Origin of the sequence: Gordonia sp. 852002-51296_SCH5728562-b (genome assembly GCF_001665475.1) — a bacterium.
In the GTDB taxonomy this organism is placed as follows: Bacteria; Actinomycetota; Actinomycetes; order Mycobacteriales; family Mycobacteriaceae; genus Gordonia; species Gordonia sputi.
On the sequence record NZ_LZMI01000035.1, the window covers coordinates 56,302 to 100,941 of the forward strand.

General features: G+C 65.7%; 44 protein-coding genes and 2 tRNA genes (1 of these 46 only partly in view). 16 read left to right on the top strand and 30 right to left on the bottom strand.

Translation table 11 applies throughout. The annotated features are described in order from the left end of the window. From A5766_RS06820 to A5766_RS06860, 9 genes are all read right to left on the bottom strand, one after another. Positions 1 to 479, bottom strand: partial view of a histidine phosphatase family protein gene (locus tag A5766_RS06820; RefSeq protein ID WP_005205147.1) — the 5' portion only. Its footprint begins 235 nt before the window's first position; the window shows 479 of its 714 coding nt (coding positions 1–479); its start codon is at positions 477 to 479; its stop codon lies off the left edge, out of view. After that, the gene (rsfS, locus tag A5766_RS06825) at positions 476 to 838 is read right to left on the bottom strand and encodes a ribosome silencing factor (protein ID WP_005205149.1); all 363 of its coding nucleotides are present in this window, start codon (positions 836 to 838) and stop codon (positions 476 to 478) included. Before rsfS ends, A5766_RS06820 begins: the two co-directional genes overlap by 4 nt. Beyond that, complete coding sequence (nadD, locus tag A5766_RS06830) at positions 835 to 1,605, bottom strand: nicotinate-nucleotide adenylyltransferase (RefSeq protein ID WP_064864591.1); 771 nt, start codon at positions 1,603 to 1,605, stop codon at positions 835 to 837. Before nadD ends, rsfS begins: the two co-directional genes overlap by 4 nt. A 23-nt stretch (positions 1,606 to 1,628) precedes the next feature. Continuing rightward, complete coding sequence (locus tag A5766_RS06835) at positions 1,629 to 3,068, bottom strand: vWA domain-containing protein (protein ID WP_064864589.1); 1,440 nt, start codon at positions 3,066 to 3,068, stop codon at positions 1,629 to 1,631. Continuing rightward, the gene (locus A5766_RS06840; RefSeq protein WP_005205154.1) at positions 3,068 to 4,000 is read right to left on the bottom strand and encodes an AAA family ATPase; all 933 of its coding nucleotides are present in this window, start codon (positions 3,998 to 4,000) and stop codon (positions 3,068 to 3,070) included. The genes A5766_RS06835 and A5766_RS06840 overlap by 1 nt, the downstream gene beginning before the upstream one ends. Further along, positions 4,000 to 5,283, bottom strand: coding sequence for a glutamate-5-semialdehyde dehydrogenase (locus tag A5766_RS06845; protein WP_064863097.1), 1,284 nt, complete (start codon positions 5,281 to 5,283; stop codon positions 4,000 to 4,002). Before A5766_RS06845 ends, A5766_RS06840 begins: the two co-directional genes overlap by 1 nt. A 151-nt stretch (positions 5,284 to 5,434) precedes the next feature. Further along, positions 5,435 to 6,193: an HNH endonuclease family protein gene (locus tag A5766_RS06850; protein ID WP_156527399.1), complete on the bottom strand. Its 759-nt coding sequence runs from the start codon at positions 6,191 to 6,193 to the stop codon at positions 5,435 to 5,437. A gap of 107 nt (positions 6,194 to 6,300) precedes the next feature. After that, entirely contained in the window at positions 6,301 to 8,583 is a 2,283-nt protein-coding gene (gene recG / locus A5766_RS06855) for an ATP-dependent DNA helicase RecG (RefSeq protein WP_064903996.1), read from the bottom strand. Further along, entirely contained in the window at positions 8,583 to 10,244 is a 1,662-nt protein-coding gene (locus tag A5766_RS06860) for a DAK2 domain-containing protein (protein WP_064904030.1), read from the bottom strand. Before A5766_RS06860 ends, recG begins: the two co-directional genes overlap by 1 nt. Positions 10,245 to 10,312: 68 nt before the next feature. Between A5766_RS06860 and A5766_RS24330 the strand changes: the two genes are divergently transcribed. The 4 genes from A5766_RS24330 (at position 10,313) to bluB (ending at position 12,310) form a co-directional block, all read left to right on the top strand. After that, on the top strand, positions 10,313 to 10,606 hold the full coding sequence (locus A5766_RS24330) for a hypothetical protein (protein WP_156527397.1): 294 nt from the start codon (positions 10,313 to 10,315) through the stop codon (positions 10,604 to 10,606). After that, a complete protein-coding gene (gene rpmB, locus A5766_RS06865) occupies positions 10,590 to 10,781 on the top strand; it encodes a 50S ribosomal protein L28 (protein WP_005180428.1) in 192 nt (63 codons plus the stop codon). Before A5766_RS24330 ends, rpmB begins: the two co-directional genes overlap by 17 nt. 87 nt (positions 10,782 to 10,868) lie before the next feature. Beyond that, on the top strand, positions 10,869 to 11,681 hold the full coding sequence (locus A5766_RS06870) for an enoyl-CoA hydratase/isomerase family protein (RefSeq protein ID WP_082965470.1): 813 nt from the start codon (positions 10,869 to 10,871) through the stop codon (positions 11,679 to 11,681). Further along, positions 11,678 to 12,310 carry a 5,6-dimethylbenzimidazole synthase gene (bluB, locus tag A5766_RS06875; RefSeq protein WP_064903999.1) on the top strand — a complete coding sequence of 211 codons (633 nt, stop codon included), beginning with the start codon at positions 11,678 to 11,680 and terminating at the stop codon, positions 12,308 to 12,310. The genes A5766_RS06870 and bluB overlap by 4 nt, the downstream gene beginning before the upstream one ends. Before the next feature lie 52 nt (positions 12,311 to 12,362). On the opposite strand, the gene A5766_RS06880 is transcribed toward bluB, so the two are convergent. Genes A5766_RS06880 through thiL form a run of 3 tightly spaced genes read right to left on the bottom strand, consistent with a single transcriptional unit; the run spans position 12,363 to position 14,660 of the window. Continuing rightward, on the bottom strand, positions 12,363 to 13,043 hold the full coding sequence (locus tag A5766_RS06880) for a uracil-DNA glycosylase (protein ID WP_005205171.1): 681 nt from the start codon (positions 13,041 to 13,043) through the stop codon (positions 12,363 to 12,365). 2 nt (positions 13,044 to 13,045) lie between these two features. Next, positions 13,046 to 13,567, bottom strand: a complete 522-nt coding sequence (locus A5766_RS06885) for a gamma carbonic anhydrase family protein (RefSeq protein ID WP_064904001.1) — start codon at positions 13,565 to 13,567, stop codon at positions 13,046 to 13,048. Positions 13,568 to 13,601: 34 nt separating this feature from the next. Then, complete coding sequence (gene thiL, locus A5766_RS06890) at positions 13,602 to 14,660, bottom strand: thiamine-phosphate kinase (RefSeq protein WP_064904003.1); 1,059 nt, start codon at positions 14,658 to 14,660, stop codon at positions 13,602 to 13,604. Between the two features lie 214 nt (positions 14,661 to 14,874). On the opposite strand from thiL, the gene A5766_RS06895 reads away from it, so the two are divergent. Both A5766_RS06895 and A5766_RS06900 read left to right on the top strand, forming a co-directional pair. Then, positions 14,875 to 15,120 carry an Lrp/AsnC ligand binding domain-containing protein gene (locus A5766_RS06895; RefSeq protein WP_005205185.1) on the top strand — a complete coding sequence of 82 codons (246 nt, stop codon included), beginning with the start codon at positions 14,875 to 14,877 and terminating at the stop codon, positions 15,118 to 15,120. A gap of 46 nt (positions 15,121 to 15,166) precedes the next feature. Then, complete coding sequence (locus A5766_RS06900; RefSeq protein ID WP_064904006.1) at positions 15,167 to 15,847, top strand: DUF3515 domain-containing protein; 681 nt, start codon at positions 15,167 to 15,169, stop codon at positions 15,845 to 15,847. Between the two features lie 39 nt (positions 15,848 to 15,886). On the opposite strand, the gene A5766_RS06905 is transcribed toward A5766_RS06900, so the two are convergent. After that, positions 15,887 to 16,900 carry an NAD(P)H-dependent glycerol-3-phosphate dehydrogenase gene (locus A5766_RS06905; protein WP_064904008.1) on the bottom strand — a complete coding sequence of 338 codons (1,014 nt, stop codon included), beginning with the start codon at positions 16,898 to 16,900 and terminating at the stop codon, positions 15,887 to 15,889. A 137-nt stretch (positions 16,901 to 17,037) separates the two neighbouring features. Here A5766_RS06905 and cofC point away from each other — a divergent pair, with 137 nt between their 5' ends. Genes cofC through A5766_RS06920 form a run of 3 tightly spaced genes read left to right on the top strand, consistent with a single transcriptional unit; the run spans position 17,038 to position 21,076 of the window. Further along, positions 17,038 to 17,910: a 2-phospho-L-lactate guanylyltransferase gene (cofC, locus tag A5766_RS06910; RefSeq protein ID WP_231894574.1), complete on the top strand. Its 873-nt coding sequence runs from the start codon at positions 17,038 to 17,040 to the stop codon at positions 17,908 to 17,910. Between the two features lie 7 nt (positions 17,911 to 17,917). Further along, entirely contained in the window at positions 17,918 to 20,116 is a 2,199-nt protein-coding gene (locus A5766_RS06915) for an RNA degradosome polyphosphate kinase (protein ID WP_005205192.1), read from the top strand. Between the two features lie 45 nt (positions 20,117 to 20,161). Then, on the top strand, positions 20,162 to 21,076 hold the full coding sequence (locus tag A5766_RS06920; protein WP_064904012.1) for an NUDIX hydrolase: 915 nt from the start codon (positions 20,162 to 20,164) through the stop codon (positions 21,074 to 21,076). A 100-nt stretch (positions 21,077 to 21,176) separates the two neighbouring features. Here A5766_RS06920 and A5766_RS06925 read toward each other — a convergent pair whose 3' ends face one another. The 3 genes from A5766_RS06925 to leuC all read right to left on the bottom strand — a co-directional run bounded on the left by A5766_RS06925 (position 21,177) and on the right by leuC (position 24,092). Further along, positions 21,177 to 21,824 carry an HU family DNA-binding protein gene (locus A5766_RS06925; RefSeq protein ID WP_005205195.1) on the bottom strand — a complete coding sequence of 216 codons (648 nt, stop codon included), beginning with the start codon at positions 21,822 to 21,824 and terminating at the stop codon, positions 21,177 to 21,179. Positions 21,825 to 22,000: 176 nt separating this feature from the next. Continuing rightward, positions 22,001 to 22,594: a 3-isopropylmalate dehydratase small subunit gene (gene leuD / locus A5766_RS06930; protein ID WP_064863041.1), complete on the bottom strand. Its 594-nt coding sequence runs from the start codon at positions 22,592 to 22,594 to the stop codon at positions 22,001 to 22,003. Positions 22,595 to 22,664: 70 nt separating this feature from the next. After that, entirely contained in the window at positions 22,665 to 24,092 is a 1,428-nt protein-coding gene (gene leuC, locus A5766_RS06935) for a 3-isopropylmalate dehydratase large subunit (protein WP_005205199.1), read from the bottom strand. A 114-nt stretch (positions 24,093 to 24,206) separates the two neighbouring features. Between leuC and A5766_RS06940 the strand changes: the two genes are divergently transcribed. Together A5766_RS06940 and A5766_RS06945 are read left to right on the top strand one after the other, a co-directional pair. After that, entirely contained in the window at positions 24,207 to 24,944 is a 738-nt protein-coding gene (locus tag A5766_RS06940; RefSeq protein ID WP_005205200.1) for an IclR family transcriptional regulator, read from the top strand. 18 nt (positions 24,945 to 24,962) lie between these two features. Then, positions 24,963 to 25,478, top strand: a complete 516-nt coding sequence (locus tag A5766_RS06945; protein WP_005205202.1) for a pyridoxamine 5'-phosphate oxidase family protein — start codon at positions 24,963 to 24,965, stop codon at positions 25,476 to 25,478. 65 nt (positions 25,479 to 25,543) lie between these two features. Here A5766_RS06945 and A5766_RS06950 read toward each other — a convergent pair. The 5 genes from A5766_RS06950 to A5766_RS06970 all read right to left on the bottom strand — a co-directional run bounded on the left by A5766_RS06950 (position 25,544) and on the right by A5766_RS06970 (position 28,955). Further along, positions 25,544 to 25,616: transfer RNA gene (locus tag A5766_RS06950), tRNA-Glu, on the bottom strand. Between the two features lie 65 nt (positions 25,617 to 25,681). Beyond that, positions 25,682 to 25,753, bottom strand: a tRNA-Gln gene (locus A5766_RS06955). An 85-nt stretch (positions 25,754 to 25,838) separates the two neighbouring features. Beyond that, positions 25,839 to 27,317 carry a glutamate--tRNA ligase gene (gene gltX / locus A5766_RS06960; RefSeq protein ID WP_064864575.1) on the bottom strand — a complete coding sequence of 493 codons (1,479 nt, stop codon included), beginning with the start codon at positions 27,315 to 27,317 and terminating at the stop codon, positions 25,839 to 25,841. A 43-nt stretch (positions 27,318 to 27,360) separates the two neighbouring features. Then, complete coding sequence (locus tag A5766_RS06965; RefSeq protein WP_064863045.1) at positions 27,361 to 28,185, bottom strand: alpha/beta fold hydrolase; 825 nt, start codon at positions 28,183 to 28,185, stop codon at positions 27,361 to 27,363. Next, complete coding sequence (locus A5766_RS06970; RefSeq protein WP_064863046.1) at positions 28,182 to 28,955, bottom strand: fumarylacetoacetate hydrolase family protein; 774 nt, start codon at positions 28,953 to 28,955, stop codon at positions 28,182 to 28,184. The genes A5766_RS06965 and A5766_RS06970 overlap by 4 nt, the downstream gene beginning before the upstream one ends. 171 nt (positions 28,956 to 29,126) lie before the next feature. Here A5766_RS06970 and A5766_RS06975 point away from each other — a divergent pair, with 171 nt between their 5' ends. Then, positions 29,127 to 30,344, top strand: a complete 1,218-nt coding sequence (locus A5766_RS06975) for an MFS transporter (protein WP_064904014.1) — start codon at positions 29,127 to 29,129, stop codon at positions 30,342 to 30,344. 13 nt (positions 30,345 to 30,357) lie between these two features. Here the strand turns inward: A5766_RS06975 and A5766_RS06980 are convergent, their stop codons facing one another. The 6 genes from A5766_RS06980 to serA form a co-directional block, all read right to left on the bottom strand. Beyond that, positions 30,358 to 30,846: a hypothetical protein gene (locus tag A5766_RS06980; protein WP_156527398.1), complete on the bottom strand. Its 489-nt coding sequence runs from the start codon at positions 30,844 to 30,846 to the stop codon at positions 30,358 to 30,360. A gap of 191 nt (positions 30,847 to 31,037) precedes the next feature. Further along, positions 31,038 to 31,622 (bottom strand): hypothetical protein, encoded by a 585-nt coding sequence (locus A5766_RS24935; RefSeq protein WP_231894575.1) that lies wholly within the window; start codon positions 31,620 to 31,622, stop codon positions 31,038 to 31,040. Next, entirely contained in the window at positions 31,619 to 32,029 is a 411-nt protein-coding gene (locus A5766_RS24940; protein WP_005205217.1) for a DUF1648 domain-containing protein, read from the bottom strand. The genes A5766_RS24935 and A5766_RS24940 overlap by 4 nt, the downstream gene beginning before the upstream one ends. Further along, complete coding sequence (locus A5766_RS06990; RefSeq protein ID WP_005205219.1) at positions 32,026 to 32,376, bottom strand: GntR family transcriptional regulator; 351 nt, start codon at positions 32,374 to 32,376, stop codon at positions 32,026 to 32,028. Before A5766_RS06990 ends, A5766_RS24940 begins: the two co-directional genes overlap by 4 nt. A 242-nt stretch (positions 32,377 to 32,618) precedes the next feature. Continuing rightward, on the bottom strand, positions 32,619 to 33,629 hold the full coding sequence (locus A5766_RS06995; protein ID WP_005205221.1) for a 3-isopropylmalate dehydrogenase: 1,011 nt from the start codon (positions 33,627 to 33,629) through the stop codon (positions 32,619 to 32,621). Continuing rightward, entirely contained in the window at positions 33,626 to 35,221 is a 1,596-nt protein-coding gene (gene serA / locus A5766_RS07000) for a phosphoglycerate dehydrogenase (RefSeq protein ID WP_064904018.1), read from the bottom strand. The genes A5766_RS06995 and serA overlap by 4 nt, the downstream gene beginning before the upstream one ends. Positions 35,222 to 35,569: 348 nt before the next feature. Here serA and A5766_RS07005 point away from each other — a divergent pair, with 348 nt between their 5' ends. Then, the gene (locus tag A5766_RS07005; RefSeq protein ID WP_064864568.1) at positions 35,570 to 36,232 is read left to right on the top strand and encodes a trypsin-like peptidase domain-containing protein; all 663 of its coding nucleotides are present in this window, start codon (positions 35,570 to 35,572) and stop codon (positions 36,230 to 36,232) included. 189 nt (positions 36,233 to 36,421) lie between these two features. Here the strand turns inward: A5766_RS07005 and ilvC are convergent, their stop codons facing one another. The 3 genes from ilvC to A5766_RS07020 all read right to left on the bottom strand — a co-directional run bounded on the left by ilvC (position 36,422) and on the right by A5766_RS07020 (position 40,001). Then, positions 36,422 to 37,435 carry a ketol-acid reductoisomerase gene (ilvC, locus tag A5766_RS07010; protein WP_005205225.1) on the bottom strand — a complete coding sequence of 338 codons (1,014 nt, stop codon included), beginning with the start codon at positions 37,433 to 37,435 and terminating at the stop codon, positions 36,422 to 36,424. A gap of 98 nt (positions 37,436 to 37,533) precedes the next feature. Continuing rightward, positions 37,534 to 38,034, bottom strand: coding sequence for an acetolactate synthase small subunit (gene ilvN, locus A5766_RS07015; protein ID WP_005205228.1), 501 nt, complete (start codon positions 38,032 to 38,034; stop codon positions 37,534 to 37,536). Continuing rightward, positions 38,031 to 40,001 carry an acetolactate synthase large subunit gene (locus tag A5766_RS07020; RefSeq protein WP_064904020.1) on the bottom strand — a complete coding sequence of 657 codons (1,971 nt, stop codon included), beginning with the start codon at positions 39,999 to 40,001 and terminating at the stop codon, positions 38,031 to 38,033. The genes ilvN and A5766_RS07020 overlap by 4 nt, the downstream gene beginning before the upstream one ends. A 336-nt stretch (positions 40,002 to 40,337) precedes the next feature. Here A5766_RS07020 and A5766_RS07025 point away from each other — a divergent pair, with 336 nt between their 5' ends. From A5766_RS07025 to ilvD, 3 genes are all read left to right on the top strand, one after another. Continuing rightward, positions 40,338 to 40,847 (top strand): PH domain-containing protein, encoded by a 510-nt coding sequence (locus A5766_RS07025; protein WP_005205231.1) that lies wholly within the window; start codon positions 40,338 to 40,340, stop codon positions 40,845 to 40,847. Between the two features lie 84 nt (positions 40,848 to 40,931). Then, a complete protein-coding gene (gene mgtE / locus A5766_RS07030) occupies positions 40,932 to 42,275 on the top strand; it encodes a magnesium transporter (protein ID WP_005205232.1) in 1,344 nt (447 codons plus the stop codon). 328 nt (positions 42,276 to 42,603) lie between these two features. Further along, positions 42,604 to 44,448, top strand: coding sequence for a dihydroxy-acid dehydratase (gene ilvD, locus A5766_RS07035; RefSeq protein ID WP_039855265.1), 1,845 nt, complete (start codon positions 42,604 to 42,606; stop codon positions 44,446 to 44,448). Positions 44,449 to 44,640 lie beyond the last annotated feature (192 nt).

Here is a 44,640-nt window from a genome sequence, read left to right on the forward strand (position 1 = left end):
CAGTCGTCCACACTCGCGAGCAGTTCATCGACGACCGGTAGGGCGCGGGCAGCGACGTCGACGCGGCTCTCCCCGCCCGGCGGGCGCCACGTGGCGTCGTCGCGCCACAGCGCGCGCGCACCGGGCATGATGTCGTCGACCTCGTAGTGCGTCATGCCCTGCCACTCACCGAGATGTGTTTCGCGGAGCCGTTGATCGGTCTCGACAGGCAGGCCGGTCAGCACGGCGAGCGCTTCCGCGGTGTCGCGAGCACGCCGCAGATCCGACGACCTGATGAGCATCGGATTGCGTTCGGCGAGTGCGGCGGCGGCCGACTTCGCTTGTCGCACACCGAGATCGGAGAGATCGGTGTCAAGTTGTCCCTGCATCCGACTCGTCGCGTTGTACTCGGTCTGCCCGTGCCGCAACAGAATCAGCCTGCGGACCACCGGGGTGAGTCGTTCGACGGAGGTGTCGTGGTCGTCGGGCGCTCCACTCACGCCTGCGGCTCCAGGTCGATGACCGGGCAGTCCTGCCACAGACGGTCGAGCGCGTAGTAGGCGCGCTCGTCGGCATGCTGGACGTGCACCACGATGTCGACGTAGTCCAGCAGCGCCCAGCGACCCTCACGTGTGCCTTCGCGTCGGACGGGCTTGTAACCCGCCTCGCGCATCTTGTCTTCGATCTCGTCGGTGACCGCGTTGACCTGACGCTCGTTGTCGGCCGACGCGATCACGAACAGGTCGGTGATCACGAGTTGTTCGGACACGTCGATCACCGTGACATCGGTGGCGACCTTGTCCTGCGCGGCAGCGACTGCCACCTTCGCCATGTCCAGTGACTCGGCTGCTGCTGTCACGTTCGTCCTTTCGAGCGTTGCGTTTCCGCACGGTGTGTTGAGGTGTCGGAGGTTGTCGGTTCATCGTCGGCGTCGCTCGCCAGTGGCGCCGAGACACCCGGCGAGTTCACCCGCGGCCTGCGGTAGAGCCTGCGTTTGGCGATGTACTGGACGACGCCGTCTGGCACCAGGTACCAGACCGGTCGTCCCGTCGCAGCGCGTGCCCGACAGTCCGTCGAGGAGATCGCCAGTGCGGGAATCTCCATCAGATGAAGCGTATCGGCTGGCAGATGTCGCAGATGCGTGGCCAGATGGCTGGCGTTCAACTCGTATCCCGGTCGGCTCACCCCGACGAAGTTCGCCAGTTCGAACAGTTCCTCCCAGTCCTGCCACGACAGGATCGACTCCAACGCATCGGCGCCGGTGATGAAGTAGAGCGCAGCGTCGGGAAGGGTTTTGCGCAGATCCCGCAGCGTGTCGACCGTGTAGGTGAATCCCTCTCGGTCGATGTCGACGCGACTCACGCTGAACTGAGGATTCGACGCCGTCGCGATGACCGTCATCAGGTAGCGGTCCTCGGGGGGACTGACCTGCTTCGTCCGGTCGGGAACCTCCCCGCCGTCTTCGGTCAGCTTCTGCCATGGCCGTCCGGTCGGGACGAAGATCACCTCGTCGAGCGAGAACCGGTTGGCGACCTCACTGGCTGCCACGAGGTGCCCGTTGTGGATGGGATCGAACGTTCCGCCCATCACACCGATCCGGCGTACACGCGGACGGTCATGTGCCATGAGGGGTCAGTTTACGCGAGCGATCACACCGGCAGGAGGTCGGCGATGACCGCGGACAGCTGCGTGGCGTTGCGACACTCGAACATATCGATGATCTCCGCGTAGTCGTCGGCCGCGGAATCGCCGGTACCCCAGTCGCCATGCGCCTCTGGGTTGAGCCAATACGCGTGACGCGCACGCTCCACCAACTCGCGCAGCGAGTCCTCGGAGGCGTCATGATAGTTGTTGCGGGCGTCGCCCAGGATCAGGAGCGCTCCGCGATGTGTCAGCGTGTCGCCGTAGGCGTCGACGAACCCGCGCAGCATGTGCCCGTAGTCGGAATGACCGTCACGCGTGATGAGCCGGGCCTGCGTCAACATGCGATGCGTCGCCTCACCGATGTCGGTGCCGCCGAACCCCTCGTCGTCGGTGAAATACTCGGTGACGTCGTCGACAGTGTCGACGAATGCGAAGATCCGAACCTTCGCGAACTGCTGTCGCAGCGCGTAGACGAGTTGCAGCGTGAACTGCGAGAACCCGGACACCGAACCCGATACGTCGCAGATGATCACCAGTTCGGGGCGGCCGGGGCGGGGCTTGCGGTTCTTGAGTTCGATCGGCACCCCGCCCGTCGACATCGACGCACGCAGCGTCGCACGGACGTCGACAGCACCCCGGTGGGCGCGGCGTCGTCGAATCTCCAAGCGGGAGGCCAACAGACGCGCGAGCGGTGCGACGGTCCGTCGGATCTCGGTGAGGTCCTTCTTGCCTGCCGCGAGAAAGTTGATGTTCTCGGGCAGTGTCGGCACCGCGTAGTCGCTGACCTTCTCGCGTCCGTTGCGGTCGGCCATCCGACGCTGCGTCTCCACCTCGATCGCGGTGCGTAGTCGGTTGGCCCGTTCGCGGGCGGCCCTGCGGAACGTCGGATCGTCGCCGACGCTCAGGTCGTCACCCGATCCGCCCGCCATCGCGGCGGCTATCCGTGCGATCAGCGTCTGGGGATCGATACTCGAGAGTGCCTGATACGCCGAGTACGCCTCCCCGCGGCTCGACTGGTAGCGGCCCATCTCGTCGACCACCTGCGCGACCGCGGCAGACAGACGTCCGTCTGCGTCGGCCGACTCGTCGGCGAGCAACTCTGCGAGCATTTCGCGCACGGCAGCGACGTCGACCTCGCCGGAGGTGTCGCGCGGCAGTTCTTCCTCTGCGCTGCGTGCACCGATCGCGACCGGAAACCAGAGGTCGAAGATGCGGTCGAAGGCCGGCCGGTGCATGTGATCGTCGACGAGCGTCGCCGCGAGTCCCTCGCGCAGGCTGCTGCGATCGAGCAGGTCGAGCACCTCCATCGCCCGCGCGGCGTCGATCAGCGCCGACGGACCGACCGCGATCCCCCGTCGCCGCAACGCGTCGACGAAGTCGGTGAGATGAGCGACGAGCGGCACTGCTGTCGCGATGTCGCCCGTGGCGGGTTCGGCCCCGGACATCAGCCCAACTTGAGTTCTTTGACAGCGGTCTTCAGGTCGGGGCGATGCTTGAGCACGACGCCGAGCGTGCGTGCGATCAGGCCTTCGTCGAGTCGACCACCCTTCGAGCGTTCCTCGCCCGCGCCCAATGCGAGCAGGGTGTTGGCCCAGTCGATGGTCTCGGCGACCGACGGCTTCTTGCGAATGTCGAGGGTGCGCAGCACGCCGACGATGCGGACCAGTTCGGATGCCAGCGCGTCGGGCAGGTTCGGGACCCGCGACTCGAGAATCTCTTTTTCGCGCGCAGCGTCGGGGAAGTCGATGAAGAGGTAGAGGCAGCGACGTTTCAGCGCCTCCGACAATTCTCGTGTCGCGTTCGACGTCAGGATCACGATCGGCCGACGCGACGCGACGACAGTCCCCATCTCCGGGATGGTCACCGCGAAGTCGCTGAGCACCTCGAGCAGCAGCCCCTCGACGTCGACGTCGGCCTTGTCGACCTCGTCGATCAGGAGCACGGTGGGATCGGTGCGCGAGATCGCTGTCAGCAGAGGTCGCGGCAGCAGGAACTCCTCGGAGAAGATGTCGGTCTTCGCCTCGGCCCAGTCGCGCGTACCGGTCGCCTGGATGTGCAGGATCTGCTTGGCGTGGTTCCACTCGTAGAGTGCGCGCGCCTCGTCGATTCCCTCGTAGCACTGCAGACGCACGAGCTCTGCGTCGGTGGCCGCGGCGATGGCACGCGCCAACTCCGTCTTACCCACTCCCGCAGGGCCTTCGACGAGCAGCGGCTTACCGAGCCGGTCGGCGAGGAAGGTCGACGTCGCCGTCGCGTCGTCGGCCAGATAGCCGGTGGAGCGCAGCCGGTCGACGACGTCGGGCACGGCTGTGAACGAGGGGACGATGGGTGCCGCGTCTTGCGTCGCAGGGCCGTTCGTCGTTGCGCTGTCGGTCATCACGCGGGCCGGATCTGGCCGTCGCCCCACACGATCCACTTGGTGGAGGTGAGTTCCGGCAGTCCCATCGGTCCGCGGGCATGTAGCTTCTGCGTGGAGATTCCGATCTCCGCACCGAAGCCGAACTGCTCGCCATCGGTGAAGGCGGTCGACGCATTGACCATCACGGCTGCGGCGTCGACCCGGTTCGTGAACTCCTCGGCCGCGGCGAGGTCGGTGGTCACGATGGCCTCGGTGTGCCCGGTTCCATAGGTGTCGATGTGTGCGACAGCGGCGTCGAGTCCGTCGACCACCTTCATCGCGATGTCCATCGACAGGTACTCATCGGCCCAGTCGGACTCGCCGGCCGGCTCCATCCCCGGCTCATCACCGTGGATCACGACACCCTGCGACTGCAGCGCCTGGCTGATCTTGGGCAGCGCGTCGGCGGCGATCGCTTTGTCGACAAGCACCGTCTCTGCCGCGTTGCACACGCTCGGTCGCCGCGTCTTGGCATTGAGGATGATGCGGGTCGCGACACCGACGTCGGCGAGCGCATGCACGTAGACGTGGCAGTTTCCGGTTCCGGTCTCGATCGTCGGGACCGTGGCATTCGCGACGACCGCGTTGATCAGGCCCGCACCCCCGCGCGGAATGACGACGTCAACGAGTCCGCGCGCTCGGATCAATGCGGTGACACTCGAACGGTCGTCACTCGGCAGCAGCGACACGACATCGGACGGGATGCCCGCGCCCGCGACAACATCGCGAAGAATGCGAACAAGCTCCGCGTTCGACGACGCCGCCGACGACGAACCGCGAAGCAGCACAGCGTTTCCGGACTTGAACGCGATACCGAAGGCGTCGACCGTCACGTTCGGCCGCGCCTCGTAGACGATGCCGACCACACCGAGCGGCACGCGAACCTGCCGCAGGCGCAGCCCGTTGGGAAGCGTCTTGCCCGCGACGATCTCGCCGATCGGATCGGGGAGGATCGCGACCTGACGCAGTCCATCGGCGATGCCCGCGACGCGCTCCGGGGTCAGGCGCAGACGGTCGATGAGGTTCGCCTCGGTTCCGGCCTCCTCGGCGCGCGCAACGTCGTCGGCGTTGGCGGCCAGGATGGTCTCGGTGTTCGCATCGACGGCGTCGGCAGCGGCGAGCAGCGCAGCATTCTTGGCAGTCGTGGTGAGCGCTGCCAGCGCCCGAGAAGCGGTACGGGCCGCGCGGGCCTGCGCGTGCACGACCTCTTCGACGTCGGGCCCTGTCGCGGCCTGTCTTCCGGTCACGGTGGGTGCGCTCATCAATTCCTCGATTTCGAGTTCACGGCAGACGATTGCGTCCTGCGCGGCACTGCCGGCGGACAACATGTCCAGGGTACGTCCAGCACCACCCCGCCCCAAGATCGCCCACCCGAGAACGCCACCGCGGGCCCGGACGTCGAGATGCCGCATGTCAGCAACGGTTGAGTATTCCGGCGAGCACGCTGCGCGACGCAGCATCGACCGCCACGCCGTAGGCGCGGCTCACCACAACGAACTCGATCGCGTACTGACAGTGGAAACCGCGATTGGGCGGCAGCCAGCGGGCGGGTTCACTGTCGCTCTTCTCCTGGTTCGACGCCGCGTCCACGGCGACGAGGTTGGCCGGGTCGTTGGCCAGGTCGACGCGACGCCGCGTCGACCACCCGAACGCACCCATGTCCCACGCGAAGGCCAGGGGCACGATGTGGTCGATCTGAACCGCAGTCGCATTGCGATCACGCCGAAACACGACCATCTTGCCGGTATACGGGCTGCGCAGTTCGCCCGCGAGGACAGCGCGCGGACACGAGGTCACCGGGCCGATTCGCACATCACCGAGGTCGCGGGTCAGCACGTCGTTTCGGGTATCGCAGCCGTTTCCGCCTCCCGTCACGCTCGCGTCGTCGGTCCACGACGCCCCGAACGCGGACCGTTCGTAGTCCTCGCGACCGGTACGCGCCGCGACGACGGGCACTCCTGCGAGTTGGCGCAATGCCAGCTGCGCACCGGCGTGCCACTGCCCCGCTCGGGTGCGCGGTACGTCGCGGTACACACCCACGGCCACGACGACCGCCGTGAGCACGAACGCGATCGTGACCGCCCACCTGCGGGCGGGCCACTGCGCGTCGCGCCGGGCGTGCCGATAGCGCATCCGCAGCCGGTAGAGCGGCACCGCGATGACGGGATTCACGCCATCTTCGACGCTGCGCGGCGGCACGCGGTTCCCCTATCTGGCAGCCGCGTCTGCGGGTTCGGGCGGCGTGTGGCGCGCGGGTTCGAGGACGCGGGCGGCTCGGGTCAGGATTTGTCGAGGTAGCGCACCTTGTTGGGTACGAGAATGGCGTCGACGAGGTCGGCGAGTGGCCGGTGGTCGGCCAGCGGAAGGTCGGTTGCCACCACGGATTCGGCCAGCTCGCGAGCGTCGGCGATCACGTCGACGTCGTCGAGTAGCGAGAGGTGACGCAGCGACGACACCCCACCCGACTGCAGTGAGCCGAGCAGATCACCTTCGCGGCGCTGCAGCAGGTCGACGCGAGCGAGTTCGAATCCGTCGGTCGACGCCTCGACGGCACGCAGCCGCTCCATCGCCTGCGACACAGGCTTCGTCGACGTCATCAGGAGGCACAGACCGGGATGGCCGCCGCGGCCGACACGTCCGCGGAGTTGGTGGAGCTGGCTGACCCCGAATCTCTCTGCGTCGATGATGATCATCATCGACGCATTGGGAACGTCCACACCGACCTCGATCACGGTGGTGGCCACGATCGCGTCGATCTCGCCGCGCCCGAACGCGTCCATGACCTCGTTCTTCTCGTCGGCGGGTAGCCGCCCGTGCAGGACTGCGAGCCGATGGTGGCCGAGCGGTCCGACGAGCAGCTCGTCGTAAAGATCGAGCACGGAGATGGTCTGTTGCTGCGCGTCGGCTTCTTCGCCCGCCGTGCGCTTGCCAGCGCCGCGCCTCGGGGTCGCCGGCTCGATGTCGCCGATGCGCGAGCAGACGATGTACACCTGCCGCCCGGCCTCGATCTCCTCCGCGGCGCGCCCCCACATGCGTTCGATCCATTGGGGTTTCGTCGTCGGCACCACGGTCGTGGTGATCGGCTGACGCCCTTGCGGAAGTTCGGTGAGCACCGACGTGTCGAGGTCGCCGAACGCCGTCATCGCCACCGTCCGCGGGATCGGCGTCGCCGTCATCACCAAGAAGTGGGGCATGAGATGGTCGCGACCACGGCCCCGCAACACATCTCGTTGTTCGACGCCGAAGCGGTGCTGTTCGTCGACGACGACCATGCCGAGATCGAAGAACTCGACCTTCTCCTCGAGCAGCGCGTGGGTTCCCACGACGATGCCCGCCTTGCCGGTCACCACGTCGAGCAGCGTCTGACGTTTGCCCTTGGTCTTCATCGAGCCGGTCAGCAACACCACACTCGTCGCGCCGTCGGCGGCGCCGAGTTCACCGGCAGTCCCCAGATCGCCGAGCATCGACGTGATGGTCCGAAGATGCTGCGCGGCGAGAACTTCCGTCGGCGCGAGGATCGCGCACTGATGGCCGTTGTCGACAACGCGCAGCATGGCGAGCAACGACACGAGGGTCTTGCCGGAACCGACCTCACCCTGCAGCAGCCTGCTCATCGGCGTCGGGTGGCGCAGGTCGTCTGCGATCTCGGCGATCACCAATTGCTGCCCATCGGTGAGAGTGAACGGAAGTCGTTGCAGGAGGCGGTCTTCCAGGCCGCCGGGAACGTGCGGGCACGCGGGTGCGGATTCGGCACGGCCCGCGAGGCGACGCTGCGCGAGGACTGTCTGGATCGCGAGCGCCTCGTCGAATTTCAGTCGATCGTTCGCGGCGGTGACGTGTGCATCGGAGTCGGGGACATGAATGGTGCGGATCGCCTCGTCAAGCGACATCAAACCTCGGCGTTCGCGTTCGTCGTCGGACAGCGGGTCGACGAACGACTCGACGTCGTCGAGAACCTGACGAATCGACGCCCAGATGTCCCATGTCTGGATCTCGCGGTTCGCGGGATACAGCGGCACGATCGCTCGATCGAACGCGGCGGCGATGTCGGCCGATTGCGCTCCCGGGCGCCGCTGTTCGCCGGTGATCTCGGCCTCGGCCGCGTACATCTCGGCGAGCATCGCCGACCCGACGACACGATCGACCTCGACGTCGCCGTCCGGCAGAACCATCCATTCGGGGTGTGAGAGTTGCGGCTGCTCGCGGAAGAACTTCACGGTGCCCGCCACCATGAGCCGCGTGCCGGGTTTGAGTGCGTTCTTGATGAAGCGCGGGTTGAAGAAGCTGACCTCGTAGGAGCGGTTGCCGTCGTCGACGGTGACCTTCAGGAACTGCCCGTGACGCTTCTTCATGCGGATCAGGTCGGCACGGGTGATGCGTCCGACAACCGTGACCCACTCCCCCTCGGTGAGGTCCTGCTCCTCCGAGGGTTGGCCATGCGTGAGATAACGACGCGGTGCGTAACGCAGCAGCTCTCCGACGGTCGCGATCCCCAACAACGCGAGACTCGCCGCCCGTTCGGCGCTGAAGACATCGGACAGAGAGTCGGATGCACGGACCACTACTCGATACCCACTTGCATCAGATCGTCGGTCTGCCCGGTCTCGTACACGACCATTTCGACGCCTGGATAGGCCCGTCGGATCTGCGCTTCGAGCGCCGCCAACGCGTCGCGGTCGACGCTCGAACCCGCAAGGACGGTGACCATCTCGCCGCCGGTCGCCAACATGAGGTCGACCAACGACACGACCGCGGCCGTCTGCTCCGGCGCGATGACAAGGACATCAGAGCCGATGAGGCCCAACACATCTCCGACGTCGCACGTTCCGGCGAGGGTGATCATGCGCTCGTCGGCGAGCAGCAGCGAACCCCAGCGTGCACCCGCTGCGGCTTCGGCCATCGCGTAGGCGTCAGCATCCGGCGACTCGGAGGGGTCGTGGACCGCGAGGGCCGCAAGGCACTGGGCCATCGATGAGGTCGGTAACGAGATCACCGACCGCTGTGCAGACCGGACCTCCGCTGCAACGCTCACCAGATCCTGCGAGGTCAGCGACCCGTTCGCCATGACCACCACGTGCGCCGAATCGGTGGCGCGAATGGCCGCGGCGAGCGCCTCCGGGGTCACTCCGTCGTCGGCGCGGACCACGGCCGCTCCGGCCTCGGCGAACAGTTCCGCGGCCCCGTCGCCGCGGACTACAGCGACGACGGCACGCCGGTGACGAGGCGGCGGCTCCATCGAATTGGCTTGCGCGCGAATCGAATCGAGCGCAAAGCAGGAGATCCGGATGTCGGAGACGTTGCCGTGCGCTATCGCTGCCTCGACCGCGGCCCCCGGCTCGTCGGTGTGGACGTGCACCGAGAACCGTTCGCCCGACGGCGAACTGTCTCCGACGATCACCACGGCGTCGCCGAGTTCGCCGAGTTCTGATCGCAGCGTCGCGATGCTCTCGCCCGCAGCCCCGGTGAGCAGATACATCACCTCGAAGTCCATGTCGCCCGGGCCATCACACGTCTCGTCGACGGGATGACCGGGCTGCCCTCCCCCGGTGAGGATTCCGCGGTACCGACGACGCCGCTGCGTGACACCGGTGAGCACCCCGACCATCGCGTCGAGCATGGCGAGAAAACCCCGACCGCCCGCGTCGACGACGCCCGCCGACGCCAGTTCGGGGAGCTGCTCGGGCGTTCGTTCCAGACCATCGGCCACGTCGTCGGCGATCGTGCGGGCCTGGTCGGCGGCGGTCTCACCGGAGTGACGCGCCGCGGACTCCGCGGCGATGGTCAGCAGCGTCAGGACGGTGCCCTCCCTGGGGTCGCTGACCGCGCGCTGTGCTGCCAACGATCCAAGCCTCAGCCCCGATACCGCCAGCTGCGAAAAGGTCAACTGTCCGTCCGGTGCGCCGATCTCCACGGCGTCGGCGAGGCCGACCAGGATCTGCGACATGATGACGCCGGAATTGCCGCGCGCGTTGGCCACGGCACCTTCTGCCATGGCCCGCGTCACCGCGACCACGTCGGCGTCGGCGGGAAGGCCGGTGGCGGCGTCGGCAGCAGACCGCATGGTGAACAGCATGTTGCTGCCGGTGTCCGAATCGGGGATCGGGAAGACGTTGAGGTCGTTGATCTCGCCGCGCAGTTCCTCGAGCCGGGCCACACACTCCTGAGCCCAGTCACGCAGAACCTGCGGATTCATCACGCGAACGAGTCCACCGTCGGTCGACATGGGGTCCTCCTTCACCGCGGGGGCTCACGCCGTGTCTCCACGTCATCGAAAGCCACATCATCGAAAAAGTGCGCACCAACAAATTGCCACGACACGTGCTGCCCAGGATGTGTGAGAGATTACTCGGAGTCGCCGACACGGTCGCCGTCGGCGGGTCCGGCGCATTCGCCGCCTACCCGACGCCGACGCCGCAGCCGATCACGCTCGGCCCGGATTTGGTGGTGACGCATCCGGACGGTTACCCTTGCAGGGTTGCCTTGCCGCCGCCGTGGATGACGTTGCGTTTCCGCGAGCAGCGAGCTGGCGTAACCGCAAGATCATTCCATCTATCAAGGGAGTTCGACAATGGCTGCCGTCTGTGACGTCTGCGGCAAGGGTCCGGGCTTCGGCAAGTCCGTTTCGCACTCGCACCGCCGTACCAACCGCCGCTGGAATCCCAATATCCAGTCTGTGCGTGTCGAGGTGGCCCCGGGCAACCGCAAGCGTAAGAACGTCTGCACCTCCTGCCTGAAGGCCGGCAAGACCACCCTCGCCTGATCGCGAGAACTGACAACCCGATCCCGACCGAGCGAACGCTCGGCCCCGGGGTCGGGTTGTCTGCATCTGCGGGTTAGGGTGTCGTCCATGACCTCGACCACAACGTCCCCGGCAGACTCGGCTGTGACACAGGACGGCGACGTCCTCGTCCTACGCATCTCCGATGCGAGCAAGGGCGGCGCACTCGACGACGCCTCACTGAAATCGGCAACCACCGCCCTGCGCGAGATCGCACGCGGCGAACGCGAAGTCGGCGCGATCCTGCTGCTCGGCGCTGGCCGGAACTTCTGCGCGGGCGGCAATGTGCGCGATTTCGCCTCTGCCGAGCACCGCCCCACCTTCATCCGCGCTCTCGCCGACACCTTCCACGACTTCGTCACCGCCCTGCTCGACGCTGATCGTCCGGTCGTCGCGGGTGTGCGCGGATGGGCCGCAGGGGCCGGGCTGAGCATCGTGCTGCACGCAGACATCGCGATCGGTGGGCCGTCGACCAACCTGCGTCCCGCGTACACCGGGATCGGCTTGTCGCCGGACGGCGGCATGACGTGGACCCTCCCGCGCACCGTCGGAGCGGCCCGCGCCCGCGACATCATCCTCACCGACAGAGTCATCACCGCCGACGAGGGACTCGCGTGGGGCATCCTCTCGCGCCTCGTCGACGACACCGAGATCGACGACACCGCCGCCGAGATCGCCCGCACACTTGCCGCGGGTCCGCGCGCCGGACTGGCCGCGACGCGTGCACTCCTGAGCGCGTCGCCCACCGCGACACTCCGCGATCAGCTCGCCGCCGAAGCTCACGCGATCTCGACCAACAGCGGCTCCGCGGAGGGTGTCGAGGGCGTCGACGCATTCGTGGGCAAGCGGACCCCCGACTTCGCAGCGGCCCGCGAGCGGTGACGACGTTCGGCGCCTCCTTCATCGCAGACCTCGACACGTTGTTCGCGTGGCGTCGTGACGTCCGACATTTCCGCTCCGACCCACTCGAGCCGGGGCTGCTCGACGAGTTGCTGGCACGAGCCGAGCTCGCGCCGTCGGTCGGCAACAGCCAACCGTGGCGATGGGTGCGCGTCGACTCAGTTGAGGCCCGCGCTCACATTCGCCGCAACTTCGTCGCGTGCAACGCCAAGGCCCTCGACGGGTACGCGGGCGAACGCAAACGTGCGTACGCGGCGCTGAAGCTCTCCGGACTCGACGACGCTCCGATCCAGCTCGCCGTCTTCACCGACCATGCAGGCACCCAGGGGCACGGCCTGGGCAAGCGGACGATGCCCGAGACACTCGACTACTCGACGGTCACCGCCGTCACGACACTGTGGCTGGCCGCACGGGCGCGCGGCGTCGGAGTCGGCTGGATATCCATCCTCGACGCCCCCACCGCGGCAACCGATCTCGGTGTGCCCGACACGTGGCGACTCACCGCATACCTGTGCCTGGGTTATCCCACCGAGGCCGACGACGTCCCCGAACTCGAGAGAGTGGGCTGGCAGGAACGCACCGACGCCGAAGCCCGACGCTTCGTCCGCTGACAGGAAAGACAGTGGCTTCAGGAGAGCAGGGGGCTTCAGGAGAGCAGGGGCTTCAGGAGGGTAGGCGCCAGTCGACCGGTTCGCCGCCGAGGTCTTCGAGTTCGGTATTGGCCCGACTGAACGGACGCGAGCCGAAGAACCCCTTGCTCGCCGACAACGGCGAGGGGTGCGGCGACACGATCACCGGGACGTCGGGCATCCATTGCTGAAGGCCTGCGGCATCGCGTCCCCACAGGATTGCCACGAGCGGCTCGTCGCGCGACACGAGCGCTTTGATCGCGCACTCGGTCACCGCCTCCCAGCCCTTGTTGCGGTGCGACGCGGGCTCGCCGGGAGCGACGGTCAACACTCTGTTGAGCAGCAGCACACCCGATTTCGCCCACGGTGTCAGGTCGCCGTTGGCCGGCTTGGGATACCCGAGATCGGCGCAGTACTCGGTGTAGATGTTGGCCAACGAGCGCGGAACGGGCGAAACATCCTCTGCGACAGAAAAACTCAGTCCGACCGCATGCCCGGGCGTCGGATACGGATCCTGTCCGACGATGAGCACGCGGACGTCGTCGAAAGGTTGTGTGAACGCGCGCAACACATTTCGCCCGGCCGGGAGATAGCGGCGACCAGCGGCGTTCTCGTCGCGCAGGAACTGCCCCATCTGCGCGATGTTCTCTTCGACCGGCGCGAGTGCCTGCGCCCAACCGGGATCGATGAGTTCGCTCAACGGTTGTGGGGTCATGATCAGTCGAGTCTCCTGAGCTTCGATCGGTAGTACAGCGAATTCTGGTGGTACATCTCGACGTTCAGGTCGACATGGTCGGCGGGCACCTGGAATCCCTCGCGGATGCGCGCGGGCACACCGAGTGCCATCGCCCGTGCTGGAACCGAGAACTTGAATGGCACAACGGCTCCCGCGCCGACAATGGCGCCGTCGCCGACCGTCGACCCGTTGAGGACAACGGAACCCGACGCGATCAAACAGTTGTCGCCGATCGTCGCACCCTCGATGTGGGCGTTGTGCCCGACGACGCATCCGTCACCGATGACCGTCGGGTCGATCGGCGTGCAGTGGATGACCGTGCCGTCCTGGATGTTGGTTCGCCGACCGATGGAGATGGTCCCGTAGTCACCCCGCAGCACAGCCCCGGGCCACACCGACACCCCGTCTGCGAGGGTCACTGCGCCGATCACCGTCGCGTCGGGGTGGGTGTACACGTCCTCACCGAGGATCGGTTCACGATCGTCGAGTGCGTAAATCGCCATGAGTCGATCTAATCACCGCGGTGACGGCCGCCACCTACTGGTGTCCGAAGGACTGCCATCCGCGCAGGTCACTCGTCGCGATGCCGTCGAGAGACACCGGTGCGCGATCGCCCGTGCGTTCGCGGACATCACCGATGACGACCCACCCTAGCGGAACGTCGGCGGCCGCGAACGCAGCCAGTAACTGGTGGTCTTCGCCGCCGGTCAGTGCCCAGATGTCGTCGGACTCACCGAGTTCGGCCGCGGCTCGTCTGGTCGCCTCTGTTCGCGGAACTCGCGAGACATCAACTGCAAGAGCGACATTCGACGCTGCCGCCAGGGTCTTCAGCTCCTCGACCAGTCCGTCGGAGACATCGGTCATGGCGTGAGCGCCTGCGCGCGCCGCCACCACACCCGCCGAGAGGTCGGGGTTGGGCAGACGGTGCGAATCCACCACCTCGGTGTGCTGTGCACGTAGTCGGGAGCGCTGCGCACTGCGCTCGCCGTCGTCGTCGCATTCGTCAGCGGCGAGCAGGACGGCGAGCCCGGCGGCGGCGCTGCCGAGCGGTCCGCTCACAGCCAGCACATCGCCGACCTGCGCGCCGGTCAACGCCACCGGAGTGAGTCCGTCGAGTGCACCCACCGATGTGACGGTCAGCACCACCTCGTCTGCGGCGACGAGGTCGCCGCCGAGCACTCGACCGCCGAGACGATGGGTTGCGGCGAGGATGCCGTCATTGATCTCGGTCAGAGTGGCAGCGGGAGTGCTCACCGGACATGCGATCGATACGACGACGCCGACCGTACGTGCCCCCATCGCCGCGATGTCTGCTGCACTCTGGATCACCGCCCGCTCTCCGATCTGGCGCGGCGTCGACCACTCGAAGCGAAAGTGACGGTTCTGCACGGCGGTGTCCGTACTGATGACGGTCGGGCCACCCGCGTCGAAGACGGCGGCGTCGTCACCGGATCCGACGACGATGTCGCCCGACGTTGCGGTCGTCGCCGCCGAGGTGAACAGCGAGATGAGCGCCCGCTCACCCAGGTCACCGACTGTGACACCACTGGGCTCCGGGTGGTCGGGGGTCGTGGCGTTCTCGTCGCCACCTGCCACTGTCAACTCCTCGTCGGCTCCACGGTTATTCGTTTCGGTTCGCGCTCTCGCGGCGTTGTGGTGACAATATCCCCACAGTGTAGTGACTTCGTGTGGCGCTTCGACGCGCGAAGTGGTTTCCGGGAGACCGGAGCCGGATGCCTTCGGCGGCTTGCCGCGGGCGTCGACTCGCCGCTCCCCAGCCCGGGGCCGACGGCACAGTGGATACGAGAGGATGGCCGTGGTTCAGGCATACATACTGATCCAGACGGAGGTCGGACGAGCCGCATTGGCGGCTGCGACGATCGCAGAGATCTCCGGAGTTGCCTCCTCCGAGGAGGTCAGTGGACCCTACGACGTGATCGTGCGGGTCGAGGCCACCGATGCGGGCCACCTGAACAACGACGTCGTACCTCAGATCCAGAAGGTCGACGGCATCACACGCACCCTGACATGCCCGGTGGTGAACGCAGCGCACTGACCGGCACGCCACAGGAGCTGCGCGGCGATGTCCTAGGGTTGTCGACGTGACCCCACCCGGACCGGACGAACCCGACAACAACGCCGACCGCGCGGAAGAGACCGACGCCGAACGTGTCAGCGCGGCCGAAGGCGTCGAAAAGTCCGGCTCCCCCGACAGCGTCGAGAAGACCGACGCCACGGAAAGCGTCGAGGACACGACGCACGCGCGCTACGGCGACTCCGGTCCGCGGCTGAGTCCGGCGCTGATCGCCACTCTGGTGACGATTCCGGTGATGGTGATCGTGGGCTTCATCGTGTTCGCGGCGCTTCGTCCGGGCAACTCGGACTCGACGCCCGTCGACTCGTACGCCGCGGAGTCGTCGACTCCCGCCGAATGCCCGAAGTTCCTCGCCGCGCTGCCCCAGACCTTCGAGGGATACGGCGACAAGAAGATCTCGGGAACACAGGCCAGCTGGCCTGCGAGCAAAGACGGCGATCCGGTGATCGTGCGGTGCGGCGTCTCGCGCCCGGCGGAGCTCTCCCCCACCAGCAACCTGCAGGTGGTCAACCCCGTGCAGTGGTTCATCACCGATTCCATCGAGGGTTCCGGGCAGGCGTTCGTCTGCGTCGATCACCGCCCGTACGTTGCGCTGTGGGTTCCGGTGAACGCGGGCAACGGACCGATCACCGACGTCTCGGCCGCCATCGAACAGACACTCCCCCGGGGACCACTCGACTTCGGCTGAGCGACAACCCCTTTCGCGCCGCCCGGGCGCGGGGGTAGATCACGCGTCGCCGGCTCGGAACTCCGGTTTGGTCTTGCGACCCAGCAATGAGCTGACCGCGTCGGCGACGGGCAGGCCGCCGTGGCAGACACTGTTCACCGCTTCGGTGAGCGGCATGGAGACCTGGTACTTCTCGGCGAGTGCCGTGACGGACGTGCACGACTTCACGCCCTCGGCGACCTGACCCGACGCTGCGGCCTGCGCCTCTTCCATCGTCGCCCCCTGCCCGAGATGGGCACCGAAGGTGCGGTTGCGCGACAGCGGCGACGAGCAGGTGGCGACGAGGTCGCCGATACCCGCGAGACCGGCGAGGGTCTCTATCTGCCCACCGACTGCGCTCGAGAGTCTGATGGTCTCCGCGAGGCCACGCGTGATGATCGTCGCGAGGGTGTTCTGCCCGAACCCGACGCCGCTGGCCATACCGCACGCCAGCGCGATCACGTTCTTGACCGCACCGCCGATCTCACAGCCGATGACGTCGGTGTTGGTGTACGGCCGGAAGTACCCGGTGTTGAACATCTGCTGCAGCTGTTCGGCACGCGCGAGGTCGGAGCACGCGATCACCGTTGCGGCGGGCTGGCCCTCGGCGACCTCTCGCGCGAGGTTCGGCCCGGTGAGCACCGCGATCTGCTCGGCGGGAACCTCGGCGACCTCTGCGATCACCTCGCTCATCCGCATCAGCGTCGACGTCTCGATGCCCTTGGCCAGCGAGACCAGCGTCGCGTCGTCGCTCAGGTGCGGGCGCCAATTGGCGAGGTTGTCGCGCAGCGACTGCGCCGGGACCGCACACACCACCAGATCGGCGTCGGTCAGCGCCTCGGCGATGTCGCTCGACGCCGTGAGATTCGCGGGAAGGGTGATTCCCGCCAGGTAGTCGGCATTCGTATGCGACTCGTTGATCCGATCGGCGAGTTCTTCTCGCCGACACCACAGGGTGGTGTCGGTCCCCGCGTCGCTGAGTACCTTCGCCGTCGCCGTGCCCCATGACCCGGCACCCATCACAACCGCCCGCACAACTCTCCTCATTCGCCCGACATCGCTTCGGTCAAGGGTAGACCGCCGACGATGCCCGTCCGGTCGATTCGAGAACCTGCGACGCCGATCACCCCTCGCGTCCACACGTGCTCTTGCGCATGGGTCATCATGTCTTCATGACCCTCTCGTGTGTACGCGGTCATCCGAACGAGCGACGACGCATGCCCGCCGACGCTCCGGTACCCGCCGATCGCGGGCAGCACTGCGACGACGCCGGCGACGAGTGCGCTCTCAGCACCATGGTCGCGGTCCTCGCGGTCAAGCGACTCGGCGACGCCAAATCGCGTCTCGTCTCCACCATGAGCGACGCCGCAGGGGTTGAGACTCCCGAGACGTCCCTGATAGAGCTCTCCCCCGCCCAGCGCGAGCGCCTGCGCGCCGATCCCGGCGCCTTCGTGCTCGCCATGCTCGCCGACACCATCGGCACCCTGCGCGAAGCAGGAATTCGCGACGTCGTCGTCGTGACCCCGGATGACCGGGTCCGCGAGCTGGCCCAGCAACTCTCGGCACACGTCGTCGACGAGCCCGGCGACGTCGCAGGTGACTTGAACGCGGCCTACGCGCTCGGCGCCGCGGAGGCTCGAACCATGTGGCCTTCGCATCGATGGGTCGTGATCGTCCAGGCCGACCTTCCCGCGGCGCAGCCGTCGAGTCTGCGCGAGATCGTCGACGCCGCAGTCGAGCGCGGCGCGTCGATGGTGACCGACCGTGCAGGCACGGGCACATCTCTTCTGCTGCGGCCGATGACGACGCAGGATTTGCCGCGTTTCGGACCGGATTCGGCTGCGGCACACCGCGCCGCGGGCGTTGTCGAACTCGACCCAGAGCATCTCCTCTGGCCCGACGCACGCACCGACGTCGACACCGTCGGTGATCTCGTCGCCGCACTGCGACTCGGCGTCGGCGAGCACACACTCGCGGTACTCGGAAACGCCGAGATCCCCGACGCGACGGCCAGCGGTGTCGGCGATCAGTCCGATGCGTCATGATTGAACGGTGAGCACAGCTGACGACACCACGACGACTCCGGTCACCACACAACCGATCAGTGCGATTCCTGGTGCGCCGCCCGCGGCAACTCTCGAACCGGGCGAGTCAGCCGATCTTCCCGAGGACAGATACCTCAATCGCGAGCTGAGTTGGCTCGACTTCAATTCGCGTGTTCTCGCACTCGCCGAGGACACGTCGATCCCGCTGCTCGAACGCGCGAAGTTCCTCGCGATCTTCGCGTCGAATCTCGACGAGTTCTTCATGGTCCGCGTCGCGGGTCTCAAGCGCCGTGACGAAACCGGCCTGTCGGTGCGTTCAGCCGACGGACTCTCCCCGCGCGAACAGTTGCTGCGGATCGCCGGACGCACCCAGACCCTCGCCGACCGGCACGCCAGAGTGTTCCTCGACTCGGTGCGTCCTGCGTTGGCGGACAACGACATCTACGTCGTCGGCTGGTCGGATCTGACCGAGGCCCAGCAGGCTCGGATGGTCGAGTACTTCCACGATGACGTGTTCCCGGTGCTGACGCCCCTCGCCGTCGATCCCGCACACCCCTTCCCCTACATCAGCGGACTGAGCCTCAACCTCGCTGTCACGGTGCGCGACGCCGGCGAGGGCGGCGAGCACTTCGCGCGAGTCAAGGTGCCCGACAACGTCAATCGGTTCGTCCGTGTCGATCGACTGATGCCGCCGAGTGCAGAAGCCGACGGCAAGGGACATCGCACCGCGATCTTCCTGCCGATGGAAAATCTGATCGCCGCCAATCTCGGACATCTGTTCCCTGGCATGGAGATCGTGGAGCACCACGCGTTCCGCATCACGCGCAACGCAGACTTCGAGGTCGAAGAGGATCGCGACGAAGACCTGCTTCAGGCGCTCGAACGTGAACTCGCACGACGCCGGTTCGGTTCGCCGGTCCGACTCGAGGTCGCCGACGACATGACCGAGCACATGCTCGAACTGCTCCTGCGTGAACTCGACGTCAACCCCGCCGACGTCATCCAAGTTCCGGGGCTGCTCGATCTGGCGTCGCTGTTCGAGATCGGTTCACTCGACCGGCCACAGCTCAAGGACCCCCCGTTCGTACCGTCGACACATCCCGCGTTTGGCGAGCGGGAGACGCCCAAGAGTGTCTTCTCCACGTTGCGCGAAGGCGATGTCCTCGTACACCACCCCTACGATTCGTTCTCGACGAGCGTGCAGCGATTCATCGAGCAGGCTGCAGCCGACCCGCAGGTTCTCGCGATCAAGCAGACGTTGTATCGCACCTCGGGTGATTCGCCGATTGTCAACGCGCTCATCGACGCTGCCGAGGCAGGCAAGCAGGTCGTGGCTCTCGTCGAGATCAAGGCGCGCTTCGACGAACAGGCCAACATCAAGTGGGCGCGCCAGCTCGAGCAGGCAGGCGTGCACGTTGTCTACGGCCTTGTCGGACTCAAAACCCACTGCAAGACATGCCTTGTGGTGCGTCGTGAGGGATCGTCGATCCGACGCTACTGCCACATCGGCACCGGCAATTACAACCCGAAGACCGCTCGGCTCTACGAGGACGTCGGATTGTTCACTGCCGCACCGGACATCGGCGCCGACCTGACCGACCTGTTCAACACACTGACCGGTTACTCCCGTAAACGCGAGTACCGCAACATCCTGGTCGCTCCCACCGGGATTCGTTCCGGCATCGTCGAGCGCATCAACCGTGAGATCGAACTCAAGCACGAAGGCGATCCCCGCGCCCGAGTTCGGTTGAAGGCCAACGCTCTCGTCGACGAGCAGGTGATCGATGCCCTGTACCGCGCATCGCAGAACGGCGTTCCGGTCGAAATCGTCGTGCGTGGAATCTGCGCATTGCGTCCCGGGATGCCGGGCGTCAGCGACAACATTCACGTGCGCTCGATCCTCGGCCAATTCCTCGAACACTCACGCATCTTCCATTTCGGGGCGCAGGATGAGTACTGGATCGGCAGCGCCGACATGATGCACCGCAACCTCGATCGACGTATCGAGGTGATGGTGCAGGTGCGCGATGACCGGCTGACCGCCGAACTCGGCGACATCTTCGACTCGGCGCTCGACCCCCGAACACGATGCTGGGTCCTGCAATCGGACGGAAGCTGGATGGCCTCACCCGCCGCGGGCGAAGAGGTACGCGACCATCAACGACAGATGATGCGGCGCACCCGCCGTCGCGACGCAGGCATGTGACAAGCCCACCCTTTTCGTAACCTTCGGCCACTAGCATCACAGGCAATGTCTAAGACACACAAGACGATCTGGGCTGCGGGCGGCGTGCTGTGGCGTCCGCGGGAGAACAACGGTGTCGAGATCGGTGTGATCCATCGACCTCGCTACGACGACTGGACCCTACCCAAAGGGAAGATCGAAGCCGACGAGACACTCGTGATGACCGCGGTGCGCGAGATCGGCGAGGAGACCGGTTACCGCGTACGCATCGGCAGGTATCTCCGCGACGTCGGCTACGACATCTCGAGCGGCCGAAAGCGCGTGCGGTATTGGTCGGCTCGAGCTGTCGGCGGAGAATTCGTCGAGAACCACGAAGTCGACGAGATGGAGTGGCTCGGCATCGACGCGGCAGAGCGGCTTCTGAGCTACTCGCAGGATCGCCGCGTACTACGCGAATTCCTAAGGCTCCCAGTCGATCTCGATACTCTGCTGCTGGTTCGCCATGCCAAGGCAGGCAGTCGTTCCCGCTACCACGGCGACGACCGGCTGCGTCCGCTCGACCCCGAGGGACGCACACAGGCCGACGCGCTGTCGGTACTGCTCCCCGCGTTCGGTACCAACGAGATACACAGCGCCGACCGGACCAGGTGCGAGCAAACCGTTGCGCCGACCGCTCGTGCGCTGGGGGTGCCGATCATCACGGAATCGACGCTGTCGGAAGAGGCCTACCGCGACGACCCCGTTGCCGCGCAACGACGCATCGTCGACCTCGCGACCGATTCTGGCTCCGTCGTGCGCGCAGTATGTAGTCAGGGCAAGGTGATTCCGCCACTCATGGAGTGGTGGGGCAAGCAGGACGGCGTCTCGTTGCCCGCCGCGCGGAACCGCAAGGCGAGCGTCTGGGTGGTATCGACGCATCAGGGCAAGCTCGTCGCCGCCGACCACATCGACAGCCCGTTCCCCGGCCACGACGTCGAGTGACCCGCCAGCGCAGTTGAATCGGCTCCCAACGCACCTCACCCCCGACGGGGGAAGACCATCGGGGGTGAGTTGAGGATGTGAACTTGTCGCTGCGAGACTTTCAGCGACGGGTCGTCTTCTTGGCGGCTGTCTTCTTGGCCGTCGTCTTCTTTGCCGGCGTGGTCTTCTTGGCCGCAGTCGTGGTCTTCTTTGCCGGCGTGGTCTTCTTCGCCGCGGTGGTGGTCTTCTTTGCCGGCGTGGTCTTCTTCGCCGCGGTGGTGGTCTTCTTTGCCGGCGTCGTCTTCTTCGCCGCAGTCGTCGTCTTCTTCGCGGCGGTGGTCTTCTTCGCCGCAGTCGTCGTCTTCTTCGCGGCGGTGGTCTTCTTCGCCGCGGTACCTGTCGACTTCTTTGCCGCAGTGGTCTTCTTGGCCGCGGTACCCGTGGTGGCGCCGCTGCCACGCTTCACGGCCGGACCCGACGAGGCGAGCTTCTGCTTGCCGGACACGACAGCCTTGAACTGAGCACCCGGACGGAACGCGGGCACCGACGTCGCGCGAACCTTGACAGTCTCGCCTGTGCGCGGGTTGCGCGCGACGCGTGGTGCGCGACGACGCTTCTCGAAGACACCGAAGCCGGTGATGGTGACGCTCTCACCCTTATTGACTGCGCGCACGATCGAGTCGACCAACTGCTCGACTGCCTCGGTCGCGGTCTTTCGATCCGTGTCGAGTTTTACTGTCAGCTCATCGATGAGCTCTGCCTTGTTCATTGGATACCTCCGCAAGCCGATCTGGCCCTCTTATCAGGCCAGCTACCACCACACGGTAAACGTCGACGCCGAAAACTTCCATCTTCCACGCCAATTAGCGCGACGTGTCACCAATTCGTCACGCTTTCGGGCACTTCCGTCGTCGTATCGCGGAAAGGCTTGCCTAGAGCCGTAAATCAGAGCGGCAATGTTGTCGGCTTCCATGACGGGCGACGCTGCTCGTACTCAGAAATCGCGTCTACCTGCCGTAATGTCAGCCCGATGTCGTCGAGTCCCTCCATCAGACGCCACCGCGTGTAGTCATCAATTGTCAACGGCACCACGAGGTCTCCCGCGGTTACGGTCCTATCTTCGAGGCTCACAGTCAGTTCGAGGCCCGGCTGCTCTTCGAGACGCTTCCAGAGCAGTTCGACGTCGGATTGCTCGACCTGTGCGGCGACGAGACCGGCCTTTCCGGCGTTGCCGCGGAAGATGTCTGCGAACCTCGACGAGATGACAACGCGAAAACCGAAGTCCGACAGTGCCCAGACCGCATGCTCGCGCGACGACCCGGTGCCGAAGTCGGGACCCGCGACCAGAACCGAACCGCGATTCCAGGGTTCGACGTTGAGGATGAAGTCGGGGTCGGTGCGCCACCCGGCGAACAGTCCGTCCTCAAAACCGGTGCGGGTCACACGCTTCAGGTAGACGGCGGGGATGATCTGGTCGGTGTCGACGTTGCTTCGACGCAGCGGAACGCCGATGCCTGTGTGAGTGATGAATGGTTCCATGATGTGTGCCTCTTGCGATCTGGGAGTTGGCTTCGGAGATGGCGGACTCAGACGGCGCGTTGCGCGCCTGTCACAGATCCGCGGGCGACGACAGTGTGCCTCGCACAGCCGTTGCCGCGGCGACGGCGGGTGACACGAGATGCGTACGGCCGCCCTTGCCTTGTCGCCCTTCGAAGTTGCGGTTCGACGTCGACGCGCAGCGCTCGCCGGGCGCGAGCTGGTCTGGGTTCATTCCAAGACACATCGAGCAACCGGCCTGACGCCACTCCGCGCCTGCGGCGGTGAAGATCTCACCGAGACCCTCCTCGTCGGCCTGCGCACGCACCCGCATCGAACCCGGGACCACAAGCATCCGAACACCTTCGGCGACCGTCCGGCCGTCGAGGATCTCGGCGACGGCACGCAGATCCTCGATCCGACCATTCGTGCACGAGCCGACGAAGACGGTGTCGACACTGATCTCACGCAACGGGGTTCCGGGGGTGAGGTCCATGTACTCAAGGGCTTTCGACGCCGCGCCCGCCGCATTCTCGTCGCCGAAGTCGGCCGGATCCGGCACCGACGCCGAGAGTGGCGCTCCCTGGCCGGGATTGGTGCCCCACGTGACGAAGGGACTCAACGACGCGCCGTCGATATGCACTTCTTCGTCGAATTCGGCGTCGTCATCGGTGCGCAACGACTTCCAATACTCGACGGCCGCATCCCAATCCGCTCCCTTCGGAGCATTGGGGCGGCCCTTGAGGAATTCGAAGGTGATCTCGTCGGGAGCGATCATGCCCGCACGCGCGCCCGCCTCGATCGACATGTTGCAGATGGTCATCCGCGCTTCCATCGAGAGTTTTTCGATGGCGCTACCGCGATACTCGAGCACGTAGCCCTGTCCGCCGCCCGTACCGATTTTGGCGATGACGGCCAGGATCAGATCCTTACTCGTGACACCGGGCGCCAATTCGCCGTCGACCGTGATGGCCATCGTCCTAAACGGTCGCAACGACAGCGTCTGCGTCGCGAGCACGTGCTCGACCTCCGATGTCCCGATTCCCATGGCGAGCGCACCGAAGGCGCCGTGGGTCGACGTGTGACTGTCGCCGCAGACAACCGTCATTCCCGGCTGGGTCAGTCCCAGCTGAGGTCCGACGACGTGAACGATGCCCTGTTCCTTGTCGCCCATGGGGTGCAGGCGAATACCGAACTCTTCACAGTTGCTTCGCAGCGTGTCGACCTGGGTCCGTGACACCGGGTCGGCGATGGGCAGGTTGGTGTCGACCGTCGGCACATTGTGATCCTCGGTCGCGATCGTCAGATCCGGTCGGTGCACGGGCCTGCCTGCGAGCCGCAGACCCTCGAATGCCTGCGGGCTGGTGACCTCGTGAACGAGGTGGAGATCAATGAAGATCAGATCGGGGTCGTTCCCGCCGTTCGCGTCTCCGCGTACGACGACGTGGTCGTCCCACACCTTCTCGGCGAGAGTACGAGGCTTACTTGCGCTGTTCGTCATCACTGCACTCATTCTGGCTGTAGCACTTGTGGTTTGGGGTGGGGTGCGGCGGGAGTCGGCGGGCTGTGCCGCCTCTCGCGTGCATCTCACGATGTGGACCGCTAGTATCGTCCTATGGGAAAGGATAGCGCACCGGAACCGCAGAGCGGAATCGGTGTACTCGACAAGTCCGTGATCGTATTACGGGCCGTCGCGCATGCCCCGGCCAACCTCACGGAGCTCTGCGAGCGCACCAGCCTGCCGCGGGCAACGGCCCATCGGTTGGCCGTCGGATTGGAGACACATCGCCTGCTTGCACGCAACGCCGCCGGACGGTGGTACCCGGGGCCCGCCCTGAGCGAGTTGGCGTCGAGCGCGCACGATCCCATCCAGGAGGCCGCACTCATGGTGCTCCCCCGACTGCGTGAGATCACCGGCGAATCCGTTCAGGTCTATCGCCGAGAAGGCTCCGAACGCGTCTGCATCGCGGCCATGGAACCGCCAACCGGACTGCGCGACACCGTACCCGTGGGCACCCGCTTCCCGATGAGCGCGGGCTCGGCGGCCAAGGTCCTGCTCGCCTGGGCCGAACCGTCGACCCAGCGGGCGCTTCTACACGACAGCGTCTTCAGCGAACGCGCACTCTACGAGATCCGCCGCCGCGGCTGGGCGCAGAGCGCCGGTGAGCGAGCCGCGGGTGTCGCCAGTGTCTCGGCACCGCTGCGCGACGCCAACGGCGATGTGGTTGCGGCAATCTCGGTCTCCGGGCCGATCGATCGTATGGGCCGACGCCCCGGCGCTCGGTGGGCTGCCGATCTACTCGCCGCCGCCGAGGCCATCCAGAAACGGTTAGTGCCAACCGCGCGAGGCTGATTCGGTTAGCGTCTGGGCATGGGAACAAACCAACGTCAACAGATCGTCATGTCCGACGCCGAGATCACCGACTTCGTCGAACGCAGTCGCACAGCAACTCTCGCGACCCACGGCGCCGACGGCGGTATCCATCTCGTCGCCATGTGGTACGGCGTCATCGACGGCGAGATCTGGTTCGAGACAAAGGCCAAGTCGCAGAAGGCGGTCAATCTCGGCCGCGACGCGCGATGCTCGGTCCTCATCGAGGACGGCGACACCTACGACACTCTGCGCGGCGTCGCCTTTGAAGGACATGCGGAAATCCACGACGATCCCGACCATTGCCATCGCATCGGTGTGAGTGTCTGGGAACGCTACACGGGCCCCTACACCGACGAGATGAAGCCCTTCGTCGACCAGATGATGCACAAGCGCGTGGCCGTGCGGCTCGTCCCGGCGCGCGTTCGGTCCTGGGATCACCGCAAGCTCGGCCTCGACCCGATGCCGGTCGCCGGGTCGACGGCCGTCGTCGACTCATCGGGGTTACAGGCCTGACCCGCTTTCGAAGGCGCGGCAACAAAAAAACGCACCTCTCCGAAAGGAGAAGTGCGTTTTTCTTGTAGCCCCGACGGGATTCGAACCCGCGCTACCGCCTTGAGAGGGCGGCGTCCTAGGCCGCTAGACGACGGGGCCAAGAAACGACATCAGATGTCTCGATATTCAGTTATAAAAGCCAGGGTTTGGTGTCCCGGCTTTCGCTGGGGTACCAGGACTCGAACCTAGAATGGCGGTACCAGAAACCGCTGTGTTGCCAATTACACCATACCCCAAAGGTCTCGTTCTCCGTGAGGAAAACAACCTGCGATAGCCTAGCAGAGGCCGACCGGGTTACTACAAATCGCCTGGTCAGACCCGCTAATTGGCCACCTGGCCCGCTGCCGACCGGAGCCGTGCGAGGCTCTTGTCGCGTCCGAGCAACTCCATCGACTCGAACAGCGGCGGACTGATGTGCGATCCGGTGATCGCCACACGCACGGGCCCGAACGCCTTTCGTGGTTTCAGTTCGAGTCCGTCGACCAGCGCGCTCGTCAAGGCTTCCTGGATGGCGTCGGTGTTCCACTCGGCGAGTGAGGACAGCGTCGAGATCGCGGCGTCGAGGACCGGCCCGGCGTCGACGCCGAGGTTTTTCGCTGCCGACTTCTCGTCGATCGCGAACTCGTCATCGCTGACGTAGAGGAAGGAGATGAGCGGCCACGCCTCACCGAGAACCTGGATGCGGGTCTGCACCAGTTCGGCGATCGTGGTGAACTGCTCGTCGTCGATCGGGTCGGTGAGGAATCCCTGGGTGACCAGGTACGCCTTGAGCCTCGCCGCGAAGTCGTCGAGGTCGAGCATGCGGATGTGCTCCGCGTTGATCGCGTCGGCCTTCTTCTGATCGAAGCGTGCCGGGTTGGAGTTCACGTCGCGGACGTCGAACTTGTCGATCATCTGCTCGAGCGTGAACACGTCGGTCTCGTGGGAGTAGCCCCAACCGAGCAGCGCGAGGTAATTGAGCAGACCCTCCGGGAGGAATCCACGATCGCGATGGTGGAACAGATTCGACTGCGGGTCGCGCTTGGAGAGTTTCTTGTTGCCCTCCCCCATCACGAACGGCAGGTGCCCGAATTCCGGGACACGCTCGGCGACGCCGATCCGGATGAGCGCCTCGTACAGCGCGATCTGACGGGGCGTCGACGAGAAGAGGTCTTCACCGCGCAGCACGTGGGTGATTTTCATCATCGCGTCGTCGACGGGATTGACGAGTGTGTAGAGAGGGTCACCGTTGGCACGGGTGAGCGCGAAGTCGGGAACGGTGCCGGCCTTGATGGTCGTCGGCCCGCGTACGAGATCGTTCCAGGTGATGTCGTGGTCGGGCATCGGAAGGCGGACAACGGCTTTGCGGCCCTCGGCGCGATAGGCCTCGCGCTGTTCGTCGGTCAGGTCGCGGTCGAAGTTGTCGTAACCGAGTTTGGGGTCACGCCCTGCCGCGCGGTGGCGGGCCTCGACCTCCTCGGGCGTCGAGAACGCCTCGTAGGCCTCACCCGCGTCGAGGAGTTGCTTCACGACGTCCTGGTGGATGCCGCGACGTTCCGACTGCCGATAGGGCGCATACGGGCCGCCGACCTCGGGGCCCTCGTCCCAGTCGAGCCCGAGCCAGCGCAGCGACTCGAGGATCGCGTCGTAGGATTCCTGGCTGTCGCGCGCGGCGTCGGTGTCTTCGATCCGGAAGACGAAGGTGCCCTTGTCATGACGGGCCTGGGCGAAGTTGAACAATGCGGTCCGCACCATTCCCACATGCGGTGTGCCCGTGGGCGACGGACAGAAACGGACACGGACTCCCTGCGCGCTGCTCATGGAGGTCAGCGTATCGAATGGGCACCGACCTCCGAGCGCGTGCTCAGTCGCGGTGGCGACCGAGGAAGTCGATCAGCAGTCGATTCACCTCGGCTGGCTGCTCGAGATACCCAAAGTGCCCGGCCTTGTCGACCTGCGCATACTCCGCGGTGGGGATCGCATCGGCCACTTCACGGGCGAGCTCGACGGGAAGTCGTCTGTCGTCGCTGAATCCGACGACGAGCGACGGAACGGCGATGCGGCGGTACGCGTCGAGTCGGTTGGGCTCGTTCGTGTGGATTCCGAGTTGCGCACGCATACCCGGCGTCATCTTCTGCTGCGAGAACATCATGACGTCGAGCCAGTCGCGGGTCGCGCGGTCGTCGGCGAGCGTGTGGGCGGAGAGGTTCTGCTCGGCAGTGATCGCCGCCTCGTACTCTGGCGGCAACTCGACTCCGTTGTCGTACAGCGCGCGCTCGCCCACCGAGAAGGTCTCCTGCAGAACGGTGGTACGCCCGTAGGTCGCCATCATCACCGCGCCGCGGACGAGATTCGGTCGCGCGAGCGCCAACTCCTGTGTGATCCGTGCGCCGAGAGAGGTTCCGACGACGAATGCCGGTGCAATGCCGAGCGATTCGATCAGGCTCGCGGTGTCGGCGACCATGTCGTCGAGGGTGAACCCGTCGGCACACTCCGACGACGGCGCGATACCGCGGTTGTCGAATGTGACGACCTCGTACCCGGCTTTCACAAGCGCGGGAACCTGATTGGCCTTCCACACGCGCCCCGGGCTGCCGCTGCCCATCACCATCACGACCGCGGGGCCCGCGCCCGTGCGCTCGTAGGCGAGCTCTATTCCGTTGACGCGCGCCACGCCCGATCCGCTCACGGCTTGTCGACCACCGGATTGCTCAGTGTGCCGATGCCCTCCACCGTGACCGAAACACGTTGGCCGGCAACCATAGGACCGATTCCCTCGGGTGTTCCGGTCAGGATCACGTCACCCGGGAGCAGGGTCATCACGCGTGAGATCCATTCCACCAGCGCTCCGACGTCGTGGAGCATGAGCGATGTGCGACTGCGTTGACGCACCTCGCCGTCGAGTTCCGTCGTGATCGCGGCGTCGGACGGGTCGAACGAGGTCTCGATCCAGGGTCCGAGTGGGCAGAAGGTGTCGTAGCCCTTGGCGCGCGTCCATTGACCGTCGATCTTCTGCTGATCGCGAGCGGTCACGTCATTGGCGACTGTGTAGCCGAGGATCGCACCGGCGGCGTCGGCGGCCTTCACGTCCTTGCACGGACGTCCGATCACTATGGCGAGCTCACCCTCGAAGTCGACGCGTTCCGACGACGGCGGGCGCACGATGGGCACCTCGGGTCCGACGATGGAGGTGTTGGGTTTGAGGAAGATCACAGGACTCTCCGGCGCTTCCGAACCCATTTCGGCGGCGTGTGCCGCGTAGTTCTTCCCGACGCAGATCACCTTGGACGCGAGGATCGGCGCCAGCAATCGAACGTCGGCCAGCGGCCACGATCTGCCCGTGAACGTCGGTGTACCAAAGGGATGTTCGGCGATTTCCTTGGCGATCGAAGAGCCGTCCGACTCTTCGATCGAGACGAAAGCCACACCATCAGGACTCGCAATTCGGCCAAGACGCATACCAAGAACACTAGCGCACCCACCGCGTCCACTCTGTGGGACGCGAAATTGAGCCGACGTCGCATCGGTCTTAGAATGTGAAAATATCATCTCATTATTTGAGAGCGGCTCGAGATGTGCGGCGACGCCACCTGGTCCTCGCTGCCAGGACACACCCGAAGGAGGTCCGCGATGACGACTACGTCCACCATCAGCAACACCAGGCGCTGGACCATGCTCGCGTGCTCGTTGGTCGCCGCGATGACGACTGCGGTTGTCGTCGGAGGGGTCGCGTACCTCATCCCAGCGCTACACACCCAGCAGGGCATGTCACTCGCCCAGGCCTCCGTACTGGCCACGATCCCGACGATCGGCCTCATGATCGCGATCGTCGGCTGGGGCACGCTTCTTGATCGCTACGGCGAGCGCACGATCCTGCTGATCTCGGTCTCCATCACGCTTGTAGGCACGTCCGCAGCCGCGATCACCGCGGCCGCCCATGCGTCGTATGTCGCGATCGCGGCCTGCCTGTTCATCGCGGGAGTGGGTTCCGGCGCGGCCAACGGCGCCAGCGGCCGCATCGTCGTCGGATGGTTTCCGCCCGAATTGCGCGGCACCGCAATGGGAATCCGGCAGATGGCACAGCCGCTGGGCATCGGCGTCTGCGCACTGACCATGCCCGTCATCGCCGCACGCCACTCCGTCGCCGCCGCACTGGCGGTGCCCGCCGTGGTGACCGCGATCGGTCTGGCCGCCGTGGTGTTCGGTGTGATCGATCCGCCCGCACCGTCGACAACCGGTACCACCGCCCAAGCGCAACGTCGAAACCCGTACCGCGAGAGCTGGTTTCTCGCACGGGTCCATGCAGTCAGCGTCTTGCTGGTGATCCCGCAGCAGATGCTGTGGACATTCGTACCGACCTGGCTGATCGTCGCGCGACACTGGTCGCCCGCCGCAGCGGGCATTCTGGTGACGATCACCCAGGTGATCGGCGCATTGGGCAGGATCGCGGCCGGTCGCTGGTCGGATGCCTGGTTGTCACGCATGCGTCCGATTCGGCTGATCGCCATCGGCGCCGCGGCGGCGATGGCGCTGCTGGCCGTCACCGACTGGCTGCACACGCCGTTGGCGCCGGCGTTGATGATGATCGCCTCGATTATCACGGTTGCCGACAATGGTCTCGCATTCACCGCGATCGCCGAATACGCAGGGCCACAATGGAGTGGCCGCGGACTCGCGATTCAGAACACCGCCCAGTACCTGGCAACGGCGGCCACCACGCCATTGTTCGGACTTCTGATCGGTGCTGCGGGATTTCCACTCGCCTTTCTCGTCAGCGCCGCCGCACCGGTCATAGCGACGCCACTCATTCCGAAAGACGCACTCCCACAGGAGGAATTGGTCGCCTGAGGGCGACCACCCGTCATCGCCGATTCGGCGGGTCGCGTCGAAGGCACCATGTCGACGCGGCTATCGCCGTCGCCACCGCGACGACGAGGCCGAGAATCATGCCGAAAACGAACCACAGTGCGGGCAATGCGGCCGACGGCGCTCCGTGATGGCCGAGCTGAGCACCTGTGACCCCGAGCATGAAGGCGACGAGGAAGACGACCAACCCGTTGATGATGGCGAGTGTCGCGGCCAACATCGGGACGGCTCGCGCGGTGCAGCTTGTTACGGCACCGACAGCCAATGCAACAACGACAACGACTCCGACCGTGGCACAGATCCGCGAGAAGCTGTTGGTGCCGTCGACACCGTGATGACCCCAATGCGTCGCAATGGCATCCGGCAGACCGGGTCGCCAAGCGGCTAGCAGGATCACCGCCACGACGCTCATCCCGACGGCGGGCCCGACGCCGAGCGCTGCCGTCCGCGACCGGATAACGGACACGGAGCCGTTGCCTGTCATCGGCACCTCCGTAGTCTCTTGGCCCCGTAGTCTCTTGGCCCCGTAGTCTCTTGGCTCCGTCGTCTCTTGGCCCCACAGTCTCGTAACCCGCACACCCGTAACGCTGACGTGCAGAACCAGATAGCTCGATTGTCACGCTGATCGGCTCGCGCGCCAATCCGTCGAACGCAATACGCGGGCCGTCGAGCAAGTCACCGATGCGAGTGTGCTTGCGCGACGCACGCATTGACCAAACCCGCGGCCTGCTGCGCGTCGGGGACGACGACGAGTTCACGGCCGCCGTCCAGTCGAGTGAGCATCAGTGCGGACCCGGATCGTAGGACGATGCCGCGCACTCCGCGCAACCGTCCGTGCACACAGAGCCGCTGACCGTATCCGCCGAAGTCGCGCAATGCGTTGACCTGAGTGACTTCGGCGCGGACGACGTCACTCATCGGGACGGTGACCCGAGGCCATCCGAGTACGCCTCGCACGGCGATTCGCTCCCGATCAACAGTCACGCGGGCAGACCACAGGATCGCACCGGCCAACGCGGCGACGACACCCGGCAGCAACAACCATGGCTCCCGCAGGAGAACCGCGAGCACGACGATCGCACACAGCACAAGTCCCACAATGATCAGTGACGTCGCCGACGTCGATACTCGACGCTGCCACAGAAAGCGTTCTCCCACAGCGAGTTCGGCGACAGGCACATCGCCGACCGGCTCCGGTGCCGGCTGCTCCCTGCGGCGCACCAGCGCCGCGGTGATCAGCCCCACGACCAGTCCGATCACACCCGCGACGACGAGTTCGATTGCCGGAATGCGATGTCGTAGACACTGGTGATACCGCGTTGGGCGCCAACGGTACTCACGATCCCGGCGACCACGAACACCGTCAGTCCGTTGACAAGGCCGAGCGTGACTCGCAGCGGCTCCGATTCACGGATGTACCACCCCGCCACACCTCCCAGGACTGCGCCGAGTACCGCGATCACCACCACGGTGACGACGACACCGAGCAAACTCATCGTGCCGTCGACTCCGTGCGAGTTCCAATGCGTAGCAATCTCTTTCGGCAGATCCGCACGCCAGATACGCAAGAGCACCAACGCGACGACGAGCACGGCGATGGACGGCACAGTGCCCAGCAGGACAGCTGCCACTCTCCCCGAACGGTGTTGAGACGACGGATGGTTCATGACATCCTCCTGGTGATTTCGACGGTCAGTTCGACTGGCCCGATTCCGAAGCGGCGGGCCGTGTCGACGAGTCGGTCGAGCGCATCAGCGAGCTCGGCGGCGCGCGACGCGTCGCCGGAGACCACGGCACCCCGACCCCGGCGCAGCTCGACCAGTCCCTCGTCGCGCAATTCTTGGTACGCGCGCAACACGGTATGGATATTCACGTCGAGCGACGCCGCCAGATCGCGAGCAGACGGAAGCCGCTCGCCCTCGGTCAACTCCCCGCGCGCGATGCCGCCACGTACCGACGCGGCGATCTGAGTGAAGATCGGCGCGCGATCTGCGGCGTCGATGCGGATGAGCATGCCCTGATCATATATTTCTAGTTCAAATAGAACAACTCGCGTCGCGCGGCCGGTCTGTCACGCGCCGCACTCGCAGAAAGTTGCGCCCCGTGGGTCGCTCGCATGTACCGGTACGTTCCGACGCCCCGAGGGACGCGGCTTTCTGCGGGCACGGCCCTGCGGCTCACGTGCAGTGCGTCAGTGCCCTCACAAACGACTCGGGCCGGAACCCGATGGTTCCGGCCCGAGAAGAGGACAACTGATCAGAGACGATCCAGGATGCGCTTGCCGATCTCGCCGGTCGACAGCGTCGCGCCGTCGCGGTCGAGAAGATCGTCGGCGACGGCCTTTTCGACGCGGCGCGCTTCGTCGGCGTATCCGAGGTGATCGAGCAGGAGCGCCACCGACAGGATGGCCGCGGTCGGGTCGGCCTTCTGCTGCCCGGCGATGTCGGGGGCGCTGCCGTGCACCGGCTCGAACATCGAGGGGTTGGTGCCCGTGGCGTCGATGTTGCCCGAGGCCGCCAGGCCGATGCCGCCGCTGACCGCTGCCGCGATGTCGGTGATGATGTCGCCGAACAGGTTGTCGGTGACGATCACGTCGAACCGACCCGGATCGGTCACCAGGTAGATCGTCGCGGCGTCGACGTGGCAGTAGTCGACGCTCACGTCGGGATACTCCGCGGCAACGGCGTTGACGGTGCGGCTCCACAACGATCCAGCGAAGGTCAGCACGTTGGTCTTGTGGACCAACGTCAGATGCTTACGACGGTTGGTCGCACGCTCGAAGGCGTTGCGCACCACTCGCTCCACCCCGTAGCGGGTGTTGACGCTGACCTCGGTCGCGACCTCGTGCGGGGTGTCGACGCGGACCGCTCCCCCGTTGCCGGTGTACGGACCCTCCGTGCCCTCACGGACCACGACGAAGTCGATGTCGGGATCGCCCGCCAGCGGCGACGTCACGCCCGGGAAGCGATGCGACGGCCGCAGATTGACGTGATGGTCGAGCGCGAACCGCATCTTGAGCAGCAGTCCGCGTTCGAGCACACCCGAGGGCACCGACGGATCGCCGATGGCGCCGAGCAGGATTGCGTCGTGCTCACGAAGCGACGCCAGATCATCGTCGGTGAGCAGTTCTCCGTTGCGGTGGTAGCGACGAGCACCGAGGTCATACTCGGTGACGTCCACCTCGGGCACGAGCGTCGTCAAGACGCCAAGCGCCTCGGAGATGACCTCGGGGCCGATGCCGTCTCCGGCGATGACAGCGAGTTTCATAACAGATCCACCTGCTCGATCAGGGTCGCGTCAACAGCCTCGGAGATCTCGGTGACCACGGCGTCGTCGACGTTCTTGCTCACGCGCAGCATCATGGTCGCGCCGCCACCGTCGGTGTCCTGCGAGAGCGCCGCGGCGAGAATGTCGATGCCCGCGTTGCCGAGCAACGTACCGATCTTGCCCAGCGAACCCGGCTGGTCGACGTAGCTGACGAGCAGGTTGAGTCCCTCGGCCCGCAGGTCGAAGTTGCGGCCGTTGATGTTGACGATCTTCTCGACCTGACGAGGCTCGGTGATCGCACCCGACACGTTGTGCACCGAACCATCGGCGTAGACGGCCTTGACGTCGACGACGCTGCGATGGCTGGGGCTCTCGGTGTTGGTCACGACTTCGCTGGTCACACCGCGCTCGGCGGCGACCGTCGGCGCGTTGACGAACGTCACCGGTTCGTCGAGCGCGGCCGAGAAGAGTCCGCGGAGCGCAGACAGTGCGAGAACGTCGACGTTGCTCGACGCGAGCTCACCACGAACGTCGACGACGATCGACGACGGCAATTCGCTGCTCAGCGCACCGATCAGCACGCCGAGCTTGCGCGACATCTCCAGCCACGGCGCGACCTCTTCGTCGACGGCTCCACCGGTGATGTTGACGGCATCGGGAACGAAGTGGCCCGCAAGCGCGAGACGCACGCTCTTGGCGACGTCGGTGCCCGCGCGGTCCTGCGCCTCACTGGTCGACGCACCGAGGTGCGGCGTGACGACGACCTGCGGCAGCTCGAACAGCGGCGAGTCGGTGCACGGTTCGGTGGCGAAGACGTCGAGGCCTGCAGCGCGCACCTGGCCCGAGGTGATCGCGTCGGCGAGAGCCTGCTCGTCGACGAGTCCACCGCGAGCGGCGTTGACGATGATGACGCCCTTCTTGGTGCGTGCGAGCTGGTCGGCGCCGATCAACCCGAGGGTCTCCGGGGTCTTCGGCAGGTGCACGGTCACGAAGTCGGCACGCTCGAGCAGTTCGTCGAGGCTGACCAATTCGATACCCAGCTGCGCCGCGCGGGCGGGCGAGACGTAGGGGTCGTAGGCGATGACGTGTGTCTCGAACGCGGCGAGACGCGCGGCAACGAGCTGTCCGATACGACCGAGCCCGACGACGCCGACCGTCTTGTCGAAGATCTCGACACCATTGAAGGACGACCGCTTCCAGGTGTGCTCGCGCAGCGTGGCGTCGGCGGCGGGGATCTGACGTGCGGCCGAGAGCAGCAGCGAGACGGCGTGCTCGGCGGCGGTGTGGATGTTGGAGGTGGGAGCGTTGACCACCATCACGCCGCGTGCGGTCGCGGCAGGTACGTCGACGTTGTCGAGACCCACGCCTGCGCGGGCGATGATCTTGAGGTTCTTGCCCGCCTCGAGCACTTCCTCGTCGACGGTGGTGGCGGACCGCACGAGGATTGCGTCCGCATCGACCACTGCCTCGAGGAGCTTGGGACGGTCAGGGCCATCGACCCACCGCACCTCGACGCCATCGCCGAGCGCTTCCACGGTCGAGGGGGCCAGTTTGTCGGCGATCAGGACGACCGGACTGCCAGCTGAGGTCACAGTGAATTCTCCGTAGATCGGTTACACAGGAATCGGGACGCCGAAGACGTGTCGAAATATCGAAGGACGTAATCGAAGCGCCAGGGACGTACGGCACTCAGCTTAGAGGGACGTCCGACGCGCCTGAACAGCCGGTCTGCGTCGTCGAAGCTCTTACTCAGGAAACACCTGTACATTGTGATCGTCATTACGCGGCCGACGATTCCAATATCGGACACGTCATCACAGACAGGTTGCAAAGCAACCGCATCTGGATTCCAGGTGCAGCTCGTCTTGGCCGCCGACCGTTACGGTGTGCAAGACCCGCCGCTCAGGCGGGACCGGTGTTAACAAGAGTGGAGCATGTGAATGATGAGGAAGCTGACAGCAATGCTGGCTGTTCTCGCCGCAGTATTGCTGGCTGGCTGGGGGGCCGGTAGCGCCACTGCTGCCCCGGCAAAGATCTATCTCGGCGGAGGGTCGGGAATCCTGGTCCTCAAGGGTGGCAACAGCGCAGCCGCCTGCACCCTCACCACGATCGGCAACGCCAAGACCGGTGAGCTGATCGGTATCACCGCAGGCCACTGCGGCAAGCCCGGCCAGAAGGTGCTCTCCGAGACATTCCAGAGTCGTGGCCAGGCAGGCACCATCACCTACTCGGATCCCAAAGAAGACGTCGCGATCATCGAGTTCGACAAGAGCCGCGTCGTGCCGCTGCGGACCGTGAACGGTGTGACGATCAACCGCATCGACACCAAGCCCCTCGGCTTCCCCACCGTCGCGTGCAAGCAGGGTCGCACCACCGGCAACACCTGCGGCATCTCGTGGTTCTCCGACGGTGACGTGCACTTCTCCCAGATCTGCGTCATCGAAGGCGATTCGGGTAGCCCCGTGGTCGTCGGCGACCGGCTCGTCGGCATGGTCAACGCGTACTACTTCGTCGGCTGCATCGGACCGGAGACCGGAACCAACATCGGCCCCGTGCTCGACTACGTGAAATCGACCAGGTACAAGGGTTTCTCGCTGATCTGATCGACTGACAAGACAACCGACGCAACACCCCGAGGCAACCACTTCGCCTCGGGGTGTTGCGTTTTCGCGTGTCCGGGTTCAGTCGACGCCGAGTGCGACCGCCGAGCGCGACCCGCCGTGGCGCGCCGGTAAAACGACACCGGCCCGACTCCCTGACGGGAACCGGGCCGGTGCTGAGTCCTTTGAGTATCAGGCGGTTTCGGTGATCGGACGATCCACCCAGCTCATCAGGTCGCGCAGCTTCTTGCCGGTGACCTCGATCGGGTGCTCGGCGTTCTTCTTACGCAGATCCTCGAGCTCCTTGTTGCCGCCCTCGACGTTGGCGACGAGGCGCTTGACGAAGGTGCCGTCCTGGATGTCGGAGAGGATGGCGCGCATGCGGTCCTTGGTATCGGCGTCGATGACACGCGGGCCCGACAGGTAGCCACCGAACTCCGCGGTGTCGGACACCGAGTAGTTCATGCGGGCGATGCCACCCTCGTAGATCAGGTCGACGATGAGCTTGAGCTCGTGCAGCACCTCGAAGTAGGCCATCTCGGGTGCGTAGCCCGCCTCGACCATGACCTCGAAGCCGGTCTTGATCAGTTCCTCGGTGCCACCGCAGAGCACGGCCTGCTCACCGAAGAGGTCGGTCTCGGTCTCTTCCTTGAAGGTCGTCTTGATGACGCCGGCGCGGCCACCACCGATAGCCGATGCATACGACAGTGCAAGCGCCTGTCCCTCACCCTTGGGGTCCTGGTCGACGGCGATCAGGGCGGGAACGCCCTTGCCGTCGACGAACTGACGACGCACGAGGTGACCGGGACCCTTCGGGGCGACCATCGCGACGGTGACGTTCTCCGGAGCCTTGATCAGGCCGAAGTGGATGTTGAGGCCGTGGCCGAAGAACAGCGCGTCGCCGTCCTTGAGGTTCGGCTCGATGTCCTCGGTGAAGATCTTGGCCTGCGAGGTGTCGGGAGCGAGCAGCATGATGACGTCGGCCCACTTGGCGGCCTCGGCGTTCGACATGACCTTGAGGCCCTGCTCTTCCGCCTTCTCACGCGACTTGGAGCCCTCACGCAGGCCGATCGCGACGTCGACGCCGGAGTCGCGCAGCGACAGCGAGTGCGCGTGGCCCTGGCTGCCGTAGCCGATCACAGCAACCTTGCGGCCCTGGATGATCGACAGATCGGCATCGTCGTCATAGAACAATTCGATCGCCACAGTTGGATTCCCTTCGATATCTACTTGTGCCCCAGTCGAAGTGGTCTTGCGGCCGGGGCTCGTATGTTGTCTTACGACAGGTTGTTTTCTTCAGAACGTCAGCGGTTGGCCGACATGCTCTTGGGTCCTCGACCCAGTGTGACCGCACCGGACTGGGCGATCTCGCGGATGCCGTACGGATCGAGCATCCGCAGCAGGGCCTCCAGTTTTTCCGACGTTCCGGTCGCCTCGATGGTCAACGACTCGGGCGAGACGTCGATCACCTTGGCGCGGAACAGATTCACGACCTCGATGACCTCGCTGCGCACCGAAGCGTCGGAGCGCACCTTGACCATCATCAGTTCGCGGGACACCGACGACGCCGGGTCCTGCTCGACGATCTTGATCACATTGATCAGCTTGTTGAGCTGCTTGGTGACCTGCTCGAGTGGGAAGTCCTCGACGGAGACCATGATGGTCATTCGCGAGACACCCTTCATCTCGGTCGGGCCGACAGCGAGCGACTCGATGTTGAATCCGCGGCGCGAGAAGAGCGACGACACGCGCGCGAGAACACCGGGCAGGTCCTCGACCAGAACGCTCAGGGTATGAGTACTCACTTCCGACCCTCCTGGCCGAGATTGGTCTGCTGGTTGACGATTTCGTGGATCTCGGCGACGTCTTCGGCGGCCGACTCGTCGTCGTCGAAGAGCGGCCGGATGTCGCGGGCGGCCATGATCTCGTCGTTGCCGGTACCCGCTGCGACCATCGGCCAGACCTGGGCGTCGGCGCCGACGATGAAGTCGATGACGACCGGGCGGTCGTTGATCTCACGCGCCTGGGCGATCACGTCGTCGACGTCGGCTTCGTTCTCGACACGGAATGCCGCGCAGCCCAACGCTTCCGCGAGCTTGACGAAGTCGGGGATGCGCCGCGAGTGGGTCGAGAGGTCGGTGTTGGAGTAGCGCTCCTCGTAGAAGAGCGTCTGCCACTGACGGACCATGCCGAGGTTGCCGTTGTTGATCAGCGCCACCTTGATCGGGATGCCCTCGATCGCGCAGGTGGCCAGCTCCTGGTTGGTCATCTGGAAACAACCGTCACCGTCGATGGCCCACACCTCGGCGTCGGGATCGGCCATCTTGGCGCCCATCGCCGCGGGAACGGCGTAGCCCATCGTGCCGAGACCACCCGAGTTCAGCCACGTACGCGGCTTCTCGTAGGAGATGAACTGTGCGGCCCACATCTGGTGCTGGCCGACGCCCGCGCAGTACACGGCGTCGGGGCCCGCGAGCTGCCCGACGCGCGAGATGACGAACTCCGGCGACATCGAACCGTCGGCGGGACGGTCGTAGCTCACCGGGTAGGTGCGGCGGATGCGGTCGAGGTAGGCCCACCACTCGGTGAGATCCTGCGACGTGTCGCTGGTGGCACGCTCGTTGCGCAGCGTCTCGATCAGATCGGAGATGACAGCCTTGCAGTCGCCGACGATCGGGACATCGGCGACGCGGTTCTTGCCGATCTCAGCGGGATCGATGTCGGCGTGGATCACCTTCGCGTCGGGCGCGAACGACGCCAACTGTCCGGTGACACGGTCGTCGAAGCGCGCGCCGAGAGTGATCAACAGATCCGAACGCTGCAGTGCCGCAACGGCTCCCACGGTGCCGTGCATGCCGGGCATGCCGAGGTGCTGCTGGTGCGAATCCGGGAACGCTCCGCGAGCCATCAGGGTGGTGACGACGGGGATGCCGGTCAGCTCGGCAAGTTCGAGCAACTCCGGCGATGCGTTGGCCTTGATGACACCGCCACCGACGTAGAGCACGGGGTGCTTCGCGGCGTTGATCAGTCGAGCTGCCTCACGAACCTGCTTGCCGTGCGGCTTGGTCACCGGACGGTAGCCGGGCAGATCGATCTGCGGCGGCCACGAGAAGGTGGTCTGCGCCTGCAGGATGTCCTTGGGGATGTCGACGAGAACCGCACCGGGACGGCCGCTTTCGGCGATGTGGAACGCCTCGGCGATGATCCGGGGGATGTCGATGGCGTTGCTCACCAGGAAGTTGTGCTTGGTGACCGGCATCGTGATGCCGGAGATATCGGCCTCCTGGAACGCATCGGTGCCGATAAGTGCCCGGCCGACCTGGCCGGTGATCGCCACGACGGGGACCGAGTCCATCTGCGCGTCGGCCAGCGGCGTGACGAGGTTGGTCGCACCGGGACCCGACGTCGCCATCATGACTCCGGCGCGACCGGTGACCTGTGCATAGCCGGTGGCAGCGTGACCAGCACCCTGCTCATGACGAACGAGAACGTGCCGCACCTTCTGCGAGTCGAGAAGCGGGTCGTAGACCGGCAGAACAGCGCCGCCGGGAATACCGAAAACCACCTCGACGCCGAGCTCCTCGAGCGATCGAACCACCGACTGCGCACCGCTGACCCGCTCGGGTGCGACGGTGTTCTGCGGCACGGCGCGGAGCGTGCCCGCCGCCGGTGATTGTTCGCGCAGCACGTTGGCTGCGGTGCCATTACTCTTGGCTGCGGGCTCGGTTGTGGCATCGGCCCCGCTGGCGGCGCGTGCTGTTGGTGCGCTCACTGCACGGTCCTCACATCTTCTGTTCGGCGTCCTGCGACGGACTGGGATTCGATTGACTTGTGATTGCGCATGGAGATCGGTTCACCATGTCGTTGACAACAAAAAACCCCCGACAGCAAGGCTGTTCGAGGGTGGCGCGTCGATGCTGGTTGGGTCTACGAAGTGACCGATCAGGCGACGACGCGCCGGCCGATTACTACGAGAAGATCCTTGTGCATCACGTTGTTCACGGTAGGGCTGTGCACATCACTGAGTCAAACTACGGACACCTGAGTCCCACATCGTGGGAAAGCACTGCGTGGACGGGCCGTCTGGCGAGGATGACACAATGGGGTCGTGCCTTCGTCTGACCAGCCGACTTCCAGCGACCTCCCCGACGACGTCCCCCCGAGCGAGGACCTGTCTCGCGAGGATCACCTGTCACACGAGGACTCCTCGGCAGAGGATGCGGTCGAGTTGCCACAGGCTTTCCGGGTACAGAAGCTGGCCTATTTCGCGGTGCCAGCGGCGTTCATCGTCGCGATCATCCTGGCGGGCACGTCACTGGTGTGGCTCGGCTGGACACTGATCATCCCGATCCTGCTCGCCCTGTGGATCGCTCGAATCCGGACTGTCGTCACCGAGGACGGGATCACCGCGGTCGGCACGTTCCGCACCAGGCGCATCGCGTGGTCGGACATTGCGGGTCTGCAGTTCTCCAAGTGGGGACCCGTCCGGGCAGTGCTGTCCGACGGCTCGAAGGTCCGATTGCCTGCGTTGATGTTCCGCGACCTGCCACTGCTGTCCGCCGCGAGTCGCGGCCGAATCCCCGATCCATACGCCGCCGCGGCCGCAGCAGAATCCTGACGCCCGAGATCCTGATGCGCAGAATCGTGCCCAGCAGTCATCGTCAACCCGCCCGAACCCGGCCGTCGCGTTAAGGTTCTTCAGGTGGCAAGCCCCACCGTTTCCGCCCACGACATCGACGACCTCATCGACGCGGGCGAGCTGGCCCAGACGTCGGCATACCTTTCGACCCTTCCCCACCACGACGTCGCCGCCATTCTGGACAGACTCCCCCGCAAGCACAGCGGTATCGCGTTTCGGCTGCTACCCAAGGACGTAGCCGTCGACGTCTTCGACGACCTCAGCCCGCGGTCGCAGCGCCACCTGATCGACGACCTCGGCACCACTGCGGTCGCCGAGGCGTTCGACAATCTCGATCCCGACGACCGCGCCGAACTGCTCGACGAATTGCCCGCGGCCGTCGCCAACACGTTGATCGCAGACCTGACACCCGAAGAACGTGATGCCACCGGCGTCGTCCTCGGCTATCCGCGCGGTTCGGTCGGCAGGCGGATGAGCCCCGAAATCGTCCATGCCTACGTCGACGAACCGGTCGCCGCGGCTCTCGCGCGTGTGAAAGAGCGCGGCGCCGAGGTCGAGACGATCTACACCATCCCGGTGATCAACCACCATCGCGTCCTCGAGGGTGTGGTGAGCTTGCGCGATCTCCTGCTCGCCGAGCCCGAGACCCCGGTCGGCGATCTCATGCGCAAACCCGTCGCTGCTGCCGCCGACGACGACGCGGAGTCGACTGCGCAACGCTGCGTCGACCGCGGCATCCTCGCCATGCCCGTCGTCGACAGCGAGAACAGGGTCGTCGGGGTGCTGACTCTCGACGACGCCGTCGAAGTCATCGAGCAGGCCCGAGACGTCGACGAGGCGCGTGCCGGCGCAAGCGAGCCGCTCGACGAGCCGTATCTGCTCGCCTCGGTCTTCTCCATCACCCGATCACGGATCGTGTGGCTCTTCGTCCTTGCCATCTCGGCGATCCTCACCGTCAACGTCCTCGAGATCTTCGAGGCGACGCTCGACGAGATGGTGGCGCTTGCGCTGTTCATCCCCCTTCTGACCGGCATCGGCGGCAATACCGGTTCGCAAGCCGCGGTGACGGTCACCCGAGCACTCGCCGTCAACGACGTCGCACCTCGGGATGTGGCCCGGGTGGTCGGCAAGGAGTTCCGAGTGGGACTGACACTCGGCGTCAGCCTCGGGCTCGTCGGATTCGTCGTCGCGGGCCTGGTCTACGACTTCCGCATCGGCACGGTCATCGGCGTGACCATCGTGTCGATCTGCACCATGGCCGCGACGGTCGGCGGGCTCATGCCGCTGATCGCCAAGTCGATCAAAGTCGACCCCGCAGTGTTCTCCACTCCGTTCATCTCGACCTTCTGCGACGCAACCGGCCTCCTGCTCTACTTCATGATCGCCAAATCGGTGTTGGGTATCTGAGTCGCGGTACATGCACCGCCGGGCGGCCGACGCGCGCGGGCCGTCGGCCGAGATCTGTTTTGTTCCCGCACGTCAGCGGGGAGTACCGTTGATGAGCGAACCCGCTTCGCCACGCCCATCGGAGTGACGACGCGAGTTGGCTCAGCCCAGTCGAACCCGGTGCGGACCCGCCGAGGTGTCAGGCCAGACGAACGTTTCCGACGCACACGAAAACGGTGAGCGAATATTCGCGTCTGGTGTGGCGTTGAGACATCCACAGCGCCGTAGTCGGCGCATCGCGAGTCCACACGGTCCGCCTCGCGCGGACACCGAACGATCGAGGAATCCCATGCCAGCCCTGAGGTCGCGAACCACCACCGTCGGACGAGAAGCAGCCGGAGCCCGCTCACTGTGGCGTGCCACCGGCATGACCGATGACGATTTCGGCAAGCCGATTGTCGCCATCGCGAACTCGTACACACAGTTCGTGCCGGGCCATGTGCACCTCAAGAACGTCGGCGAGATCGTGGCCGACGCTGTTCGCGCCGCGGGCGGCGTTCCCCGCGAGTTCCACACGATCGCCGTCGACGACGGCATCGCGATGGGTCACGGCGGCATGCTCTACTCGCTGCCGAGCCGCGAGATCATCTCCGACTCCGTCGAATACATGGTCAACGCCCACACCGCCGACGCGCTGGTGTGTATCTCGAACTGCGACAAGATCACTCCCGGCATGCTCAACGCCGCGATGCGCCTGAACATCCCGACCGTCTTCGTCTCGGGTGGCCCGATGGAGGCTGGCAAGGCCGTGATCGTCGACGGTGTCGCGCAGGCGCCCACCGACCTCATCACCGCGATCTCGGCGTCGGCGAACAACGACGTCGACGACGCGGGCCTCACCGAGGTCGAGCGGTCGGCCTGCCCGACATGCGGCTCGTGCTCCGGCATGTTCACCGCCAACTCCATGAACTGCCTGACCGAGGCACTGGGTCTGTCGCTGCCGGGCAACGGCTCGACGCTGGCCACACACGCCGCGCGCTACGACCTGTTCAGTCGCGCGGGCACCACCGTCGTCGAGGCTGCTCTTCGCTACTACCGCGACGACGACGACTCGGTGCTCCCGCGCAGCATCGCGACCACGACGGCCTTCCGCAACGCGATGGCACTCGACGTCGCGATGGGCGGCTCGACCAATACCGTGTTGCACATCCTCGCCGCCGCGCAGGAGGGCGAGGTCGCCGACTTCGATCTCGACGTCATCGACGAGATCAGCCGCAACGTGCCGTGTCTGTCGAAGGTCGCACCCAACTCCGACTACCACATGGAAGACGTCCACCGCGCCGGTGGCATCCCCGCCATCCTCGGTGAATTGCGTCGTGGCGGACTGATCGACGACACCGTCTCCACGGTGCACTCGAAGACCATGGCCGACGCCCTCGACGACTGGGACATCCGCGGCGGCAAGGCCACCGACGCCGCGATCGAACTGTTCCACGCCGCGCCAGGTGGCGTGCGGACCGTCGAACCGTTCTCGACGAAGAACCGGTGGAGTTCACTCGACACCGACGAAGAGGGCGGCTGCATCCGCGACGTCGAGCATGCGTACACCGCAGAGGGCGGATTGTGTGTGCTGCAGGGCAACCTGGCCGAAGACGGAGCCGTGCTCAAGACCGCGGGCATCAGCGAAGACCTCTGGCATTTCCAGGGTCCCGCGCGCGTCGTCGAAAGCCAGGAGGAGGCCGTGCAGGTCATCCTGTCCAAGACGATCCAGGCAGGCGAGGTGCTCGTCGTGCGCTATGAGGGCCCGTCCGGCGGCCCGGGCATGCAGGAGATGCTGCACCCGACCGCCTTCATGAAGGGCACCGGCATGGGCAAGAAGTGCGGGCTCATCACCGACGGCCGGTTCTCCGGTGGCTCGTCGGGTCTGTCGGTCGGCCACATCTCCCCCGAGGCCGCCGCGGGTGGTGTCATCGGTCTGATCGAAGACGGCGACCCGATCCTCATCGACGTCAAGACTCGCGCGTTGAAGGTGCTCGTCGACGACGACGTGCTCGCCGAGCGTCGCGCCAAGATGGAGGCCTCCGAGCGTCCGTGGCAGCCCAAGGACCGCCAGCGCACGGTGACGACTGCGCTGCGCGCCTACGCCAAGCTGGCCACCTCCGCTGACAAGGGCGCTGTTCGCCGAGTCGACTGAGAGTCTGGGCGTCTGAGCGTCCGGCGTACAACTCCAACAAGAAGGGCCCGACCAACGGCGGTTTCAAGGGGTCGGCGCAACACTGCTGTTAGTTGGTGGTGATTAGATCACGCAAACGCTCGGCTGGGGTATCCCAGCCGAGCGTTTTGCGTGGACGGCCGTTGAGTTCCTGCGCGACGTGCTCAAGATCGG

What these genes read in the sequence shown, in the direction of transcription:
- A5766_RS06885 (WP_064904001.1), bottom strand. Translation starts at nt 13,567, where the DNA reads ATGGCGATTTACGCACTCGACGATCGTGAACCGATCCTCGGTGAGGAC.
- A5766_RS06920 (WP_064904012.1), top strand. Translation starts at nt 20,162, where the DNA reads ATGTCTAAGACACACAAGACGATCTGGGCTGCGGGCGGCGTGCTGTGG.
- A5766_RS06975 (WP_064904014.1), top strand. Translation starts at nt 29,127, where the DNA reads ATGACGACTACGTCCACCATCAGCAACACCAGGCGCTGGACCATGCTC.
- A5766_RS06995 (WP_005205221.1), bottom strand. Translation starts at nt 33,629, where the DNA reads ATGAAACTCGCTGTCATCGCCGGAGACGGCATCGGCCCCGAGGTCATC.
- A5766_RS07005 (WP_064864568.1), top strand. Translation starts at nt 35,570, where the DNA reads ATGATGAGGAAGCTGACAGCAATGCTGGCTGTTCTCGCCGCAGTATTG.
- A5766_RS06845 (WP_064863097.1), bottom strand. Translation starts at nt 5,283, where the DNA reads ATGAGCGCACCCACCGTGACCGGAAGACAGGCCGCGACAGGGCCCGAC.
- nadD (WP_064864591.1), bottom strand. Translation starts at nt 1,605, where the DNA reads ATGGCACATGACCGTCCGCGTGTACGCCGGATCGGTGTGATGGGCGGA.
- leuD (WP_064863041.1), bottom strand. Translation starts at nt 22,594, where the DNA reads ATGGAACCATTCATCACTCACACAGGCATCGGCGTTCCGCTGCGTCGA.
- cofC (WP_231894574.1), top strand. Translation starts at nt 17,038, where the DNA reads ATGACCCTCTCGTGTGTACGCGGTCATCCGAACGAGCGACGACGCATG.
- A5766_RS06870 (WP_082965470.1), top strand. Translation starts at nt 10,869, where the DNA reads ATGACCTCGACCACAACGTCCCCGGCAGACTCGGCTGTGACACAGGAC.
- A5766_RS06880 (WP_005205171.1), bottom strand. Translation starts at nt 13,043, where the DNA reads ATGACCCCACAACCGTTGAGCGAACTCATCGATCCCGGTTGGGCGCAG.
- leuC (WP_005205199.1), bottom strand. Translation starts at nt 24,092, where the DNA reads ATGACGAACAGCGCAAGTAAGCCTCGTACTCTCGCCGAGAAGGTGTGG.
- A5766_RS06945 (WP_005205202.1), top strand. Translation starts at nt 24,963, where the DNA reads ATGGGAACAAACCAACGTCAACAGATCGTCATGTCCGACGCCGAGATC.
- A5766_RS06990 (WP_005205219.1), bottom strand. Translation starts at nt 32,376, where the DNA reads ATGCTCATCCGCATCGACGCCGCAGATCGCGCGCCGATCTTCACTCAG.
- A5766_RS06940 (WP_005205200.1), top strand. Translation starts at nt 24,207, where the DNA reads ATGGGAAAGGATAGCGCACCGGAACCGCAGAGCGGAATCGGTGTACTC.
- A5766_RS24940 (WP_005205217.1), bottom strand. Translation starts at nt 32,029, where the DNA reads ATGAACCATCCGTCGTCTCAACACCGTTCGGGGAGAGTGGCAGCTGTC.
- A5766_RS06895 (WP_005205185.1), top strand. Translation starts at nt 14,875, where the DNA reads ATGGCCGTGGTTCAGGCATACATACTGATCCAGACGGAGGTCGGACGA.
- rpmB (WP_005180428.1), top strand. Translation starts at nt 10,590, where the DNA reads ATGGCTGCCGTCTGTGACGTCTGCGGCAAGGGTCCGGGCTTCGGCAAG.
- A5766_RS06980 (WP_156527398.1), bottom strand. Translation starts at nt 30,846, where the DNA reads ATGACAGGCAACGGCTCCGTGTCCGTTATCCGGTCGCGGACGGCAGCG.
- A5766_RS06835 (WP_064864589.1), bottom strand. Translation starts at nt 3,068, where the DNA reads ATGTCCGGGGCCGAACCCGCCACGGGCGACATCGCGACAGCAGTGCCG.
- A5766_RS06925 (WP_005205195.1), bottom strand. Translation starts at nt 21,824, where the DNA reads ATGAACAAGGCAGAGCTCATCGATGAGCTGACAGTAAAACTCGACACG.
- A5766_RS06860 (WP_064904030.1), bottom strand. Translation starts at nt 10,244, where the DNA reads ATGTCGACCGACGGTGGACTCGTTCGCGTGATGAATCCGCAGGTTCTG.
- A5766_RS06840 (WP_005205154.1), bottom strand. Translation starts at nt 4,000, where the DNA reads ATGACCGACAGCGCAACGACGAACGGCCCTGCGACGCAAGACGCGGCA.
- A5766_RS06970 (WP_064863046.1), bottom strand. Translation starts at nt 28,955, where the DNA reads ATGCGTCTTGGCCGAATTGCGAGTCCTGATGGTGTGGCTTTCGTCTCG.
- ilvD (WP_039855265.1), top strand. Translation starts at nt 42,604, where the DNA reads ATGCCAGCCCTGAGGTCGCGAACCACCACCGTCGGACGAGAAGCAGCC.
- gltX (WP_064864575.1), bottom strand. Translation starts at nt 27,317, where the DNA reads ATGAGCAGCGCGCAGGGAGTCCGTGTCCGTTTCTGTCCGTCGCCCACG.